A 57,671-nucleotide genomic window follows, 5' to 3' on the forward strand; every position below is an offset into this window, starting at 1 on the left:
ATAACTGATAACTGATAACTGATAACTGATAACTGATAACTGATAACTGATAACCGCTATGTTTAGAAACTACTTTTTCGCCACAGTAAGGTCGCTCAAGAAGAGCCCGATTTTTACGATGATCAATGTGCTTGGTTTGTCAGTAGGCATCGCTGCATTTATATTGATCGCCCTCTTTGTGCGGAATGAACTCACCTTCGATCAGTTTCATAAAAACCACGATACAATCTACCGCAGTTTTACTTACAACAAAAATGGCTTTAGCATGGATTTTCCAAGTGAGTTGGCTGAACTATTAAAACAGACTATGCCAGAGGTGGAATCAGTAGCGACTGTGTCTGGAGGAAGCGATGTTTTGATGGAATATGAAGGAGAAAAAGTTTTTGAAAAGGAGTTTTACAGTGCAAGTACTGAGTTGTTTCAGATGTTTGATTTCTCATTGAAATATGGAGTTGCATCAGAAGCCTTGTCCACTCAGGATGCGGTTGTGCTATCTAAGTACATGGCCCTTAAATATTTTGGAAAGGAAGATGTGGTAGGAATGTCTTTCAAAATGGCCAATGAAGAAAAAGAAAGACTCGTTACGGGTGTTTTGAACGATATTCCTGAGAATTCAAGGTTTCAGTTTAATGTCATTATTCCTGTTCAAAAGTCGGCCAACCCTTGGCGCTGGTCGGGTTCAGGAAATGTATATATGCAGCTGAAAGAGGCGGTGGATGAATCAGAATTTTCTAAACAGGTCATGAGTATGGCTGTTGAAAATGGTTTTGTTGAAGGTGATTTTGAATTTCCTGTAGAGAATTTTGGAGAACTATATTTCAATACTCAGGTATCTCATACGGCTTCTGGCATTAGAGGAAACAAGAACTTCATCTATATTTTTTCTGCCGTAGGAATATTCCTACTTGTGTTAGCATGTATCAATTATATCAATTCTTCTACCGCCAAATCGCTTGCTCGCTTAAAGGAGGTTGGAATAAGGAAAGTAGTTGGTGCCAATCAAGGGCAAATCAGGTTTCAGTTTTTACTGGAGACTATGCTATTGGTGAGTATTTCCGTCATTATTGCTGCGGCTTTGGCTGAATTCTTTTTACCAAACTTCAACGCGCTCTCTGGAAAAGTCATGAGCTTAAACTATTTTTCTGACGGATTTACGCTTTTCTTTTTGATAATGCTGATTCCGACAATTACCCTTTTTGCGGGGCTTTATCCGGCCTTGTTTGCCAGTAGATTTAAAACCCTGAAATTAATGAAGGGCGAGGGAGCTGTTGGGAAAGGATTGTTCAGGAAATACCTCGTAGCCTTCCAGTTAGTAGTTACAATGGTCTTGCTTTTCGGTACGCAGATCATTAAGAACCAAATCGATTTTTTTATGGAGGGTGAAATCGGGATGGATCCTTCCAACGTTGTTTCGGCTTATCGTCCTCGGGCAGTATCTTATGATATTGTAAAAGAAACCATAGAAAAAGTACCGGGTGTGGAAGTAGTTACCTCTTCACCATTTCCTTCCATAGGTAGTTCCAAAATCCCTATTCAATGGACAGAAGATAATGAAGGTCAATCGTTGAACGTCCACTATGATAGGGTAGCCATGAATGCGATTAAAGTATTGGGAGTTCAGATAATTGAGGGGAGAGGTTTTATTGAAGGAAGTGAGGATGATAAAAATTCCTCTGTAATCATCAGTGAATCTGTGGCCAAAACCATCGGTTGGGAAAGCCCCGTTGGACGAAAAATTAAATTGGCAAACGAGCAGTATCAGTATGTGGAAAATACCATCATAGGTGTTTTTAAAGACTTACAATTTAACCTCAAGCGCGAACCCTTGCCCGTGATCATTCTACCAGGGAGCTCTCAATACTTAGGGGCTGTAAATATTAAAATAAATGAATCGGACAGGGCGGAAACGGTGCTTAGAATTACCAAGGCTTGGGAAGAATTGGAGCCGAATAAACCCTTTGAGTATTCCATGATGGAAGATCAAATTCAGGCCAATTATGAAAAAGAGCAGAAATTCGGGAATGTGATCCAAATCTTTACCTGGATTGCTATTCTTATCGCTGGCCTTGGGTTATTTAGCCTCAGTGCGTTTACCATCCTTCAGAAATATAAGGAGATCGGGATCAGAAAAATTTTGGGAGCAACCGTTTCGGGATTGTTTTTGGATTTTCTGAAAAGCTATTTCGTGTTGATTGCCCTCTCGTCACTTATCGCAGTTCCTGTAGCGTATTATTTATTGGATGCTTGGTTGGCCGAATTTACCAATCGAATTCAGGTGGGGGCTGGAGTTTTTGCCATCGGAATTGGTATTTCAATGCTTATCGTAGTTTTTACGGTTGGCTATCAATCCATAAAGGCAGCACTTTCCAACCCAGTAGATATTTTAAGGAATGAATAGAGAAAAACTAGAAGGAAGCCCAAAGAGGGAAGAAAACCCAGTGAGCTCTCTTTAACCAATAAATAATAACCAATAACTCAAGGTACAATGGTCAAAAATTATCTTAAAATCTTAGTCAGAAATTTTGTTCGAAACAAAACTTTCACGCTCATTAATATTAGCGGCTTAACGTTGGGTATTACATGTAGCTTAGTCATGTTCTTGATTGTAAAACAAGAGCGCAGCTTTAACCAATACCATAAAAATATAGAGTCTATTTATCGGGTTGGCCACATTGATGTAGAAGACGGAAGGGAATATTCTCAAGGCGGAGTGCCATTGGTTATGCCTGCTTCCATCAAAGACGAAATAGTAGGGGTGAAGGAAGTTACTTTGATTTCTCACGAACGCTATGGCCTCATTTCAGTAAATAATGGAGGTAAAATTGAATACTATGAAGAGGACCCAGAATTGGTATACATCGAACCCTCTTTCTTCAATATTTTTGACTGGAAACTGCTAGAGGGTAGTGTCGAGTCGGTATTTAACCAACCCAATATTGTAGCCTTAAACAAAACACTGGCCGATAAATACTTCCCTAATCAATCTGCGGTAGGACAAACCATAAAACTGAATAAGGAAACGGACTTGAAGATAGTAGCCGTAATGGAAGACACTCCCAAAAACTCTGACTTTCCTTTTGGTATTTTCATTTCTATGGAAACAAAAAAAGCGAATGATCCTAAGGAGTTTAATAATTGGGGGAGTATTTCAAGCGATAACGTAGCTTTTGTGCTTCTAGAAAACAATGTAGATCCAGCAAAAATTGATGCCCAGTTTCCAGACTTTATAGAAAAACACTGGGACAAGGATACTCGCGAGGCGCGCACATTTCTACTAGCTCCTTTTAATGAATATCATTTTGACGAACGTTTTGGGGTATTTAGCCAGCGCCAAGTACCCAAAGCAATTCTGTATGCCTATATCATTATCGGCATCCTACTCATTGTAACCGCCTGTTTTAACTTTATTAATATGTCTACCGCCATGGCCGTAAAACGTGCCAAGGAAGTAGGAATGCGTAAAGTGCTTGGGAGTAGCCGTAAACAATTGGTTATGCGATTTATGGGCGAAACATTCGCCATTACACTTATTGCCTTGTTTATTTCAATGGCACTTACAGAAAGGCTTTTGCCTATGGCCATTAATGATTTTATCGGTATTGAAGTGCCCTTTAATCCTGTTACAGACTTAGCCCTTCTTGGCTATTTGCTTGTTGTTCTTTTTGCCGTATCTGTATTGGCTGGTTTGTATCCTGCCATTGTATTGTCGAGCGCAAAACCCATTTATGCTCTTAAGGGAAGTATGACAAAAGGGAAAGGCAATTTATTCTTTAGAAGATCATTGGTCTTTACGCAGTTTCTAATTTGTCAGATTTTGATTTTCGGAACTGTAGTCGCGGTACAGCAAATGGATTATTTCAGTTCGGTAGATATGGGATATGACCAAGAATATATTCTGAATATCAATTTGGCCGAAAATGATAAAGCAACTCGCGATCTGTGGGATTCAAAAGTTCAGAACATTCCGGGTGTTGTTTCTCACTCTTTTAATTATAAACCTCCATTTTCTGGTTCTCAGTCGGTAACCAACGCCTTTTACTATGGCATAGATAGCGCAGTAAATGAGCTTAATACCCATGTGAAAATGGCTGACGATCAGTTTCAAGAAACTTATGGCTTAAAGCTAGTAGCTGGTGATTGGTTAATGAAAAGTGATACCGTAAACCAATATGTGGTAAATGAGACCTTCTTGAAAAAACTTGGCATTACTGACCCGAATGAAGTTATCGGTGAGCGAATGAAGCTATGGGGCATGACTGCTCCAATTGTTGGTGTAGTAAAGGATTATCATGTTACTACTCTATCTCAGGCCATTGAGCCTGTAGCCATGTTTAACCGACAAGAGAACTTTAGAACCCTAGGACTACGCATTAACGGACAAAGTTCAGCCAGTGTGATTTCTGAACTGGAAACCATTTGGAACGAAATTCATGAAGAATATGAATTCGACTATACTTTCTTAGATAAACAAATTGCCGACTTCTATGAAGGAGAAAGGAAAATGTCGCAAATGTTAACTGTGTTTGCGTTCATTGCTATTTTCATTGGCTGCTTGGGTCTTTATGGATTGGTGTCGTTTATGGCCAATCAAAAAGCCAAGGAAATTGGTATCCGTAAAGTTTTGGGGGCTACCGTAGCAAATCTGATGGGGCGTTTTTCAATTGAGTTTATTGTTTTAGTTGGCCTGTCATTTTTGTTGGCCGCTCCATTGGCCTATTGGGGAATGAACAGTTGGCTTGGGCAGTACGAGTACCGAATTGCAATTGGCCCAATTATTTTCTTGATCAGTATTGGTGCATCGCTTTTGATTGCTCTCGCCACTACTGGTTATCGTTCCATGCGGGCCGCTACTGCCAATCCTGTCAATTCACTTAGAGACGAGTAAAATGATAATACACTTTTTCAAAATAGCGACCAGAAATATAAGGAGGAAAAGCATGATGTCTTTTCTGAACGTTGCAGGACTTAGTTTGGGTATCGCATCATTTTTGGTCATTTCCCTGTATGTTTTTCAGGAAAATACTTTTGAAAAAGGTTTTGAGAATAGGGAACGGGTTTACCGTTTAGAAGAACACTTTTTAAGCATGGGGCAGGTGGCCGTAACCAGCCCCAACTTACAATTTAAGCTGAATGAGATTCCCGAAATAGAAGCTGCTACTCGGGTACACTTGAATGTAAGCGAAACAGTTTTGCTTAATGGAAGAGGAATTAAAGTGAACAAAACCCTTCGGGCGAAGAATGATTTTTTTGAACTGTTTGATTATAAACTTTTAATGGGAAATCAAGCCAGCCCTTTAAATGGGCCTGGTTCTGCGGTGATTTCAGAAGCTTTGGCCGAAACGATTTTTGGGAGAAAGAATGTGATAGGTCAGTCAATCAAACTGAAAGGAAAAGATGAATTGATCATTAGTGCTGTAGCATCTACGCCTTTGATTAAATCACATCTCGATTTTGATTTATTCGTGTATCCTGAAAAGGAAGAAGAGTTTTCAGCCGAAAGTGGTTGGTACGGTATTGCAGGCTATACTTATGTGAAATTGGCCTCTGGAGTATCTCCTGAAACCTTGAATAGCAAGCTTGATGAACTGGCCAAAACTCATGTATTTCCAGTGGTTTTCAAGCCTTCGCCTGATATGGGTTTTGAAGATTGGATTGTGAACGAAAATCGTATTCAGTTTATGGCAAAGCCTATTGGGGATATCTACCTCCATTCCAATTTGTCTTTTGAAATGTCGGCTGGTGGAGATCCACAAATGCTTACCACCCTATCAATTATCGCGGTATTTATCTTGACGATTGCTATTATCAATTTCATGAATTTGACCACCGCGCGTTCTTCTTCCAGGACTAAAGAAATTGGAGTTCGGAAGGTTTTGGGTTCGAAGCGAGAAGGGTTGGTATTACAGTTTTTGGCCGAATCTTTATTGATTACGCTTCTTTCTGCCCTGATTGGCGCTGGGCTTTCTGAAGTCATGATTTACGGTATCAATGCCTATTTTGGGTCTGTGATCGGCCTTTCGCTTTTCTCAAACACTACCTTACTTGCCTATATAGGATTGGGTGTTTTGTTAGTGGGCTTGGTCGCTGGCTTGTACCCAGCGTTCTACCTTTCCTCGGTAAAGGTGGTGCCCTTACTCAAAGGCATGCGCCTTTCAAAAGTGCTTAATCTGAATGTGGCGAAATTGCTCAGAAACGGACTTGTGATTACGCAGTTTACGCTTTCTTCGGGAATGATCATCGCCACGCTTTTCATTTACAGTCAGTTAGTACATTTGAAAAATAAGGATTTAGGCTTTGCCGAAAATCAAGTTTTGATGATTAGTAATGCTCAAGATTTGAAAGACGGCAAGCAGGCATTCAAAAATGAATTGCTGAAAATCCCAGGAGTAAAATCGGCTTCCTATAGCAAACGAGTACCAGGCGGTAATTTCGATGATGTGCACTCTATAATGCTAGATGCCAATAATACGGTAGTCTTTGCTGCATTTACTGTAGATGAGAGCTACAAAACTACACTCGGTTTAAAGATGAAAGAAGGAGAGTGGTTTAGGGATAAACTTGTTACTTCAGATTCACTGGTGCTTATTAACAATGCTGCCGCTCAATTGCTGGGTTTGGAACATCCAGTAGGAGAAGTGATTGGCAATTATTACCAAATTATTGGGGTAGTGGAGGATTTTCACTACGGTTCTCTTCGCAACGAAATTGGCCCAGCACTGTTCAGTTATTCCGCTACAGAAGGAGGGCAGTTGGCCATTCAGTTGGATGTCAATAAAGTACAGACTGAAGCCATTGCCAATATTTGGAGTCAGTTTACAGCGGTTCCTTTAGAATCGAAAATGCTGGAGCAAAATTTTGATGCCCAGTTTCAGAAAGAAACACAATCGGCCAATTCAGTGCTGGCTTTTACCATTTTAGCTGTTCTCATTTCTTGCATCGGTTTATTTGGCCTGGCCGCCTTTACAGCTGATCAAAGACTACATGAATTCGGTATTCGAAAAGTGCTTGGAGCTTCCGTTTCCGATATTGTTAGTATCTTCTCTTTCGATTTTTTGAAGCTAATTGGTATTGCCTTTTTGATTTCTATTCCTTTGGCCACTTGGGGTGTTAATGCTTGGCTGCAAAGCTTTGCCGATAGAATCTCATTATCTGCAGGTGCTTTTATCCTTGCAGGTATTTTGGCATTAATGATCGCCTTTTCTACCATCCTTTTCCAATCCCTCAAAGCTGGCCGACTTAATCCAGTAGATACCCTTCGGAACGAATAAACCTTAAAGCTATGATCAAACAAACCTTCAAATTTGCCATTAAGAGTTTTAGAAAGTCAGCACTGATGAACTACCTGAATGTTATTGGTTTGACCTTCGGTTTGTCTATTTTCTTTTTGACCTCCCTTTTCATTTACCAAGAGTCTACTTATGAGCACGACTTCACAGGTCATGAAAGGATTTATCAAATCGGAACAAGTTTTTATAATATGGGAAACAGAGCCATAACCTCTGTTAATGTTCCCATAATGACTTCTGAAATGCCCGAAGTAGAATATACTACGGTGTTTACGCATCGCAGTAACCAAGAAGTCCATTTTGAGGACGAAACTTATACAAAGCAAACGGTAATTAGTGCCGACTCACTGTTCTTTAAAGTTTTTGACTTTGATTTGATTGTTGGCGACCAACAAACAGTACTCAATGAGCCCAACTCGGTTGTCATTAGCGAGCAAATGGCACTGAATACTTTTGGTACAACAGACTTAATAGGAAAGGCACTTAGAATTGGCAAGAACAGAGAGTGTATAATAAAAGGAGTTAGTAAAAACCCAAAGTATAAAACTCAACTGAATTTTGATCTTTTGGTTTCGCAGATAAGGCAGACTAACCTAGGTAAAGGGTTTTGGGGCACCATTGGTTCTTATGTTTACGTGAAAACGCATGCCAATGTAACAGTTGATCAAATCAATAGCCAACTAGATCGATTGAATGAGAAATATATTTATCCATTGTTTGTCTCGGACGGAAGTATGGCATTCAGCGACTGGAGAAGTAGTGAGGCTTACTTAGGGTATTTTGCGGAGTCTTTAAGATCACTTAGGTACGAATCTGAGACAGAAACTGGCTTAATGCCCAAGGCCAACCTTAACCAAACCAACACTTTGTTAATAGTAGGCATTGCAGCCCTTCTTATATCAGTAATTAATTTTGTAAATATTAGTACAGCAAGAGCTTCTAACAGAATGAAAGAAGTGGCGATTAAGAGAATAATGGGCTCTTCTCGACTCTTACTTGTAGGTCAGTTTATGATAGAGGCTTTTCTTACGATTGGTTTAGCTTCTGTTTTAGCCCTGGCAATTACAGAATTGATGGTTAAAATTAAACCCACACTTTTTGGTAATTTTGTGGAGTTTTCCGTCTTACATTCTGGGCAAACCATGCGCGCCATTGTTATTTTGGTTGTTGGTATAACCTTGCTTTCGGGGCTTTACCCAGCGATTTACTTGTCTAGTGGGAAGACCATTACTATACTCAGAAGTGGTAGCTCGAAATATAGTTTCAGTGTTTTTAATGCCGCCTTGCTGCGAAAGTTTGCTACTGTAATTCAGTTCGTGTTTTCAATTGGCTTAATCGGAGCTGTGATTACAATGTTCTTGCAAATAGATTTTTTAAGAACAAGAGACATAGGTTATCATTCTGATAATGTGATTGTAATCCCTAATTCATTTTCTCTAAAAAATGAAAAGGCGGCTTTTAAAAATAAGTTGGAACGAATTTCTGGAATTGAGCAAGTCTCATTTATTTCTCTTGTACCAAGCGGTTTGAGTAAATGGGATGCTCCAATAGAGTTGAAAGATGAAAATGACATACCATTCTTTCACTATAATATTTCCGCAGATCAATCATTATTAGAAGCTATGAATTTGACCTTGCTACAAGGTCAAAACTTTGATAGCTCGCCTTACCAGGTCATTCAAAGAAACTATGATGGAGGAACAGTAGGAGAAAGTAAAGCAATAGGAAGTGATAGCCCCATACCCATATTGGTAAATGAAGCAGCTGTTAAAGTACTTTTAATAGAGAATGACCCGATAGGGAAAAGGCTGCAACATTATGTAATTATAGGTGTAGTAAAGGATTTTGTTTACACGGATTTACATGGGGAAATTGAGCCACTCGTAATTGAACAGAAACGAGAACCGGGGATTAGTGATCCAATATTGATTAAGGTAACCGACAAAGCTGCTGTTATAGATCAGGTAGAAACTCTTTGGGCGGGAATGACTGGAAAACCTCTCGATTACTATATGCTCAATGATAACTATGAGCGCCTTGTGGAGGCAGAAGAAGCTTCTTTTAACACGGTTTTAGCCTTTTCAATTTTCGCAGTGTTGGTTTCTTGTATTGGTCTCTTTGGGTTGGCCGCTTTCACAGTAGATCAGCGCATTAAGGAGTTTGGGATAAGGAAAGTGCTGGGGGCATCAATAACGGACATTGTAAAGTTGTTTAGTGGGGACTTTATGAAACTCATTTTTATCGCATTTGTCATCTCTATGCCTTTGACCATTTACTTCTTGGAAGCATGGTTGAATAATTTTTCCGCTAGAATCGATATTGGATATCAGATGGTGTTTTTTACGGGCATTCTGGCCATTATAATTGCATTAACCACTGTGCTGCTCCAATCTCTTAAAGCAGGGCGACTTAACCCAGTAGACACCCTTCGCAACGAATAAATCCTATGACTATGATAATTCAACTGATCAAATACGCATTTAGAAGTTTCAGGAAAACGCCTCTAATTCATCTACTCAATTTAACTGGCCTTACCATAGGGCTCTCGGTCTTTTTTTTGGTTTCGCTCTATGTTTATCAGGAGAAAAGCTATGAAAGTGACTTCAGTAATAAGGAGGATGTTTTTCAAATAAACTCTGAAATACAAGGAATGATGGATGGGATGGCAGTAAGTACTCCAAACCTTGCCTTAGTTCAGGATGAAATACCGGAGGTTGAAGCTATTACGGCTTTTACAAAAGGTAAGGCTGATCTGGCCACTGATGATAATAAAAGCTTGATGGCTGATGCTATCAGGACAGATGCTCACTTTCTAAAGGTTTTCGATTTTAAAGTAATAGTGGGAGATGCTTCTTCGGTGTTAAGTAAACCCAGTACTGCCGTAATTACAAATGAATTTGCAATACAGCTTTTCGGGTCGACCGATGTGTTGGGAGAAGTAGTGACGTATGCTGGGGATACTTATTTGATAAATGGAATAATTGAAAAACCACGCTATAAAACTCAATTAGATGTTGATGCAATTATGCACAACGCTAAAGTTGATGTTTACGAAACGAAAGCTTGGGGAGGTGCTTCGAAACACATTTACGCAAGAATCAATCAAGCTACTGACAGAGACAGTTTTGAGCAAAGTATGGATGAAATCGTTCTAAAATATATTTATCCACATACGAAGGGTGATGAAGCTGGAAATCTAAGCATTGAAGGTTGGAAGAAAGACCCGGCTTATCGAGGCTTAATGATTGAGTCTTTGGATGAACTAAGGACGGAATCCAAGGCCATGCTCAATCTAATGCCAAAACTTGATCAGAGTAGATTGACTACGATGATTATTGTTGGTATTGCCGCTTTGCTTATCTCGGTCATCAATTTCATTAACCTATCAACAGCGAAGGCTACCGTGAGATTTAAGGAGGTTGGCGTGAAACGTATTTTGGGAGCTAATCGTGGGCTATTGATTAGTCAGTTTTTAATTGAGGCCTTTATCGTTGTGTTGCTTTCGGCCATACTGGCCTTAGGTGTAGTAGAATTGGTGATCAAATTGAGTGCCGACTTTGGAGGTTCATTTGTGGAGTTTTCTGTCCTTCATTTTAGCGAATGGTTGATGGGCGCTGCTTTCTTTATTGTGGGGCTCACACTTCTTTCAGCGATCTATCCAGCACTTTATTTATCCAGCAATAAGTCCTTCATTCTCATGAGAAAAGGATTGCCGAAAAACGAGCTCAGTATTTTTAATGCAACAGGATTTAGAAAAGTAGCTACGGTAGTTCAGTTTGTAGGCTCCATTAGCTTAATCGCAGCGGTTATCGTTATGTTCCTGCAAATTGATTTCCTAAGGAATAGAGACCTAGGTTATGATGATAATGGGATTTTAACCACAAATGGTCTTTTCTATTTATCCAATCCAAGAGATGGAAGTAGTACAATTAGCGCTTTCCAAAATGAATTGTCGAAAAGCCCATTAATTGAAGAGTTTGGGTTCTCTAGTAGGTTACCAATGGATGATGTAAAGCAAGTCCCTATGCCATTGAAAGACGCGAATGGCAACGAACACCATGCTGTTATAATGCGCGCTAACATTGAGTATTTAAAATTGATGAAGTTTAGATTGAGCAAAGGCACAATGTTTTCGGGTGCAGAAATAGGTACTTCTACCGTGTTAAATTTAGACTCAATAGCCAAAAAACAATCCTTAATTAGGCCTGTGCTTATTAATGAGATGGCTGCAAGAGTATTTGGGCTTGAAGAGCCTATTGGAGAATTGATAAGTGGTAAGTATAAAGTTGTTGGAGTAATAGAAGATTTCTTTTTTAATGATTTAAGAAGAGCGGTTGACCCAATTATTATCGTAGAGTCACAGCCTAATTTATACAGCTATCTTACAATTAGATCGAAAGATCAGAATTCAGCAAAAGCGTTTGTTGAAAGTGTCTGGGAAAAATTGACTTGGGTAGGTTACAGTGATGAACGCTTAGAATGGGAGGCGCTTGAATCTAACTATGCTGAATTGATGAGTGAAGAAAATCAAGGTTTTTCCTATATGCTTTTCTTTTCAGTTTTGGCTGTGATCGTGTCATGCCTTGGTTTATTTGGCTTAGCTGTATTCACGGTTGATCTACGTTTCCATGAGTTTGGTATCCGCAAGGTATTGGGTGCATCAGTAATCGATATCGTCCAATTGTTTTCTAAGGATTTTGCCAAGCTTATTGCGATTGCTTTTGTTGTCGCCCTTCCAGTTTCCATTTATACCTTGCAAAATTGGCTCGATGACTTTGCCAATCGCATTTCACTTTCTGCTGAAGTGTTTTTGTTTACTGGGCTAATAACCCTGTTCATCGTTTTTTCCACCATTCTCTTTCAATCCCTTAAAGCCGGCCGACTTAATCCAGTAGACACTCTTCGGAATGAATAAACCTTAAAGTCATGTTTAGAAACCATTTGAAATTAGTGATGCGAAAACTCCGCAAAGAAAGAGTTTATTCCTTCGTCAATATTTTAGGATTGACTATAGGCCTTACTGCTTTTTTGCTGATAGGCTTGTACGTAAGAGATGAGCTGAGTTTTGATAAATTTCATTCTCGTGCGAATGAGATCTATCGACTAACGAACTTTAATGAGGTTTCTACAAAGAGAAATACTTATACTCCTCCTGATTTTGCAGAATACATCCAGCAAGACGCTCCAGAAGTTGAGTCTTTTGTCCGAATAAAAACTCAAGGGTTAAATAACCTAATAGCCACTGGAGAATCGGCCTTTTATACTGGAGGATTGATTTATAGTGACGCCAATTTCTTCTCCTTTTTCGACTTTAATGTCCTGAATGGTAAACCTGAGCTAGTTCTTGCAAGTCCCAAAAGTGTAGTGTTAACGGAAAGTTTCGCAATGAAATTATTCGGTAGAATTGATGTGGTTGGGGAAGAACTTACATTTAATAAAACCGATAAGTATCAGGTGTTGGGTGTTTGTGCCGATGTGCCGAAGAATAGTTCTATCCAATTCGATCTGGTGGCGCGAGGAGATGATAAAACGTTTGAGAATACTTTTAGCAAAGGCTATTTAGCGGCTGCTACCACTTTTTTAATGGTGCCTGAGTCCGCTGATGTGGCAAACCTTGAATCTAAAGTCAATAATGGGATCAGACAAAAACCTGATTATTTCAGGGTGAAGGGAGATGTTTATTATGAGTTAGGAAGTTTAAACGATATTCGACTGTATTCGAACTTCGAAGGAGACCCGCTTGAAACCAACGATGCAAAAGTGGTATTTCTTTTTACAGGAATTGGTCTGGTCATTTTACTGTTGGCCGTAATTAACTACATCAACCTTGTTACTGCTCAATCCATTAAGAACTTTAAAGAAATAGGGTTAAGAAAAGTGCTTGGTGCGACAAGAGGTCAATTGGTTCGCTATCATTTGCTTGAGTCCACTGTAATCGCTTTTAACTCTTTTGTTGGCTCATTTGCGATTGCAGAAAGAATAATACCCCTTTTTAATTCTGTTTTGAACAAACAGGTGTCACTTAATTATCTAAGCTCAGACTTTGTCATCTGGACCTTAGTGTTTGGTCTGCTTTTAGGTCTTTTGTCGGGTCTTTATCCTGCTTTTTTTATTACCAGGGTCAGTCCATTAACACTACTGCAAAAATCAGCCACATCAATAGGGAGCAAAGGGCTGTTTAGAAAGATTCTTGTTTTGTTTCAGTTTACCGTATCAGCGATTTTGATTGTTACGTTGGTTATTATGTCGAGCCAAATGAGGTATTTAGATACCCAAAAATTAGGCTTCGATAAGGATAATTTAATTTCCATTCCCCTGTATGACAACAGTCTAGAAGTAGCTGAACTATTAAAGTCAGAGCTTTTGAAGGTGCCTGGAGTTCAGTCAATCAGTACCAATGATTGGAGATTTGGCGGAGGTACCTCATCTGATCGATTTAATAATGCCTACCTCAAAGAAGTTGAACCCAAGCCTATTGTCACGGAGTCAGATATGGTCCAAGCGGATAAGGATTTTTTAAAGACCATGTCGTTAAAAGTACTTTATGCTTCTAAAGCCTATCAAGAAGAAACCCTTTCCGAGCATCAGGTAATCGTCAATGAATCGTTAGTCAAAGTATTCGGATGGCCTGAAAATGCCGTTGGGCAAAAGGTGTTTCAGTATGGAAATATAAGTAAGGAAGTTGTGGCTGTGGTAAAAGATTTTCACACCTATTCCATGAAAGAAGAAAAAGCTCCTTTGGTGATAGAAAGCTTTTCATATCCTTTTGCTAGTAACTTACTGTTAAGACTTAATACCAATGAGGCTAAGGAATCTCTAGCTCAAATGGGTAAATCGTATCAATCCATTACAGATCGCCCATTTGAATATTATTATGTAGATGATAAAATAGCTTCTTACTACAAAGTAGAGAATGGTCAGTTTAAGCTGTTTCAAGCCTTCTCGTTTCTTGCCATGTTTATTTCGCTATTGGGTTTGGTCGCGCTTACCATTTACATAATTGAACAGCGTAGAAAGGAAGTGAGTATTAGAAAAGTGCTAGGAGCTACCTTTCAGCGACTGATTTTTATGCTCAATAAGGAGTATACAATTCTAATTGTGATTGCTTTTCTAATCGCAACCCCTGTTGCCTATTATGCCATGCAAGATTGGCTGGCTGAATTCAAATACAACGTAAGTATTAGCCCTTTGCTTTTTGTGGGAGCTTTCTTCGGCTTCTTGCTTCTCAGTTGGTTGGTAACCCTTTTCCCCTCTTTAAAAGTGACAAATGAAAACCCAGTAGAGATTTTGCGCAACGAGTAAACCTTAAAGTCATGTTCAAGAACAACCTTAAACTTATTGTCAGAAAACTACGGAAAGAGAAGCTCTATTCTTTTGTGAATATTGCTGGGCTTACCGTAGGGCTTACCGCATTTTTACTCATTGCGCTTTATGTGCGCGATGAATTCAGTTTCGATAATTTCCACGAGAACAAGGGGAACATTTATCGGGTGATTAGTAGCGAAAATGGGGAGAAATACAAAAGTACCATTGCCAGTGACTTTGTTGAATTTTTCAGAGAAGACATTCCTCAAATTGATGGGCATACCCGGGTTGCCGGTAGAGGGGTCTCTTTGTTGAAATTTGGAGAAAGGAATCTGAATGTAGAAAATGTGTTTTTTGTTGATTCAAATTTCTTTGAATTTTTTGATTTCACTTTACTCAATGCCAATAGAAAGACTGTTTTCTCAGAAACAAATCAAGTGGTGATAACCCAAAGTTTGAGAGAGAAATTATTCGGGGATACCAATCCAATCGGTCAAGAAATTCAGATGAATAAAGATCAGGTTTATACAGTGGCTGCTGTTGCCGCTAATCCTCCAAAAAATAGTACGATTCAATTTGAAATGTTGGTATACGAAAGGGGGTATTTCAAAAACGTTTGGGAAGAGAGGCATGTGGTTAGAAATATTACCACCTATGTATCTCTTGTCGATGGCACTTCAAAAGAGGTAGTAAGTGCTGGGATAACGAAGGTAATTGATAAGCCAGTGTATCGTGATATGTTAGAGGGATATACCTATGAATTACTGCCCTATACGGATCAAAGACTCTATGCACCATACCTGAACGATGCATTTTCAAAAAATGACATCCGTTATGTAAGGCTATTCTCGGGTATTGGTTTGGTGGTTTTACTTCTCGCACTCATCAATTATGTCAATTTGGTAACGGCCCAATCCATGCGCAGGGTAAAGGAAATTGGCTTGAGAAAGGTGATTGGAGCGAATAAAGTTCAACTAATATTCTATCAACTATTAGAATCTGTATTCATTACATTGGTCTCCTTTGTATTTGCTTTTGCCATTGCCGAACGTTTGTTGCCATTTTACAACCAACTGCTCGACAAGTCGATTGCCCTTCAATATAGTAGTTCTGAGTTTTTTGTTTGGGTGTTTATGGCTGGTTTAGCTTTAGGTATTTTGGCTGGTTTATATCCAGCGTTTTATATCTCAAAGTTTAAGCCTTTGGCACTCTTGAACAAAGCTACGGCTGCGGTTGGCAATAAGGGTTATTTAAGAAAGTTCTTGGTGTTGTTTCAATTTGTATCTTCTGGGCTGTTGTTAGTGGTGCTGGCTATCATGTTTAGTCAAATGAATTACTTGAAAACAACGGATTTAGGTTTTAATCCAGACTTAGTAATTCAGGTGCCTTTGTATTCAGACATACAAGGGGGATATCAGACACTTAAAAATGAAGCCGAACGGATTGGAGGAGTCAAATCTGCGAGTGCTACAGGTTGGACGGTAGGGAACTCAACGTCATCAAGCTTTTTTGATGGCCCAGATAGTGAAAATGAAGAAACTAAGCCTTATCGATTTCACTTAGTTTATGCTGACAAAGATTATCCTGAGATACTTGAACTGAATTTCCTTCAGAAAGCAGAAAACTTTGATTCTAAAGAATTTAATCAGGGGCAAATGATTGTGACTCAATCTTTAGTCGATAAGATGGGGTGGACAGAAGCCCCGCTTGGTAGAAGGGTGTATTCGTCTAGAGGTGAACCAATGGATGTTGTAGCAGTAATTGACGATTTCCATACATTTTCACTAAAGCAGGAAATAGAGCCTATGTTTATTATTCCAATAGTGGATCGGGGGGCTAACAATCTTTTGCTGAAAATGGACACAGAGAATATGCAACAAGTTCTTCAAGAGTTTGGAGAAGTGTACGAGAGCTTAGCTGAACGACCTTTTGAGTTTTACTATCTGGATGATAGAATCAAAGAATTCTACAAAAAAGAACAAGGCCAGTTTATGCTTTTTCAAATCTTCTCGGGGCTGGCAGTTTTTATTTCACTCTTGGGTTTAATTGCATTAACCATATATACTTTAGAGCAGCGCAGAAAAGAAGTAAGCATCAGAAAGGTACTTGGTGCATCAATTCAAAATCTGCTGCTTTTGCTGAATAAAGAGTATACGCTTCTGGTCGTTTTGGCTTTTCTCATCGCTTCGCCCATCGCCTACTATGCCATGCAGGGTTGGTTAGCCGAGTTTAAGTACCGAATTGATATCACACCATTCTTATTTATTGGAGCATTCTTAAGCTTTCTGGCCTTGAGCTGGTTGGTTACGCTTTTACAGTCATTACAAGTATCTAAAGCCAACCCAGCCGATACGCTTAGAGAAGAATAATTACTAAATCACAGCAATATGCTATCAAATTATTTGACCATTATTTTTAGAAAACTGCGTAAGGAACGACTCTACAGTATTATCAATCTGCTTGGGTTAACCATTGGCCTTACTGCCTTTTTGCTGATCACTTTGTATGTTCGGGATGAACTGAGTTATGATAAGTTTCATACAAATCATGAGCAGCTCTACAGAGTTTATGCTACTGACACTACGCGAGAGGTAAAACTAGGAGGAATTGCACCAGATTTAGCAGGGATTATCTTGACGGATATTCCTGCAGTGGAGTCCGCAGTGCGAATGATTAGTGGTGGAAAAAAGAGCCTCTTAACTGTTGGAGATGAACGCATTTATTCCGACAAGGTGATTTTTTCGGATGCTAATTTCTTTGAAATGCTGGATTTTAAACTGGTGGAAGGTGTGGCTCAATCGGTTTTGGATCAGCCTTATCAGGCAGTAATTACCACCGCTTTTGCCGAAAAACTATTTGGTGAGAAAAACCCCATTGGAAAAACAGTTACTCTAAATAAAGAAAGAGAGTTAGTGGTAACTGGAATCAGTGAAACTCCACCAAATAATAGCTCACTCAGGTTCGATATGGTGATTCGGAGCGGTGTGGCTGAAATGGATACCCAAACACCAGGGGGAATGACTTCTGCACTTACTTACCTTAAAATTCCAGAAGATAATGACAAGGCACAGGTGGTGAAAATGATCAATGAGCTCAAGACAAAATCGGGCTACGGTATTTTTGTAGAAGATGATGTGTTTGGACTATTGCCAATTACCGACCAAAGGCTTCATGCTGGTTTTACTTACGCAATCCTGACAGACCAAAGTGACATCCGCTTTGTCTATCTATTCTCTGGTATTGGTCTGGTAATTCTCCTTTTGGCAGTGATCAATTATGTCAATATGGTTACAGCCAGTTCTCTGAAAAGGGCCAAGGAAATTGGGCTTAGAAAGGTGATTGGTGCTCAAAAATCTCAACTGGTTTGGTATCAATTGGTAGAATCAGTAGTAGTGACCACAATTGCTCTAGTTATTGCTTTTGCCCTAACGGAAAGACTACTGCCAATCATGAATGGTTTGTTGGGCAAGACTGTGGAATTGAAATATTTCAGCTTAGAGTTTTTGCTCTTTGTGCCTTTAATGGGGCTTACCATTGGTGTGTTAACTGGGCTTTACCCTTCTTTCTATATTAGCAGATATAAGCCATTAGTGCTATTGAAAAACAACATGAGCGGAACCGCAGGCAAGGGTGGCTTAAGAAGAGTGTTGGTTGGTTTTCAGTTTTTAGTGGCGGGTATTATGATTCTAGTTACACTCATTATGCATTCTCAAATGAAGTTTTTGAAAGAGCAGAAAATGGGTTTTGATGAAGAACTGCTGGTCTATGTTCCGCTTTTTAAAGACTTGAAAGGGAAGTCTCAAGTCTTTAAGAATGAAGTACTTGGTATGTCGGGCGTTTCAGAAGCCACAGTAACCAACTGGATGTACGGAATGCAAACCTGGAGCAGTGTTTTTGCAGGCTATTTCGATAGTGATGTCGAGGAACGGCCACCTTATGTTGAAGTGTCCTTTGTGTTAGGAGATGAAGATGTGATCAATACATTGGGATTGAAAGTACTGGAATCAGAAGAAGGATTTAAGATAGAACAGCTTGATTCTACAAAAATTGTAATTAGCAAGCTCGTTGCCGATGGCCTAGGCTGGAAAGATGAAAGTGTGATTGGAAAATATGTGTACCAATATGCAGGCTATAAAATGAGAGTGGTAGCTGTAATTGAAGATTTTCACTCTTCTTCATTAAAGGATGAAATACTACCCTCTGTAATATTGGGTAAAGAAAGTTGGTGGAATGAGAACTTATTGATCCGCTTTGAGGCGGAAGGGCATCAGGCTACACTTAAAGAAATCAAAGTCAAGTACGAAAGCCTTTTGAATAGGCCTTTTGAGTTTAGTTATGTAGATGATGAAATAGAAAAATACTATAAAGAAGAAGCAGATCAAGTGGCTTTGTTTAATACCTTCTCTGGCTTGGCTATATTCATTTCTCTATTGGGTTTAATGGCCATGGCTACTTATTCTGCTGAGCAGCGAAAAAAGGAAGTCAGTGTAAGAAAGGTGTTAGGCGCTTCTATGAGGCAGCTTATTCTTTTGTTGAATAAAGAGAATGGCGTTTTGGTGATTGTCGCTTTTTTAATTGCTACGCCCATCACAGTTTACGCTATGCAAGATTGGTTGGCTGAATTTAAGTATCGGGTTTCTATTCAACCTATAATTTTTGTGTTGGCTTTGGCTGGGTTTTTCGTTCTGAACCTGTTGGTGACTTTGTTCTTTTCTATGAAGGTATCTAAAGCCAATCCAGCCGATACGCTTAGAGAGGAATAGTCACAAAGGGGGAAATGAGAAGATATACTTGAGTTAAAAATCCTCAAGTATACCTTTTAAGGTATCCATTGTAATCGGTTTGACAATGTAATTACTGACCACTTCATAAGTTTCGGCCTTATTAAAATCTTCATTGTCAATTGAAGAGCTTACAATGTAAAGGGTGATTTTTTTGTCGGTTTTTATTTTGGTAAACTCATCTAAAAATTGCCATCCGTCCATTACTGGCATATTCAGGTCGAGTAAAATAAGTTCAGGCAAATTGTTTCCTGAAGCAACTATTGCAGATAGTCCATCTAACGCTTTTCTACCATCTTGAAATACCATAAAACCATTACAGAAGTCCGCTAATTCCATCATTCTTTTAGCTCCAAAAACAAAAATTGGGTCGTCATCTATAATACAGGCTATATCAATCTTCTTCATGATTTTAAATACACTTTAAATGTTGTTCCTTTATTAAGTTCGCTTTCAACTTCTACTTTACCGTTCATTGCCTCAATCTGATTTTTGGTAATAAATAAGCCAATTCCTCTGGCATCTTCATTACCATGAAATGTTTTGTACATACCAAAAAGTTTGCGACCATGTAACTTCATATCCATGCCCATGCCATTGTCTGTAAACTTGACAACAACAAATGATTCTTCTATTTCTGTGTCAATAGTAATTCGGTTGGGTCGATCGGGTGACCGGTATTTGACAGCATTGGACATCAAGTTAAGAAAAATGCTTTCTAAATAGGCAGGAATAGCTGTTACAAAAATAGAAGAAGGTACATTAATTTCTATTTGAGTGCGGCTTTCCAAAATTGAGGCGTGTAAATTTGTTTGCGCCTTTTTTATAAATTCCAGCAGATTTAATGACAGTAGATTATCATTGGTTTTGGTACTCATGGCTACCACCTCATTCAAGTGCTGTATTGTTTCTTTTAGGTTTTCTGAAGCTTCTGTGAGTAATGGGAAGAATGGGTTTTGAGTAGCTTCTGGTACTTCCATTTTCATTAACTCTGTGAGCATAGAAAGATTTCCTGAATGAGATCTGAGATTATGAGATACGATGTGGGCGAAATTAAGAAGACGGTCGTTTTGTTCTTGGGTCACGTCTAGCAAAGATTTTACTTCTTCTTCTACTCGTTTAAGGTTAGAGACATCTGTGGCTATGCCCAAATAGCCTTTGATTTCGTTATTGCTATCTTTTATTGCGGTAACAGTCAGCTGAACAGGAAACGTTGAACCATCTTTTCGAATGTAGGTCCATTCTCTTGTTTCGTAAAGCCCTTTTTTTGCTTGATAAAGCAAGGTTTGTATACCCTGAATATCCATATTATAAGCCTCAGAAAGTTCTATACCTCTGGCCTTAACTTCAGATTTTAAATGAATGATTTCAGGAGTTTCTTTGTCTATCATTTCACTTGCAGTGTAACCTAATAGGTTTTCAGCACCACGGTTGAATGATTTAATCACTCCGTTTAAATCGGTTTCAATAATACTTACTTGGGTACTGGCATCTTGAATACCCTGTAGTCTACTTATACTTTCTTGCAGTTGGAATTGCGCATGTTTTCTTTCTGTAATATTGTTGATTTGCGATACAAAATGGCTTGGTGAACCCATGCTGTTTTTCACCATAGAAACAGAAAGCAGAACCCAAATAATATGGCCTTTTTTATGGAAGTATCTTTTTTCCATTTGATAGCTTTCGATTTCGCCATTTATAAGCTGATTTAGCAAACTGTAGTCCTTTTCTAAATCCTCAGGATGCGTAATGTCGGCAAAAGTCAGTTTTGCCAATTCATTTTTAGGATAACCAATGATCTGGCTTAAGCTTTTGTTTACCTGTAGCCATTCGCCCTTAAGACCCACTAATGCCATTCCATTGGCAGCAAACTCAAATGTTTGGCGAAACTGTTCTTCTTGAAGAGCTAGAAGTTTATTGGCTTTGGTTTTTTCATCAATATCCTGAAAAACCCCATATACACTAATGACTTGATTATTCTCAATTTCAGGAATTCCAACAGTTCGAATCCACCTATGATTGCCTTTTGCTGTAATGATTTCAAGTTCTAAGTCGAAGGTCTCTTTTTTATCTATACAGGCTTGAAAGGATTTTGAGATGGTATCTCTACTTTCTCCTTTCTTATAAAAATTGATTCCATCTTCAACACTTGGTTCAAAATCATCATCAACCTCGTGAATATCTCGAGTTACAGGACTCCACATTACGGTCATTTCTTTAAGGTCAACTTCCCAAGTGCCTATACTGGCAACCTCGTTGGTTTTTTCAAGTAGGTATTGGTACCTAGATAATAAGTGTTCTTTCTTTTTAATAGGGGTAATGTCTGCGGTGTACATAAGAATACCACCTATCTCATTTTTTTCGGTATACCATGGTCTTACGTCCCAAGTAATCCACTGCAGTTTTCCTTCATTGGTAACAAATGAATCTTCTTGTCTTTTTTTGATAGCTCCCTTTAAGCACTCTTGATGAATGTCCTTCCATTCTTGACCTATGTTTTCGAAAACCTCATAGTGGCTTTTACCAATAATGTCTAAGCCTTCGAGGTTATAGTCTTTTAGCCATTGTTGTGAAGCTGCCAAGTAGCGTACTTCACGATCGAACATGGCAATTGCTGAAGGAGCCTGTTCAACGAATAATTCACTGCGGTCTTTTGTGCGGTTGTTGCTAGGGTTGTGCATTGGTGTAAAGGAGGCGGTTTTCGAATTCTATAAAGGTGATATATAATGACCAATCAATATCACAGCTAATTGCAATATAGGAAAACGCGGGACTTATTTTTTCTGGAAGGTTATTCCAACGGGGTGTTTTAATAAAGAAGCCAGTCTTAAAAACACGACTGGCTCTTAAATTTTTAGGGTATGAAAAGGCCTAATCTTTCATTTCTTCTGCACCTGGGCCTTTTCTAAACATTTTCTCAAAGGCTTTACTTATTTCATCTAAGGCATTTTTTAAATGGTGTTTGGCCTCCTCTATTTTCGGTTCGTTTTTAACTCTAAAGTCGTCCATCTTTTCTTCGAGTTTGTCGCGTTGTCTTTTTAGCTTTTCAATGGTGTCGTCCATTTCTTCGCGAACATCTCCCGATGCATCTTTAGCCTTTTCTATCAATTCATCAATTTTTTTTCGGAGTTCTTTAATCAACTCTTCCGCGTCATCTCTTATAGCCATTATTCTGAGGGTCTGGTTCTAACTGTAGTTGTAACATTAATCCAGCAGCCTACCTTAATTGGGGCTCCAGCTTCTAAATTTAACTCAAAAATCTCGGTTTTTGTAGGAAACTGAGCTTCGGCATTTGCCATTCCTTCCTTGTTTCCGGCTTTCTTATAGGCATCATAGGCAGCAAAGAAAACCGATCTATCAGCAACTTGACTTACATTTTGTTTACACTCTTCATAACTGCCCATATACATTGTGGCAATCAGGTTGTAAGCTCCAGAAATTACGCTTTGATCGAGCGATCCAGCTTTAATGGCCTCATCTCTGGCTTTTGCTTTTTCTCCAGAAAGAGCATATGCTTTTGCTAAAGAAAGGCTGGTCTCTGCTTTTTTCGTTACATCCGTTTCTAAGCTAATGGCTTCTGTCAAATATTTGATTGCTTCTTGGTATTGCTCACTTGCTAGTTTTTTTCTACCAATAATACCCGCTAATCCAGAGGTAGGTTCAGCGTTATGTACTGCTTCTACAGCTTCCATAAAGAAATCAGAGTCGGAACATTTAGCCGTTAATGACAACTGAAATATTCTTTTTGCCAATTTTATGTTTGATGGATTTTCCTTTAACTGAGGATAAAGCTTTTGCTCGATAAACTCGCAATTAACGTCAATGATAGATGTAAGCGCTTGGTCTATTATTGTTTTGTATTGCTCGAACCTAGACACATCCTTACCTTCTGCAATTCTATTTTCTATAATTTCTGTGATTTTAGAATGGATATCTAAAGCCTCATTCTCGCTCACATTTTTATTCTTTATAAAACTCCTTTTTAGGATGTCCATATAGGCCACCAAGTTGTTATTGATTACCTCATCAGGGTTTTCAAAGGCTCTAGCAAAAGCCTTTAGGGCCTCATCATACTTCTCTGCATTATCCTTATGAAACTTGTAATACCTGAAAGCCACATTGTTTATTTCCGTATCACTAAGTGGAAATCTTTCGTCTTTCAACTTGTATACGGTAAACATAGAGTCTAAATAGACTCCCTTTTTGGCAGGGTCGGTTTCTTTTTCCGCTATTCCTTCGTAAGCCTTATAGCTATTTATATATAGTCCTTCGTAAAGGTCTGGTGCGTTTTTCAACAGCCAAGCCAGAGAGTTGGCAGCTTCTCTATATCTTTCTAATGACATGTCATCTAAAGATAAAGCAAGTCTTCTTTTTGCTTCTTCAGCCAAATTGGGGTCCTGAGGATATTTTAACTCAGGGTTTTGCGCCATGGAAGGAAAGGCGAACAAACCCAAAAGAAGACAGAACATAAACTTTTTCATAATTGTAATTTTAAGGAGCCAAAATTAACGCAATTAAAAATTACGATAACCAACGCCCGTTATTAAATTGTTACGAATGCTCAACAAATAATGGTTTGAACTTAAAGCTGTCGCCATCGAACAGACCTAAATCGCTAAGCTTTAATGATGGTATCACTAATAATGCCATAAAGGACAAACTCATAAACGGTGAATTTAGTTTACTTCCCATCTGCTTGGACATTTGATCTATTGCCGAATAAGCCTCTGCTACCTTGTAACCATCCTCAGCACTCATAATGCCCGCTACAGGCAATGGAACTAGGCTTTCTTCTTTTTCAGAAACAGCACTAACACCACCTTTGGCCTCAATAATTAGGTTTACCGCCTTTACAATGTCTGCATCGGTAACACCCACAGCAATAATGTTATGGGAATCGTGTCCCACACTTGAGGCAATTGCTCCCTCTGTTAATCCAAAATTTCTAATAAACGCTATAGCTGGTTTGGCTGGCTGATAGCGGTTTACCACCACGAGTTTAAGAATGTCATTTTCTATGTTGGATACTAAATTTCCATTTTGGTCTGTAGTAGCTTCAGTCTCAATGCAGTTGGTTACTAATTGCCCATCAAGCGCTTCAATCACATTGATTTTACCGCCCTTATTTTTGATTTGAATCTGTGACTCAAGAATAGGTTCACAATTGAAATTGTTAACGATATTGTTACTGACTCTTGGGATTAATGTCTTCCCATTTTCGGCTACCCTTTCACCATTGATATAAGTGGCCAAAACATTGAAATTACTCGGGTTGTCAATTGTAATGAAGTCGGCAAAGTCTCCAACCCTAAGACTACCTACCTCCAAATTGTAATGATCTATAGGGTTAATGCAGGCTGCTTGAAGTACATTGAATAACTCATGACCTTTGGCAAGCGCTCTTTTTACCAGCAAGTTAATGTGGCCTTCTACCAAGTTATCAGGGTGTTTGTCATCAGAACAAAACATGATCATTTGAGGGTGATCATGAAGCAATTCGATTAGTGCTTCGAAATTTTTAGCCGCACTGCCTTCTCTAATGGCAATCTTCATTCCGTGCTTTAGTTTGTCCAATGCTTCTTCCTTGGTAAAGCATTCGTGGTCGGTCGACATGCCCGCTTTTACATATGCCTCTGCTTTTTCGCCTCTTAAACCCGGTGCGTGACCATCTATCGGCTTACCAAGTGATTTGGCGATGTTGATTTTTTCATGAACTACTGAGTCATTGAAAAGAACACCCGGCCAGTTCATCATTTCGGCCAAATATTTTATTTCATCCTTTTCCAGAAGATATCGAACCTCATCAGAAGTTATTTCGGCACCTGCGGTTTCAAAAGTAGTGGCAGGTACACATGAAGGTGCACCAAAATTGAATTTGAAGTTTACTTGCTTCCCGTTTTCAATCATGTATTCCACGCCCTTTACACCCAATACATTGCCAATTTCATGTGGGTCAGATACCGTAGCAACGGTTCCGTGAACTACCGCAAGTCGGGCAAATTCTGAAGGAACCAGCATCGAACTTTCCACATGAACATGTGAATCGATGAATCCAGGCATAATGAATTGACCGTCCACAGTATCTGATGGCTCAATTCTTTCTATTCTATTATCTTTGATGTGGAGGATGCCTTTGAACAACCTTCTGTTCCTTACATCTATAATATGACCTGAGACTTTCATGCTTTGATTTTAACTTGGTGTTGTATTTTCGGGAGGTAAAGTTCGTAAAAAGGAGCAAACCTAAATGAGAAAGTTTGAATAGTAATAATTTCAACTTACTCACATTTGAAGAGAAGAAAAAACATTCAACCATGAGATATAGAAGCCTATTTATAGCAGTGGCTCTTTTATGTACACTGCTCAATGCCAATGCTCAAAACGATTACTTTTTTGATGGAAGTGCACGTTTTGACCCTAAAATACCAAGTCCTGAAAAGTATTTGGGCTACCCGATTGGTACATTACATACCCGTCACGATGCCATTGTAGGTTATATGCGTGAGTTAGCGAGGCTTTCTGATCGTGCTAAGCTCGATACCATAGGAGAAACCTATGAGCACAGACAGTTGGTGGTGTTGACCATTACTTCTCCTGACAACCATAGAAATTTAGAAAGTATTAGAAAGGAACACCTGAAGCTTACCGATCCCAATCAGAGTACTGACGATTACTCGAATATGAAGTCGGTAGTATTGCTGGGCTATAATGTACACGGAAATGAACCTTCAAGCTCAGAGGCGGCCATGCTTACGGCATATTATTATGTAGCTGGGCAATCTGCTGAAGTAAGGGCTGCGCTGAAAGATGCGGTATTAATGGTAGACCCAGCTTTTAACCCTGATGGGCGCGATCGCCATACGACTTGGGCCAATTCGTATTTGGGCGACCCAATGGTGTCTGATCCTATTGATGTGGAGCATAATGAGGCTTGGCCAAGAGGAAGAACCAATCACTATTGGTATGATTTGAACCGCGATTGGTTGCCATTGGCACATGTAGAAAGCCAAGCAAGAATAGATTTTTATCACAAGTGGTATCCGAATGTGGTGACCGATTTCCATGAAATGGGAACGAATTCTACTTACTTTTTCGAACCTACAAAACCATTTGGTTCTGAAAACCCAGTGGTGCCAAGAGATAATTATGATGGCTTGAACAACCTGTTCGCAGGCTATTTTCATGAAGCCTTAGACGAGATTGGATCTTTGTATTTCACTAAAGAGCAGTACGACAACAGCTATCCTGGCTATGGTTCAACTTATCCAGATATTCACGGAGCTTTAGGGTTGGTTTTCGAACAAGCCAGTTCTAGAGGTCACGTGCAAGATTCCCCAACGGGAAAAGTGGCTTTTGCCTTCACCATAAAAAACCATGTGACTTCTAGTTTGGCTACAGTGCGTGCTTCGGTAGGCGAGCGTGAAGTACTCTTAAAGCATATGGAAAAGTATTTCGATTCTGCTTTGGATGAAGGAAGTAAGAATCCAGTGCGTGGATGGGTTTTTGGTGACCCCGCGGATGACGGTAGAAATCAGGCCTTCATTGATTTGTTGTTGAGACACAAAATTAAAACCATAGCACTAAATGATGACATCGAACTGGACGGTAAAAACTATAAAGCAGGCAAAGCATTCTATGTGCCTAACGCGCAAAAACAATACAGAATGGTGCGCACTATGTTTGAAAAAGTTACCGATTTTCATGATAGTATTTTTTACGATGCTTCTTCATGGACAGCGGCTTTAACCTATAACATGCCTTATGCCGAATGGAAAGGAAAGCAAGATTTGTCTGGAAAAGAATTAGCTAGAACAGACCTAAAAGGCACGTATGCCAGAGTTCCCCAAACCAATTATGCTTACCTGATTGAATGGAATGAGTACTATGCGCCAAAGGCTTTGAATTACCTTTTAGAAAAGGGTGTTTATGTAAATTATGGCAGCAAGCCATTTTCTATTGAAACCAATGAAGGGGTGAAGGGATATGGTTATGGCACCTTAATGATTCCAGTTTCTCGTCAGGAAATGGATGCCGATTTGGTGCATGCCTATGTTGAAGAAGCCACCGAGATTGCAGGTATTCGTGCGCAAAGCGTGAAAACTGGTTTTAGTACTTCAGGTGTAGACTTAGGAAGTGGAAGTTTTAACACGGTAAGAAAACCCAAAGCACTTATGTTAATTGGCGGAAATACCAGCAGTGCAGAGGCTGGAGAGGTTTGGCATTTGTTCGACTCTAAAGTGGGAATGCCCATCACGAAAGTAGATATGGGCAATGCTGGCAGAATCAATTGGAGCGATTACAATACCCTGATTTTGGTTTCTGGTTCTTATAACTCCTTAGGTGAAAGCACGCTGGACAGAATCAAGCTTTGGGTAAGAGAAGGCGGAACGCTGATTACCATTAAAGGAGCGACCAGTTGGGCCATTGGTGCCAAATGGGTGAATGAAAAATATGCTGCGCGAAGTGAAAGAGAAACCCCAGAGCGAATGGACTATGTGACCTCTCGTGATTTCTATGGAGCGCAATCTATTGGTGGCTCCATGTACATGACGGATATTGACATTACACACCCAATTGGCTTTGGTTATACCAGCCGTGAGTTACCAGTGTACAGAAATCACTCTACCTTAATTCAACCAAGCTCGAGCCCAACCAATACGGTAGTAAAGTATGTTGAAAACCCATTGTTGAGTGGTTATGTAAACAAAGCCAATTTGAAAGATATTGGTGGAACGGCTTCTTTAATCGCTACCGGAATAGGTAGAGGTAATGTAGTGATGTTTGTAGACAACCCGAATTTCCGTGGCATGTGGTACGGCACCAACAGACTATTGTTTAATGCGGTTTTCTTCGGGAATTATTAATGTTTTATGTAAACCGTTAATCGGTTTGAGTAATATATGAATTGCAAAGCCCACGGTTTAAACTGTGGGCTTTGTTATGTGTACTAAATCAGTCGGTATTCAATCCGTTTTTACTCAAGAATTCATCATATTCCTGTTGAAATGATTTCTTTTGGTGGTGCTCTTTTTGATTTTTTATGTAAAGAAAAACCTTTTCCACTACCGATTCCGACACGGAATAGGCAGCGTAACCAGTTTGCCAAGAAAATTTCTCTGAAATCAGATTGTTCTGATTAACGAAATGAGAGGAACTGCCTTTTACTTGTTTGACGATTTCAGCTACTGATTTTTGTGGGTTTAGAAGAAATAGGCAATGGATATGGTCTGGCATACCATTGATAATTCTGACTGGGCAGCCTTGTTCTCGCAGTTGAGTTGAAATAAATTGATAAACCTTTTGCTCTATGTTTTGCTTTAGAAGTGGCGCCCTCTCTTTAGTTGCCCAAATGGCATGAATCCATATTTTATTGAAGGAATGTGACATGGTGTTTCTTTTATAATTACCAATATAAACCGTTAAAACGGTTCTGTCAATGCTCCTGTGACCATAGGCCACGGTTTAAACCGTGGGCTATGTGAAGTAGTAGTTTTCTGTAATGGTTTTAACCATTTAACAGTAGTCGTCTTTTCTCCTTCCCTGATCTCGAATATCGGGAGAAGGGTCTGAAATAACAATGTTAGGAGTTTAGCCCAAAGACAGAGTCCTTGGTGAATAGTTGTCACAGGTTTTGTTAAAGGTAGATAAATCGGAGGACCCGCGACAATGACTGATAAAACTCTATTAATTCATAACATTTGTTAAGTTAAGTTTTCCTCCAATTCGCTAATTATTTTATTCATTTTTACTTTATCGTAAACTCGTTCTTCTTCCACCCTTTCCGTTCCAAGTTTTAACATTTTATTGTTCAAGTAATTGATAAATGAATTAGAATAATGTGGGGGATAATTGTTCTTGGTTGTGATTGACAGCTTAGTTGAATTAAATCTCAAGAGATGCTCTACATGTGGTGCCATGAGTTCAAAAAGTCCACCGTCTTTAGTTACGAATATGGGTTTTACATTTTGGCCAACCATATTACTGAGTTGAGGGCGGTTACAGCTCATTCTAGCATGAAATAAATCCCATGCCATTCCCAAAATACCTTTCAATGATTTTTCTTTCGAAGACCCCAATTTGATCATTGATCTTAGATTTGAGTTTCCTCCAAATATTTCTAGGGCCAGGGAATACTCTAGACCTAGTATTATATCTAAGTCTGAGACCATCCAATTAATGAAGAGTTCGATGTTTTTTTCTGCGTTCTCTTTTTTTAACCCATTATTTGCTATTTCCCTTATTTTCAAGAGTCCAGCATAGTACAAGTTTAAGTTCTCTGTAAATGAACTAATCGACTGACTTAATGATTTTGGTTTATCATAGATGTAATACTCCTTTTCATAATCAAATTCAAGTCGCTTAAATCGTTTAATGGGGTATTGAAATGCAAAGTCAAGTCGATTTTTGATATCCCATAATTTGTTATCAAGAATATCATACGTTTTGCGATCGTAACACAGTTCTGTTAGAGCAAATAATGGTGTTTGTTTGACAGCATGTTTTTGCACATATTGAATTAGATGGAAAATTGCATTTTTTTCAACTCTAGCATTTTTCTTGTGCTTCGTTAAATTGGCAATATCTAAACTGACTGAACTATCTAAGATCAGAAAAACGAGTTCATCTTTTTCTGCCTGGAGATTATGAATTTCAACTCCAGATGGAAGAGTAATCTTTCCCAAGTCCGATAAGAAATGAAATTGTTGCACTGGCAGTAATTTGACCTGATGTTAGCTATCAGTCACATTTATGACGTATAGCCATAAATATATTGAATTTTATGCCTGTTATTATGAGGTACAGTCTCCCTTAATTTTTTTCTTAAATACCAAACTCGTCCAAAGTCTCTCAGAGTGCACCCCAAAAATATAGCCCACGGTTTAAACCGTGGGCTATATATGAATATCTTTAAGTAATGGTTTTAACCATTTAAACAGGTAGAGGCAATTTGAGAACAGGTTTTCGTCATTGCTTAATTGATCGCCTGTTCCTACTGAACCCGTTGCCCCAATAATCAGGATTTTAGGATTTGATTTTTCTGCTAATTTTGCTTTGTTCAAAAAATAAATCGCTGTTTGTCCACCAAAGATTATTGATGTGGCTTCTTCATAAGACGATTTTTTGGGCATTCTAATAACTTTACTGTTTTGATTGACTGCAATTATTCTGTATAGGTTCCGAATTGAAATCCCGTCATTCCAAAAACTCTATCTCCAACTTTGAATTTTGAGACTTTATTTCCTTTGCTTTCAACAATGCCCGAAAAAACAGTTCCTAAGATGAGGCTTCTTGGTTTTGAAAAGCCCAACGCAAATCGCATAATTACTTTGAATATTCCTTTGACATCAAGGCTTCTTATCCTTGCATCTCCAGAGTTGATCGCAGTAGCGACTATTTTGACAAGAATTTGACTGTCTTTGGGTATTGGTTTAGAAACCTCCTGAAGCTGCAAAACTTCAAGAGGCCCATATTTGGTGCAAATAACTGTTTTCATCTAATCATTGTAGATTAAAACTTAAATCCAAAATCAAGCCCAGGTTGAATAAAGTAGTTAGGCCACTTCTGTTCTACAGTTTTAAAAGAATCTGGAACTCCAGTTCTTAGAGGCCAATAACTTACTCCAATAGCTGGTTCAAAAAAGAAACGGTCTTTGAAAAACTTAAATTGGTAACCCAGATAAAAGTCTGTGTATAATGTGAATCCATTTCCAATCTTCTTTTTATTCTCATCCATGTATTTTTCAAAAGCATTCAATACATAAACAGAAGTATAGAGTCCTTTCTGCCAAAACCGCTGGTAGCCTATTTGAGGTGCAAGTATGCGTGCATGTCCGGGATAGTTTAGCCCAGGTGCATCAAAGTCTGGCCCGAAAGGGATACCTAGTGGCCAAGCATATTGAGACCTTTTAAATCTAAATTGAATAACATCTTTAGGTGTAATCCTATATCCTGCATTTATTTGTATATACCCAGGGTTGTTAGTGTCATCCAGATTGCCTAGTAATAATAAAGTACTACCAACAAACCATTTTCTATAAGTACTGTCTTGTTTGGCATTTTGTGCATTCATCTGTGAACCGCTTGCCAGCAATAAGGCAAGGCTAATAAATAGGATTTTCTTTTGCATGTTGTGTACATTGATATTAAACGTGATTGCAAAAGTAGGTTGGCGAGATGCCTTAACTCGTTCACTTAAGTTAAGAAATACGGCTTAGCTCTTTTTTTCAAGAATCCTTGCCCTTAATCTGCTTAACGATTGAGGTTTAATACCTAAATAGCTAGCTAATTGGTGTTGTGGCACACGCTGAAGTAGATCTGGTCTTTTTTGTAGTAAGTTCAAATATCGTTGTTCAGGTGAAGAAGTCTTAAACTCGTCAAAGTCTATTTGTTTTTTGGCTAACAATTCTTCTGACAACATTCTGCACATGACTTCAAACTTTGGAAATTTACTGTTTACTTCTATTTCTATATCGGAATTTGAAACTAGAAGAATACTATCTTCAACACAACTTATGAAATAATGAGAAGGAGCTTTGTTTATCACACAATGAGGTGTTAAGGCATCTAATTCTGTGTAGAAAGCTGTTGTTTTTTCTTCAGCATCTATGATGTAGTAAGCCCGAAGACAGCCTTTTAAAACAAAATAACTATCCTGTGATTTTTGTCCTTCTTTGAGTAAAACCTTCCCTTTCTTTACCGAGTGAAATAGGTCTAATGAAAGTAATGCGTTCTTTTCATCTTCTGTCAGAAAAACGTATTTCGATATAAATTCAAACAATATGTCTTGCATTGTTTAATATGTTGTTACTGTTGTCTGTTGCACTTGCTCCCAACATTATATATTGGCCACATTTATAATAGATATATTCTAATAATTTAAGGTTTATGCCCGTTAACAAGCCGAATTGGATCGCTAGCGGTCATTGTTTTTGTTTTACTCTATTCTAATGAATCCAAAGGCGATTGTATTCTCTCCTATGTCTATACACTTCAATGGTTTTACTAGAACTCTGCCCTAAAAGAACTTGAATATATCTAATGTTTTTTGGTTGTGAATCTACTGTTGAATTCAAAAATATAAACCGTTAAAACGGTTCTGTCAATGCTCTTACGCATATAGCCCACGGTTTAAACCGTAGGCTATATTTTGATATCTCATACGTAATAGTTTTAACTATTTATACCTACTCAAGTGTTTTGGTAGATTCTTCTTTTTCCTTCCATCTCGTGTTTTTCCACTCTTTTTGCTGAGCAGGAGTAAGGAATGTCCAAGCCACGATGCGGCTGCTTTTATTGCCTTGCCCCATTGGAATAGTTTTTACTTCAACCGCATCTGCTTTTTCTAAAGATTCCAAAATTACAGCAAGGTTCGAAGACTTTGAAACCAAACTAGAAAACCAATAGCATGATTCACCAAAATTTTTGCTCTCGCGAATCATGGTTTGAATAAACTTTCGCTCTCCGCCATCGCACCAGAGCTCCTTGCTTCTTCCACCAAAATTCAACACAGGGTCGGCTACTTTTTTCTTGGCCAGGTTATTCACCTTTCGCGAAGCGCTTTCTTGGGCTTCATCGGGAGAGCGGTGGAAGGGAGGATTGCATATTGTAAAGTCAACACGGTCTTCTTTTCTCAGAATACCATAGAAAATATCCTTTGGCTCGGGCTGTCTCCTCAATTCTATTTTCCCCACCAAGTTGGGGTTCTGGTCTATAATGGTCTGTGCCGATTTAAGGGATATAGAATCTATGTCAGTTCCAATAAACGACCAACCATATTCTTGCGTGCCAATGATTGGGTAAACGCAATTGGCGCCAACACCCACATCAATGCAAGTCACTTTCTCGCCAGTCGGTATTTTTCCATAGTTGCTTGCGCAAAGCACATCGGCCATATGGTGAATGTAGTCGGCCCTTCCTGGTATTGGCGGGCATAAATAGTTTTCGGGAATATCCCAAAATTCTAATTTATAATGGTGTTTCAATAAAGCTTTATTCAGTGCCTTTACAGCTGCTGGGTTCGCAAAATCAATGGAGTCGTCACCATATTTATTTGGCTGAACGAAGGCACCCAATTCAGGAGTTCCTTTAACAAGCTGAGGTAGGTCATATCTGCCTCTATGTTTGTTTCTAGGATGAAGCTTCGGCTTGGGTGTCGGAACACTGTCCTTATTTGATTTTCTATTGGGTGTTTTCCTTTCTCTTCTTTCCGACATGTTCATATGGGTTTATCAATGGTAAAGGTACGCTTCAAAACCGAAAAGCACCCATTTTGAAGTGAATCGAAAAAATAACTAAACCATCCTTCTGATTTTTGATAAATTATTTTCTAACTTTAAAAAGTATATCAACTCATACTTTAGTTATAATTTTTTAAATGAGTTAACTATTATCTACATAGAATATGTATAGGTAATATTTTGGTAACCTATACATTTTTTTAATTATCGAAATTATGAATGAATAATATATGTCATTAAAAAATCAATTAATCAACCTAAATTTTTAAACTATGAGAAACATCGTAAATCAATGTTTTTTCCTTTTGCTCGTCATCTGCTTGGTGGCCTGTAATTCTTCACCCAAGGAGAAAACAGAAACTTTAGCAGTTGCTGCTTCGAATACGGGCGGCATCAATGGAGTAGATGGCAACTGTGTTGCGCCTCCTGAATGGTTTACTGGAACAGTTCCAACACCACAACCACAAAATTTCCCTCAGGGAGATGATGTTACCAATTGTGACTTCCACTTAATTTCTTGGCAATATTTTCTTTGGCTGACCGAAGAAGTAAATGGGAAACTTCGCTTTGAGACTTTCTATACCAGTAACGCAATACATCCTGAAACTAAGGATGACACTTATCAAGTGTTAGACATTGTAGAGCAAGCATTATCTAAAGGAATGCTGATTGATCAGCACGGAAGAGCGGTATACAGCAATATCATGATCAATGATGTTTACCGCGATTGGGTGCTCGATAATAAACTATATGACCCTGAAGTGTTTGTTGATTTTGATTCTACTGCTGATTTTCCTGTAGGATCCATGTCTTTAAAAGCCAATTGGAAGCTGGTTCAGCCAGGAGAAGATGTTGGCAATCTGTACACCACCAAAGCTGATATTCAGTTGTTGACCATGGTGGATGGTGAACCCCGAATTCCAGATAATCCTAAAATTCAAAAGGATGTTGAAGTAGCTTTAGTTGGATTGCATATTGCTGTAGTAGTTGAGGGTCACCCAGAATTTATTTGGGCAACTTTCGAGTTTGATGGCAACGCACCAAACTTTAAAGAAGATGCAAGTGGAGTGGTAGTTCAGGGTATGAATGATCCTGTATCGGATAAAAATTGGTTGCTATATAAGGCCAATACTACAGCCAGACAAACCAATGCAAACAATGCTGCTATTCTTGAATTTGTTGATGAAAGCAAGCAAACGCTTACGCCTGTTACTCAAGTAGCCCGTCAGTATGCCCAAGGAGGCGGTAGCGCTACCAACCGTGGTAATATTGATCATTTGAATGCAAGTGTGAAAAGTCAACTTGGAAAGGAAAGCTCAATTTGGGAAAATTACTTTGAAGTGGGTGCCGTTTGGTTCAACACAGAAAAGGGAGTGCTAAAGCCTGATTGGAATCCTAATGTAGATTCAACTATGGTGACAGGATCGCTTACGCTTTCAAATGCAACGATTGAAACATTCACCCAAAAAGTGCGCTCTCAAAATAGCTGCTTTAGTTGCCACAATACGTTCCCAGTAACGAACGTGCCACTTTCTACCAAAATTTTACCAGGTAAGAATGCCAATACCAGCCATATTCTTCTCAAGAATTACCAAGGCGGAGGCGAAGTAAGTCGTTCTAATTAATTCAACCTAATCACAAAATAAAATGGCAAATTCAAGCTTAAGAATACATCCAGCTATTGGCATGGCCAGAGTTGGGAATAGTACAGAATATTATTTAGGGCCAGAAACAATGGCAGCCTCTCCGCAAGAGGGGAATGCCATTACAGGCGGACTTCCTATAAAACCCGGCACCGAAAACACAACCATTACCAGTGGTGATTTACGAGATGCCCAAGGTAGATTGAAAAGACAAGCAGCTCGCTTTAAGATATTCCAATACCCAAATGAAGGCACTCAACTTACTTACCCAACGCAAGGTGGGGAAGAAGTGCTTATTGGGTCTACTGTAGATGGAAAAAAAGTAACTGATATAATATGGACAGCTCATTTAGCCAATAAAAAGGCCAATTGTTGGGAAATAGATGAAGATGCTAACCTTGGTATTGAACTTTATAAACCACATGAAGTAACTGTAGATGGAAAAACCATGACGGTAAGCACACCGCCATTGAGAAACCCAGACTTTGATAGTACTTCACCTCAAAACCCTTATACGGTAAACCCAGCAGATACCGATCGTTTAAAGAAATTGGTAATTGATGCGGGGCCTCGTGCCATTAAAGCAAGCCAAGGAACCACTCCAATTAAGTTTGATAGTATTACTCAGGCCAGTTATTACGACAAGAGTTCGGGCGCTATTACTAGTCAGGCTAATTACCCTATTCAGTTTCCAGCTACAAATGGAAGCGGATCAAATGGAAGTGATCCGATTAGTTATTTGGGTGAAATCATTACAGAACCAAATGGTAGGCTTTTAGTTCTAGGCGGACATGGTTTGGCTTGTGCTTTCGATAACCAAGGTAATTTTGATGCAAGTCAACCGCTTTGTAAAGATGTAGATAACGACAATTGGTTAGACGATACTTCTGACGGACCTGTCACTGCGGTATTGGTTTTTGAAGATGGAAGCAAACAAGCGATTGAAGGCAGTGCTTGGGCAGTAATTACTGATCCTGCTTATGCGCCCCAAACCTTGAATGTGGTAAATTTATGGGATGATGTTTACAATACTTGGTTAGAAAGTTTTAGCCTTCAGCCAGATGTTTATAGTAATGGGAAGTATAACCCTGACTATAAACCTTTCTTCCAAGATGATATATTCCCAACATTGAATTCGGCCCATATGCAAATGTGGAACACGAATTTACCAGACCAAGCCATATCGGCTCATGAAAGGATAAAGCTTTTAACAGAGCAAAAGCCGCCTTTCGATATCATGAAGTTTATTCGAAACCCAGATGGTAGCCAGAATAACAATGGAGCACCATTGATGCCATTGTCATTGGGCGATGCCAATCAGGCTTTTTTAACCGTGTCGCGCCAGCAATATTTCTTTATGGAACAATGGAATAAAGGAATGAGCGTAGGAGCAAGTCAACTTCCGCTAGGTGAAGGGGAGCAACTGGATAAAACTATTTTGGTGAATTGTCTTGGCGGTCGTTTTAGCCCAGGAATTGACTTGACCTTTATCGTCCGTGACCCTGATTTGTACAATAAGGATTGGCAGAATCCAGCCGTTGGACCTTTTAGAATTAATGCCGAAGCACTGGATTATGCAACGGCAACCAAAGATCAGCCCTTTTTGGGAGTAGGTTATACACCTTTAAGGCCAGATCCTGTTCAGCCGGGTGACTTGTGTAAGTTTATGGCTATTCCTTGGCACACCGATTATAATTCTTGTGCTACGCATACGCCAGCGCCAAACCCAGGGGGAGACATTACTGAAAAGAACGTGTATAGCGGAACAGTGAATACTACATTATTCTGGTCTTGGCCAGCCCAACGCCCTGTAGCTGTATATACATTCAATGATTTGTCTGCCAATAATGGTGATATCAAATCTACCAGACAGCGGTATTCTGTTCGTGGAGAAGGTACTGCGGCTCAGGAGAATTTATCTACACCAGGTTGCCCAGCATCGACAGGGTTCGATGCGGCTGCAATGAATGTAGGCCGTTACCAGAATCGCAGAAACATTCTTACTGAATGGGTGAAGATTGGTACTATTATGCAGGGACCAGCCATTGATGGTTATCCTGATGGTTTTAATAAGGATTATTACTTGGAGGTGGAAAGCCTTTTCGACAAAGACGAAAGCAACTTGGTTGTTTTCTGGCCAAATGTTGTCGATGACGAAGTGTACCCTCCTAAAAATTAATTTTGGATATAGTTCCCAACTATAATGTGGCAATAATTGGCGCAGGACCCGCAGGGTGTTCCTGCGCCATTGCTATTTTGAACGCTGGAATCGCCAATGTTACTTTGGTAGATACTTCGAAAACAGGTAAATTCCATATTGGAGAAAGCATACCTCCAGAAATGAATCCTATACTGCGGCAATTGGGTATAGCTGAAGCTTTTCAGGCCCAAAATCACGAACCCTGCTTTGGGAGTTGCTCTTACTGGGGCAATGACAAACGAGGTTATAACGACAGTATTCTAAGTCCTTTTGGGCATGGCTGGCATTTAGATCGTGCAAAATTCAATCAATTTTTAGTAAATGAGGCTGTTGAACGAGGCGCTAAAGTTTTGTCAGGACACAGCTATCAAAGCAGTGCAAAAACTGAGCATGGTTATCAACTCAGTCTTAAAAATGAAGCAGGGGATATTCGTTCGATAGAAGCCGATTTCGTAGTAGATGCTTCTGGTGTGCGCAGTGTTTTTGCTACCGATCAGGGAAGTAAGAAGCAGCACGAAACACCTTTAGTATGTTTGGCTTTAAGGTTCAAAAATAAGGGGCTTCGCGAAGTATCTAAACTTACGCATTTAGAATCGGTTGAAAACGGTTGGTGGTATGCCGCCAGAATTCCGAACGAACAATTACTCGTTACGCTTTACACCAATGCTGAAACAGTTAAAAAGTTAGGGCTGAACGACCTTAAAAGTTGGATTCAACTCTTACAGCAATCTCAGAATACGCATCAATGGATTGCTCAAATGGAACCGATTGATCAGAAGTTACTCGGTTTTCCTGCACAGTCTTTTTGCTTAGATCAAATTGTAGGTGAAAACTGGATGGCCATTGGAGATGCCGCATCGGCTTACGACCCGATTACTTCACAAGGTATCATCAAGTCCATAACACAAGGCATGCGTGCGGCAGAAATCATTACGCATTGCAAAAATGGAGCAAAGGAAGCTCTACCATACTTTGAAAAGGAAGTTTTACATCATTACGAGCAATATAAAGAAGCCCGTCAACATTTCTATGGCTTAGAACAACGCTGGCCTCAAAGTGAGTTTTGGAAGGAGGTACATGGTTTGGGTAGTATCGTGGGGGTTAATTGGTTCTGAAAACTATTTTTATATCCATAAAGCAGTTAACTGCTTTACCGTCTTTTATTCCAGGATTCCAATTTTTTGAGAGTAGTGCTACCCGAATAGCTTCTTTAGCTAGATATTTATTGGCTTTGTCGTTTTGAACTTCTGCTTTAACTATTCTGCCATCACTCAAAATTGTTAGTCTTAGATTAACTTTTCCACTGGTTCCATTTGCAGCTGCTTCTCTAGGGTATTTTAAATTCATTAATAGGTGTTTGTTCCATCCGCTTTGACCTGTTGTGTAATCGGGTTGTATGTCAAGGTCGGTTGTAGCATAAATTCTGTTGTCAGTTGATAAAGTAGCATCCTTTTTAGTTAAAAGTCCTTTCTTGTCATAAACCTCAATAAAGGAGTGGCCGTTTTTAAGGTCTTTTATTATCCACTCTCCAACTTTGACACCATTTTTATATTGTCCTGTAGTTTGAGATGAGTCTTCAAGGTTAAATACATAATAATCACCATGTCTCTCGTCTTTAACTAAGTTTATGGCTTCTATTAAAGTACCGTCCTTTAAGTATTTATGAGTAGAGCTATTTTTTCTTTTACTGGATGTTACATCATATCGAAATACCGATGCATCGTTTTTATCAACGACCTTATCTTTTTGGTCAAAATAGACAGTGTCAATTTCTTGAGAAAGTGCAGTGAAGCAAAGAAGTAGTAAGAGTAAACTGAGTGTAGCTCGAATCATTTGAAAGGCTTTGATATTTTTGCTCTAAATGTAATAGCCTAATCAAATTATTCAAAGTTTAATTACTCCATTTCAAATAATAAATTTTGGTGAGCAGTACTCAACTCACGATGCGCTTTTGAATTCTGTTGTTTTTGAGCGAGTGCAATCCCTTGAACGTAAATGCTTAAGGCTTTCTCATCCTCCATTAAGTCAATATAAACTTGAGCGGCATGGTAATAGGTAGGAAGGTAATCAGGGAATTCTGAAAGGAGTTTGTCAAAATATTCTTTGGCTTTTTCGGGTGATTCAGTCAAATATTCGTTGGCCAAGGCGTACCAGTTAAAAGGGTCGTTGGGATCTTCCGCTGCAAACTTTTTTAACATGCTCAATCTCTGTTCGTTCATCGTTTACATTGATTTTTATTTACTTCATTATTGACTATCTTCGGGGCAAATTTAAGGTTTAAGCCTTCTTTTTATATCGTTTTCCTCAAATAAAGGTCTTTTTAACTTAAAGTTGAACACAAGGCCAAATGAGGGGTTTATTATAGAAATTCATTATACAAAAAATCATAAAGCAAGCATGAATATACTCGTTTGTATCACCCACGTACCTGATACTACTTCGCGCATCGCTTTCACAGAAAACAATACCAAATTCGATAAGAATGGTGTGCAATTTATCATCGGTCCATACGATGACTATGCACTTGCCAGAGCGGTAGAGTTGAAGGAAGCCAATGGAGGTAAAGTAACCGTTTTAAATGTTGGAGAAGCTGAAACTGAACCAACTTTAAGAAAAGCATTGGCGATTGGAGCTGATGAAGCCATTAGAGTAAATGCATTCCCTTCTGATTCATATTTCGTTGCCAAGCAAATTGCTGATGTAGCAAAACAAGGTGAATATGATTTGATTTTGATGGGCCGTGAGTCGATCGATTTTAACGGTGGTATGGTGCATGGCATGGTTGGCGAGTTACTTGGTTTGCCTTCATTCTCTCCAGTAATGGTGTTGGAAGTAGAAGGCAATGCTGCCAAGATTACTCGTGAAATCGAAGGAGGAAAAGAGAAATTAGAAGTGAATTTACCTTTTGTTGCGGGTTGTCAAGAGCCTATTGCTGAATGGAAAATCCCTAACATGAGAGGTATTATGTCGGCTAGAACTAAGCCACTGAATGTGGTGGAGCCTACCGACAATACAAAACTTACTGAGATTGCTCAATACGAATTGCCAGCACCAAAAGGAGCGGTGAAAATGATTGATGCAGACAATGTGGAAGAGTTGGTGAACCTACTCAAAAACGAAGCGAAAGTAATTTAAACCTCCAAAAGCACAGAACATGTCAGTTTTAGTATTTATAGAAACAGAAGACGGAAAAATTAAGAAATCCTCAAGAGAGGCCATTTCATATGGAGCTGCGATTGGGGAAGTTACTGCAATAGCCTTAGGTTCGATCTCAAACGAAGAATTGGCTTCAGCGGGAGCTAACGGTGCCACTAAGGTATTGCATGCTGCTAATGAAAAGCTTAACGCTGGTTTGATTATGCCTTATGCAGAAGTGATTTCGAAAGCATTTGAAAGCACGGGTGCAGAAGTATTGGTTACTGCTAAATCATCATTAGCCGATGCAGTAGTAGGCAGAATTTCGGTAAAATTAGGAGCTGCTTTAGCTTCAAATGTATCTGAATTGCCAAAAACAGATAATGGTTTCGTAGTAAAACAAAGCATTTACACAGGTAAGGCTTTTGTAAACACTACTTTAACCACCGACAAGAAAATATTGGCCATCAAGAAAAACGCCATTGAGCTGAAAACAGATGGAGCTGCAGCTTCAGTAGAAGCTTTTGATGTGACTTTAGATGATGCTCTTTTTGGTGCGAAAATCACTTCTTCTGAAAAAGCAGAAGGTGATGTATTGTTGCCAGAAGCAGATATCGTAGTATCTGGTGGTCGTGGATTGAAAGGTCCAGAAAACTGGGGTATTATTGAAGACTTAGCGAAAACGTTAGGCGCAGCTACAGGCTGTTCAAAGCCAGTTTCTGATATGGACTGGAGGCCTCACCATGAGCACGTTGGTCAAACTGGGGTTAAAGTAAGCCCTTCTTTGTATATCGCAGTAGGTATTTCAGGTGCAATTCAGCATTTGGCCGGAGTTAACTCTTCAAAGTATATTGTAGTGATTAACAAGGATGAAGAAGCTCCATTTTTCAAAGCAGCCGACTACGGTATTGTAGGAGATGCATTTGAAGTATTACCTAAGTTGAACGAAGCGCTTAAAAAAGCCTTAGCCTAGTTATTTACCATTTTGGATAAAATTAAAATCGAAATCCTGGGTCTTTCCTCCAGTCAGTCGCAAACATCTGGCTCTTTTGCCCTTGTGCTTGGTGAAGTAGAAGGCGAAAGAAGACTTCCTATTATTATAGGCATGTTCGAGGCGCAAGCCATTGCTTTGGAAATCGAAAAGATTGCACCAAATAGACCAATGACACATGATTTGTTTAAGTCATTTGCCAATAGTTTTGGGTTCAGTGTAGAACATGTAATCATTTCAGATTTAAAAGAAGGAGTGTTTTTTGCCAAAATTGTATGTACCGATGGAATCAAAACCATTGACATTGATGCAAGACCTTCTGATGCCATTGCCATTGGGATTCGATTTGATGTGCCTTTCTATACCTATGAAACTGTGCTCTCCGAAGCAGGGATTATTTTAACTGATGAGGAAGAAGTAGCAGATGAAATGGAAGAAATGGCTGTAACAGAAAAACCAAAAGGAGATCGGTTACAAGATTTCACCTTAGATAAACTTCAGCAAATGCTGGATGAGGCCCTGAGTAATGAAGACTACGAAAAGGCAGCCAAGATCAGGGATGAAATGAATAAAAGAAGCTAGAAGAAATATTAAAGCCTTTCTGAATTAAATCGGAAGGGCTTTATTGTGTTTAATAAGTTCTGTTAACTTTAACAGGTTGATCTTTAGAGTATTTCTTTCGAGGTCGCAATGGAGTGATTTTTAAGTCACTTTTTATTATGAAAAATTCACACGTGATCAGTTAATCATGGCCATTGTAAGAGGAATAATTGGATTGGTAGTTCTTATTGGAATTGCCTATTTGCTATCGAGCAGAAGAAAAAAGGTTGACTGGAGGTTAGTAGGGGTTGGAGTAATCATACAACTGATTATTGCGCTGCTTATTTCAGAAGTAGGAATTGTAAAAAGAGCATTTGATTTTATTAGCCAGGGCTTTGTTACTTTTTTGGGCTTTTCACTTAATGGTGCGGAGTTCTTGTATGGCGACCTAGCGAAAAATAGTAATGCTGCTGAAGGCGTAAATCATAGCCTAGGTTTTCTGTTTGTTTTTCAAGCCTTGCCTACCGTAATTTTCTTTTCTGCCATTACTGCTGGGCTTTACTATTTGGGGATCCTCCAAAAAATCGTTTATGGTTTTGCATGGATCATGGCCAAAACCATGCGTTTGTCAGGAGCCGAATCAATGTCTGCGGCTGGAAATGTCTTTCTAGGTCAAACCGAAGCGCCCCTTTTGGTCAAGCCTTTCATTGGTAAAATGACCAACTCGGAATTACTCTGCTTAATGACTGGGGGAATGGCCACAATTGCTGGGTCAGTGTTGGGAGCTTATGTGTCCTTTTTAGGAGGAGGAGATCCGGCCCAACAAGCCAAATTTGCTACCTACCTTTTGAGTGCATCCATTATGAATGCCCCTGCGGCCATTGTAATGTCTAAAATATTCTTGCCAGAATTAGAGCCAGAAAAGATCGACTCTCGATTGAAAGTGAATAAAGATCAGATTGGTGTAAACGTAATTGATGCACTAGCAGGAGGAGCATCGGATGGAATGAAATTGGCGATGAATATCGCTGCCATGTTGCTCGCTTTTATCGCAGTAATCTATTCGCTTAACTGGGTTTTGGTTGACGGAATTGGTGCATGGACTGGACTAAATTCATATGTTGTTTCAAGCACTAATGGTGTATTCAGCGGCTTTAGTCTTGAATACATACTAGGTCAGGTATTCAGAGTTTTTGCCTTTATCATGGGTGTGGAATGGTCTGAAACTCTGCAAGTAGGAAGCTTAATTGGTCAGAAAACGGTGATTAATGAGTTTGTAGCCTATTTGAGCTTGGCCGATATGAAGGCTGCTGGTGATCTTAGTGAAAAATCTATCGTTATTGCTACGTATGCACTATGTGGTTTTGCGAACTTCTCTTCCATTGCAATTCAAATTGGAGGTATTGGAGGTTTAGCGCCAAATCGTCAAGGAGACTTATCGAGACTGGGGGTTAAAGCGCTAATGGCCGCAACTCTGGCTACCATGATGACCGCCACTATTGCAGGCGCACTGTTTGGTTAATATTCAAATATTGAAATGAAAGAAGCCTACCATGTTTTAGGTTTAATGTCGGGTACATCTTTAGATGGACTGGACATGGCTCATTGTTCTTTTCGGAAAGAGAATGATCGGTGGCGCTTTTCATTGAACAAATCCACTTGTATAGAGTACAATCTTGAATTTCAAGAAAAACTTAAGCGCTCTATTGAGCTTTCGGCATTAGACCTATTATTGCTCAATAATGAGTTTGGCAAATGGATGGGAGAACAGGCTAAGATTTTTATAGCCGAGAATCAGCTCGAAATTGACTTTATTTCTAGCCATGGGCACACTGTTTTTCATCAGATAGACAAAGGGTTGACATATCAAATTGGGGCAGGACAAGAACTAGCCAATACTGCTGGTCAAAAAGTGATTTGCGACTTCCGTACTCTGGATGTAACACTCGGAGGTCAAGGAGCTCCTTTGGTGCCCATGGGCGATGAACTCCTTTTCTCTGATTATGATTTCTGCTTGAATTTAGGCGGTATTTCAAACGCTTCATTTCGAATAAATGGAATGAGGAAAGCTTTCGATGTTTCACCTGCCAATATGTTGTTAAGCCATACATTAAAATCAACAGGGAAGTCTTTTGATGATGGAGGTAAAATAGCACGTTCAGGCAAATTGGTAGAGCCATTATGGAATGCGCTAAACGCATTGGACTTTTATCCGCAGCCATTCCCAAAGTCTTTGGGCTATGAATGGTTCAGAGATGAAATGATGCCTTTGATTGATGATTCGCAGGCTAGTGTTGAAGATCAATTGCACACAGCGATACATCATATCGCTTTCCAGATTAGTGAAAGCTTAAAGCCTTATGCAACAGCGAATAGCAAAATGTTGGTGACGGGTGGAGGAGTAAAAAATCTATTTTTGGTAGAAATGATTCAGCATTATTTAGGCAACTCAATAGAAGTAGTAATTCCCGAAACCTCAGTTGTCGACTTTAAAGAAGCCATTGTTTTTGCCTTTATGGGTGTATTGAGAAGTGAAAACGAAATCAATTGCCTCAGTTCAGTGACAGGTGCTTCGAGGGATTCTTCTTCTGGTGTAACTTTCTATCCTTGGTAATCTTCGTTCCTCAAAATTACTTTCCGAAGGTTTTAATAAAAGCTTTTCCAAAAGCCAAAATAGGGGTGGAAGACATTATTTTCATTTCTTCGGCTAGGTTGGTTTCTTCATCCAAAAACTTGAAAACCGCTTGTGCTCCATTTTTCTCAAACAAATCAGAGAATATTTGAGCACCAGAATGTTCGCCATTCTTTAATACATTCAATAAGGTACTGTCGTATTTCTGGAACCTCTTTTTCTGATGAGGCAAATCAGCCAATGGATCTTTTTGCCTAACTAAATTATTGGCCATCTTTTTTAAAATATGTTGAGACCGCAAAAAGGTGTATCCAGTAGAGGGTTTTGCAAAACCACCGCTAATACCAATGTTTATAATACGGCCATCCTTTTCTGGAAAAGGAAAGTCAGTCATCGGAATCACTCCAAACTCATCTTCCAGCACTTTGTAGTCTTCTATTTTTAGAAAATCATGTAGATAATCATCCAGTCCTTTGTCGTATTCTTCGGGTTGAAGAAGCTGCTCACTGAAAATGGTGTATTCCACCAGTGCTTCATTAGGGGAAAAAGGAAGTACATAACCAAATCGACAGTCGCCTTTTTGATCGATACGAAAATCCATGTAGGTCATGATCTCAGGATCGAAGCAAGGCTTTTCTGTTTGTATAAATCGCCCTTTAAAATGCTGAAGGAATTGTACGTGCTTAGAAGGAATCTGAAAATCTTTAAGAGTAGTACTGTTGAAAACCATATTGCCCGAATAGGTTTCGGTGCTCGTTTTCACAATTCCTTGAGGGTCAATTCCAACAATACTTTCTTTAAGCCAGGTAAGATTATTGAATTTGCCCAGCTCAAGTTTCATGAAATCATAGAAATCCTTACCTCTTATCATTTTGTATGAATAGGGCGGAAGGGCAAATGTTTGCTTGAAACTAGGGCCGAAGAAAGAAGCTCTACTCCATTGTTTGTAGACCAAGTTTTCGAATAAGTTCAGCTCTTTTTCCCAGAAGCACCAAGTGCGGTCATTTACCGATTTGTCGTCCTTATCGATAATAAGTATTGTTTTTTTAGTATTTTCGTGTGCCAACAGCAAATAAGCGAGGGTCAATCCCGCTGCTCCACCTCCCGCTATTATATAATCGAATTGCTTCATTAACTATGTAAACTTAAAGGATAAAACTATGTTTTGGTCATTGGTAGCGCGGAAAATGGCCGAATAGATTCTTTGTTGAAGGATTAAATTAAATTGTTAGGTTTGGGGCCTAACAGCACATTAGTAAATCTGGGAAACCCTTTGGGGACTAATGAATTGTAAACCTATCATATTGTTCTGCCTTTGCAGTGTCCTCTTTTCATGTACAGAGAGGTTAGTATGCCCTGCGTATCAAACTTCGTTAATTCTGGACAATGACTACCGACAGCGGGTTTTTTCTCCATTTACTATTTTTGAAGGCGATACCATTCCTAAAATGCCTTATGGCTTTGTGAAAGATAGAGCTGACGAATTAGATGAATCTTTTTATGCCGCTGTGGAAGGCAAAGGGTTTAGAGTTCAAAAAGGAAGAACGTATTCCATGGAGAAGGAAGGTTTTGAGTATAGTAATCGAAAACGCTCTTCATTTATTGCCAGAATTTGGTCTAGCCCCGAAAGACCTGTTTTAGAAAATCCATATCTCTTGGATAGAATCTTAAAGAAACGTCCCTTTTATAAATTAGACATTGTAGTGCCAGAGCTTATCCATATTGGTATTCTAGATTCACTTGAAACAGAAGTGCAAGCCCTTAACGATACAATAGCTTTAGATTCTGCGGCTAAAAAGAAGGTAGTCACAGAAACTATTTTAACTACTCCTGAAGGCTATAATGGTTACAATGTTGATCAGCTGAATTATAATAAGAAGTTCGGTCATTTGTTCCCTCAGCCACCTCCGCCACCAGACCCAATAGATTCTGTAGCGTATAAAAAGGCCTTGAAAGACGCTGCAGCAGCGGATACACTTTCTACAGAAAAGAAAGGTGTTTTTGGTATGTTTAAGAAGAAAGACAAAACAGCAAAACCTCCAAAAGAAAAAAGGAAGGACAAGAAGAACAATGAGGAGGCGATAAAAGAGGAAGAAGGTGGTGACAAGTAAAGCTACTGACTAGCTTTAACTAATGTTATAGCTGTATTTATCAAGTCAATTTTTCAATTCCATATGCAATAGTGGGTAAGGCTTACCTGTACCATCGAGTTCAGAGCGGCCAATGATTTTGAAACCCATGTTTTGGTAGAACCCAACGGCTTGTTCGTTGTCTTCATTTACATCTACCTTGGAGGAATGAAGCTTTCTTATGGCATATTGGGTCAGTACTTTCCCAATTCCTTTGCCACGAGCATCTGGGTGAATAAAAAGCATTTCAATGTTTTGTTCTGCTACCCCAAGAAAGCCAATTATATTTTTGTTGCTATCGCGAACACAGCGTAAATCAACAGCTTTTAAATACTCGTTTAGAATTAAGGGTTTGAAATAGGCTATGTCTTCTTCTTTCAGAAAATGATGAGTAGCCCTAACAGAAGCCTCCCAAACTTCGACAATCGCAGGGAATTCGTGTGGCTGTACAAAGTCAACTTTAAACTCCATTTTCCTTATAATTCATTCAACTCTTCTATAAAACCAGCTGATAAAATCGGGAATCGACACCAAGTGCGTGGATCAACATTGAATTCATCTAAATGAAATGCAGGGGCAAGGCGTTCTCTTTTCCACTGGTTTCTACTCCAAAGTTTGTAGAATTTAATAATGTGATCCTTCAAGAGATTTTCATCCTCTAGCCCTTTATTTTTCAAGTTTGCGAAAACCTCTTTTGGCGATTGATGATCTCGAATGGCCAATTGCTCAATGGCGAGCAAAACAGGGTAGGGCATTAAATCATCCTCATCGGTTTGATGCTGGTCTTTTGGTCTTAGTTCAGCGGTTGGTGCTAAGGCATTAATCTTGGCCAAGCCAGAGTAACCCAAGTGTTCTTCGGCATAAACAAGCCATTTTCTGATAAAGACTTTATCAACACTCGAAATAGGGGCTAGGCTACCACTAGTGTCGCCATCCATGGTGGCATAACCCACACTGCCTTCGCTTCGGTTTGAAGTGGTCAACAGTACTCTGTTTTTAATGTTGGCGAGCATCCATATAATAGGGCTTCTGGAACGGGCCTGAATATTCTGGAGCGTAATATCATCAGTTTCCCAATTCAATTTTCTCTCAATGGCCGTTTCTATAGTCGAAGTGTAATTCTCAACCGCCTTGTCGATTGTCCAATGGTAAAAGGTAGATCCAATGGAATTTGCAAGTTCTTGAGCAGCAGTTAACGTATCATCCGATGAGTTAACTGATCCTTGATAGGCAGTTGTGAAAATTTCTCCGACAATCTCTTTTTGACTCTTTTCTTCTAAATCAAGTCGGTTAATGCTTTTTAAGAATTCTGATTTCCCTAAAGTTTCAATGGCTCTTTTTACCATTTCAGCTACCAGTACCGCACAAGTGGCTGAATCAGCACCACCACTTATTGATAACGCATAACCATTGCTTCGGCTTTTTCTTAAATAATCATACAAAGCTAAACCAGCGGCTTTCGGGAACTCAATTTCCTTCGGGTCTATTGGATTAACATTGTGTGGTTGCGTGTTTCCGTCAGAGTTTACATCTGCCCAAATAACCTGATGTGGCTTGAAAGAAAATAATTCATTTCTTAAAACCAGCTCACCGTCTTGGGCAATCATCATTTCCCCATCATAGATCATTCTGCCAGCCTCATTGCCTAGCAGGTTGGCATACACATAGGTGCATTTGAAGTCTTTAGAAGAATTCTTTACCAAGTCAATTCGCTGCAATGTTTTCTCCATTGCAAAGTGGCTGGCGCTTGGGTTGAGTATTAGGTTAACCTTTTTTACACAAAGCCTATGGGCAGGACGAAGAACATCTCTCCAAGCATCTTCACAAATCTCAAAACCTATCTTCCAATCTTTGAAGTCAAAAGTAAGATCTCCTATTGGGTAGTTTTTTCCATCTATTTCAATTTCTAATACTTCGCCAATGGGCCATGGAGTAAACCACCGTGGTTCGTAATGTACTCCATCTAGCGCCATATACTGTTTGGCATACACACCTAATATTTCTTGGTTGTAAACCACCACAGCACAATTGTACAGTTTTCCGCCAAAAGCTAAGGGAAGATTGAAGCTGGTAAACAAATCCTTTGTTTCAGCAATGAGTTCGGGTAAAAAACGCTTTGCTTTTTCAGGCAGCCAATGGCTAAGAAATAAATCCTCGCAGCCATAAGCAGTTACAGATAATTCGGGAAAACATAAGATTTCAATTCCTTCACTTCGGGCTTCTTTTAAAGCCTTTTTGAGTTGAAGAATATTGTTTGTCCAGTCGAGAGGGGTTTGGTTTACTGTGGCAGTACCAATACGATAAATTCCCATTTATTCAATTTCAAGTGAAATACAGGCCTCACGGGCTGCATCTTGCTCTGCTTTCTTTTTGCTTAAACCATGCCCTTTGGCTATTGGTTCGTCATCAATTAAAACTTGAATCACAAACTCCTTAAAGTGGGTCTTCTCTTTGGTTTCAAGCAGCTCAAAGCTAGTGGTTTTCCCACTCTTCTGCGACCATTCAATCAGTTTGCTTTTGTAATTTTTGGTGGTGCTAATAATCTCTTCAATATCAAAATGAGGGATTAGTAACTTTTTAACAATGAACTTTTGAGAACGCTTAAAACCTTGATCGACATAAACCGCCCCAATAAGGGCTTCTAGCGTATTGCCATAAATAGATTTGTGAGAGTTTGGAGTTTTTCTCTTTGTGTCAAATTGGACAATGTGATTTACTCCAATTTTTCTGGCAAGAAGGTTCAAGGAGTCCCTACTTACAATTCTTGATCTTATTTCTGTAAGAAAGCCTTCGTCTTTATAAGGGTATTTTTTGAAGATGTAATTAGCGACTACAAGTCCTAAAACGGCATCACCTAGGTACTCTAACCTTTCGTTCGATTCTTTCACTCCATCTTTCACCGATTTGGCAACAGAGGTGTGTTGAGTGGCGATTTTGTAAGGTTTTAAATTAAAAGGCTTACTGCCTACAATTGTTTTAATTGAGGCAATAAGCTTTTTATCTTCTTTTGAAAGGGTTTTAAATTGGGTTAACCACAACCGCACTTTCAATCCAGTTTTCTAAATACAACTGATGTGTTGTGACCACCAAAGCCAAAGGTATTACTCAAGCAGGCATTGATTGTTCTTTCCTGAGCTTTATTGAATGTGAAATTCAACTTAGGATTGAACTGGTCATCATCAGTAAAATGATTGATGGTTGGAGGAACAATTTGATGTTCTATTGATTTTATTGCTGCAATAGCCTCAATAGCTCCAGCAGCTCCTAAAAGGTGACCTGTCATCGACTTTGTAGAGCTAATGTTCAGGTTGTAAGCATGCTCACCAAATACTTTTTCAATGGCTATTACTTCACTCATATCTCCCAAAGGAGTAGAGGTGCCGTGTACATTGATGTAATCAATCTCCTCAGGCTGCATTTCAGCGTCTTCAAGCGCATTAATCATAACGCTTGTAGCTCCTAGGCCTTCTGGATGTGGAGCGGTAATGTGATAGGCATCAGCCGACATTCCGCCACCTACAATTTCTGCATAGATTTTAGCCCCACGTGCTTTTGCATGCTCATATTCTTCAAGAATTAAAGCCCCAGCGCCTTCTCCTAATACAAAGCCATCTCTGTCTTTGTCAAAAGGTCTTGATGCTGTTTGTGGACTATCATTTCTCTCAGAAAGAGCTTTCATGGAATTAAATCCGCCCATTCCTGCTTCGGTAACAGAAGCTTCTGAACCACCAGTGATCATGACTTTAGCTTTGCCTAATTTAATATAGGTCATAGCATCAATCATGGCGTTGGTAGCTGAAGCACAAGCTGAAACAGTTACAAAGTTAGGCCCGCGGAAACCATATTTCATTGAGATCATACCCGAAGATATGTCTGCAATCATTTTTGGAATAAAGAAAGGATTGAACCTTGGGGTACCATCACCTTGTGCGAATGACATTACTTCATCCTGAAAGGTTTTTAGTCCTCCAATTCCTGATCCCCAAATTACTCCAGCCTTGGATAGGTCAATAGACGCTAAGTCCAAGCCTGAGTGTTCAAAAGCTTCAGTAGCCGCAATCATCGCGAATTGCGTAAAGAGGTCCATCTTACGTACCTCTTTCCTGTCGAAATAATTTAAAGGATCGTAATCCTTCACTTCGCAGGCAAACTGAGTTTTAAATTTTTCTGGATTGAAACGGGTGATAGGCCCAGCACCACTTACACCTTTAATTAGGTTATCCCAATATGTATCGAGATTGTTCCCTAAAGGTGTTAGTGCGCCAAGGCCTGTTACTACAACTCGCTTTAATTGCATATAAGAGTAGTAAGGAAAAGTTATTAATTGCTAACGTTAGCTTCCAGGTAAGAGATGGCATCACCTACTGTGCCAATGTTCTCTGCTTGATCATCTGGAATTGAAATGTTGAATTCTTTCTCGAACTCCATGATTAACTCAACTGTGTCAAGTGAATCTGCTCCAAGATCATTAGTGAAGCTTGCTTCGGGAGTCACCTCTGATTCTTCTACTCCTAGTTTATCAATGATGATATCCTTTACTTTTGATGCAATGTCCGACATTTTGGAAAATTTTAGTTAAAACGTGCTGCAAAGAAATGCAAATTAACAATAATGTCAAACATATTTTTTAATCTTGTCGTTGGTTCTTTGAGTATAAAGAAACCTGTTTTTTTCGCATTTATGGCAAAAAATAAGCTCGAAATTTCTTATGAGATAGATTTTGAACTGGTAGCAGTTAACGCCAGTGTGAAGGAATATAAACTGGCTTGGATGCTAAATAAAAGCTTGGGGTGGGATTTGGCCAAAATGAAAAATATTGAGCTTGATTTTACAGGTAATAAAGCTTTGTCAATATCTAACTACTTGTATAAAACTGAATATCAAACTTTCAGATTAATTCGAAATAGAGCGGTGGATGGAGAAGAGCAATTCAATGCGTTTATTATTCCTGAGTTAAAGAATTTCGACTATTTTATTATGTTAGAGAATGAATCTGTCGGTTTTGACCTAAACGCTTTCATTTCAAAAATCAAAGAAATACCTTTCGTTCAATTCGCAGTGTTAATGGACACAGCAGCCTTAAAGTCTAAGGACAATCTAATATTTTAATATGGGTTATAATAAGAATATCAATAAAGCTAAAATCGTAGCTACAGTCGGTCCAGCAAGCGACTCTAAAGAGATGCTAAAGGAACTGATTTATGCTGGTGTTAATGTTTTTCGCTTAAATTTTTCGCATGGCGATCATGCAAACAAGTCTCAAATTATAGAAAGAATAAGAGACCTTAACAATGAGCTAGGCACCTATTGCTCAATTCTTCAAGATTTACAAGGACCTAAAATAAGGGTTGGTGAAATTGAAGGCGGTGAAGTTTTGATTACACCAGGCCAAGAAATAGTGATTACCACCGAACAGATGGTGGGAAATAGTAAAAAAGTATCAACTGTTTATGAAAACCTCTCAACCGATGTAAGTGTTGGGGACATGATCTTGATTGATGATGGCAACCTAGAGCTTACGGTTAAGTCAATTAATGGAGATGATGTTACTTGTGTGGTGAAGTACGGTGGTATGCTCAAGTCGAAAAAAGGCATTAACCTACCTTTTACCAAGGTATCGGCTCCATCACTCACTCCAAAGGACATTGAAGATTTAGCTTTTGGTTTAGAGAACGATGTCGATTGGATTGCTTTATCATTTGTGCGTCATGCTGATGATATTCGTGATTTGCGATCGAGAATTCAAGCAGCAGGGAAGGATTGCAGAATTATTGCGAAAATTGAAAAGCCAGAAGCGCTCCAGAATATAGATGAAATCATTGCCGAGTCTGATGCCTTAATGGTGGCTCGTGGAGATTTGGGTGTTGAAATTGTAATGGAGGAAGTGCCAATCGCTCAAAAGATGATCGTTGAGAAATGTAATTTGGCGGCTAAACCTGTGATTATTGCTACCCAAATGATGGAGAGCATGATTTATAATCCGCGGCCGACCAGAGCTGAAACCAATGATGTGGCGAATGCTGTTTTAGATGGTGCTGATGCATTGATGCTCTCAGCCGAAACTGCTGCTGGGAAGTATCCCGTTCAAACCATCAAGAGTATGGCTAAAACTATTGCATCGGTTGAGTCTTCTGCCCAAAGCATCTATTGTAACTTTTATGAGCCTTTGGAGTCGAGCGATACTTACATGAATGATAACATTATGTTGTCGGCTTGTCGTTTAGCAGAAAGAATTGAAGCTACTGCGGTTTTGGGGAATACAGTGTCGGGGTATACAGCATTTAAACTATCTTCTCACAGACCAAAATCAAATATCTTTATTTTCACACCAAAAAAGAGTTTGTTGACTAAACTGGCTTTAGTTTGGGGGGTTCGAGGATACTTCTATGATAGTCAAGAGTCTACCGACCAAACTTTTAAAGACCACGAGAATATTCTTAAAGCAAATGGGCATTTAGAGCAAGGTGATGTGTTTATTACTACTGCCAGTATGCCTATTCGTGAAAGGGGTAGAACAAATATGTTAAAACTTAATATTGCAGATTAAGTATCTGATTGTGGGCCTTGAGAGGGAACCATCATGACTTTTTCTTGTGCTACGAATACTTGACCAGGAGCTGCACCTTTCTTTTTTCGTACATGTTTTGCAGGAGTATAAATAACCGGTACTAACGTATCGGTTTTTCTTTTTGAATAGTAGGCTGCAAAACCTGCAGCTCTTTCTATTACGGATATAGGAATGGTTTTTCCTGCTTGATGCTTGATTAAAACATGAGAGCCAGGAACGTCTTTGGCATGCAGCCAAAGGTCTTCTTTATAAGAATGTTTCAAAGTGAGCTCATCATTGGACTTAGCATTTTTGCCCACCCACACTTGATAGCTTTGGACCGTGAAAACCTTGTATGGAAGATTAATTTCTTGGTTACTATGTGATGTCTCAATGCCACTAGTCTTGATGATCGATCTTAATTCTTTAAGAGTATTGGTCTGATCAATTGAGTCCTTTTGAGCCTGTAGAGTGATTAACTGCTCTTCCTTATTAAGAATATTCTCAGTCAATTTTTCAATCTCTATTCTCCTGTTTTTCGATTTTCGATAATAATTTTCAGCATTTTTCTGAGGAGAGAGGGATTTGTTTAATTTGATTTCAATGTTTTGTTCAGTGTAAAAGTTAAACAGGTTAGCTGTAGTAGTTCCTGAAGGAATGGCATGCAGATTTGCCATAATGATATCAGCAATTTGATTGGGCGCTGTGCTCGTTTCCAGTTTAACTAACTGAGCTTCTGTTTTGGTGATATAGCTTTTGGCTTGATTGATTTTTTTACTGAACTGTTGTTGCAAATTTTTCTTTTCTTTTTCGAAAAAATACTCGGTATGAAAGGCCCGGTAAAAGCGGTTTAATGCATGAATAGGGTCGTTAGATAAGGCTTGAGTATTATCTCCGTAATCGATTAAGCTCAACACGGGTACTCCACTTAAGTGCGAAATGAAGAAAGGGTTATGCTCTAAATCATCTACTAGTTTTTCAAGTGCAATCCATTGTTCGCTAGTACTCAAACTCCCAAAGTTGGTTGATAATAGGTATGCTTTGATCAACTTGCCAAAAGTGGGATAGAATTTAAGGTAGTCAGAGTCTGCTGTGTACAAAGCTTCTGTGCGCTCAATCGGTCTTTCTAAACTTAAGAGGTCAATATTATTGTCAATTACTAGCTTCTTTTTGAGTAACTGAGGGTTTTGCCCCTTAGGAATTAAGATAATATTGGAGCGGTTGCCGTGCATCTTAAAAAGAAGTATAGCACCATTTTTAAACTTAATATGAAATGCTCTTTCGTTTTCATACTGATGAACCGACTGAACTTTGCGGTTAATTAAGAAAGGGAAGAGGTCTGCGCTATTCCTTTTGCTTCGAGCAAAACTCTCTGGAAATGATAGCGCAGTAAAATCGCTTTGAAGTGTAGCCCTTATGTAAAAGCTCTCTTTATTGTTTAGAATAAAACCTAAAATAAGCTCATTCTTCTCCTGACTGAAAGATTCTACCAGTTGTGCACCTTGAAGTATTGAATCCAAGGATTTTGAAAGCCGTTTTAAAACATAAAAATTAAGGTGCACTAGATTTCGATTTTCAGCCCATCGTAAGCTATTTCGATATTTTCTGGCAAAAGTTTCTCTGTTTTTTTATGAGTACCCATTTTATGGCTTAGGTGGGTGAAGTAGGTTTTATCAGCGTTCATTTCCTTAGCCAAAGCAATGGCCTCGTTTAATGTCATATGACTAGGGTGTTCTTCTTTTTGAAGTGCGTTTATCACTAAAATTTTCGACCCTTTTATTTTCTCTTTCTCCGTGTCTGAGATTGTTTTTGCATCTGTAATGTAGGTGAAGTCTTTAATTCGAAAACCAAAAACGGGTAGTTTAAAGTGAGTCACCTCTATTGGAATTATTTCGGTTTTGCCAATAACAAATGGAGTGTTCTTAATCTCCTTAATGTCTACCGAAGGAATGCCTGGATACTTGGTTTCGCTAAAGATGTAGGCAAATTCCCTTTTGAGTTGTTCAATTACATTTTTTCGAGCGTACACAGGAATGTCCTTCTTTTGTAGAAAATTGAACGATCGAATATCATCCATTCCTGCGGTATGATCTTTATGCTCATGCGTAAAGACCAGAGCATCAAGGCAAGTAATGTTTTCTCTTAAAATTTGCTGTCTGAAGTCTGGGCCAGAATCGAAAATAATGCTTGAGTCACCAATTTCTATATGAATAGATGTTCTTAATCTTTTGTCTCTGAAGTCTAATGAACGACAAACCTCACAAGCGCATCCAATTACAGGGACTCCTTGTGAGGTTCCAGTGCCTAAAAAAGTAACTTTCACAGGTCAATTTCAGTTTGAGACAACTCCATTAAAAGCTTTCTATTCTTTTCGTTGAGCTTAGACTTGTCTATTTGAACGGACTTTAAAATATCAATCAGACAGGTGATCTTACCTTCTGTAGTATAATATTTATTAACTATAGCGATTTTGGTGTCGTGTAGAAGGCAGTATCCTGATTTGAAACTGCCTTTCTCATATCGCAATACATAATCAGATTCAGCGAATATATCTTCGAGTTTGCTCAAAAATTGTTTCGTGTATCTAACAGTCATTCAGCAGTTGCAGTGTATTTTTTAACCAGTTCAATAAGCTTATCGTAGTCTAATGGCTTTTGCATATACTCATTAATTCCAGCATCGAAAAAGGTGCTTTCAGGAAGGTTCTTCGCATTTCCTGATATTCCAATAATTGGCACTTTCCCTTTTTTGTTTTTAATGGCCCTAATTTTTTTAGTGGCTTCTAATCCACTCATTACAGGAAGGTTGAAGTCCATTATAATGAGATCATAGTGATCTTTTTCATACTTGTCCAACACACTTTGACCATCTTTAGCAGAGGTGATTTTGCAGTTTTCAAAAAGCAGGATCTTTTTCAAAAGGTTTTGAATTACGGAACTGTCTTCCGCAACGAGTACGTTTTTATAATCCACTTCAGTCATTTAGTTTAAGTTTAAAATTCTTTCGTAATTACTTACGAATTTAGCAAATAAATCAAGCAATTCAGGTAAATAATTTTCCAAATCTATAGTTTCGGATTTTTTTATTTTGAATTCTAATTGCTCAGAAAATTTAGCAATAGGGGTCAATCCTAATGATGCTGAATTTCCCTTGATAGTATGCAAGATACTTAAAATTTTATCAATATCATTTGACTCAATGTGGGACTTTATCTGTTCCAGTGCAGAGGAAGTCTCGTTTTCAAACTCTTTGTATATCTCTATAAGTTCTTTTTGAGAAGCGTATTTCCTTAGTTCTTTGACTATTCTTATATCTATTAATTCGGCATCTGAAGACCTTAATATGCGATTCGAACTTGATTTTTCTTCCCTCCATTTCTTTAATAACTCACCAATCTGATCTTTAAAAATAGCAGCCTTAATGGGCTTCAAAAATAATTCATCAAACCCCAGTTCTTTAAATGAAGTATTACCAAAGTCATCTGAAAAACCAGTGACGGCAAAAATGAGAGAGGGGTAGTCGGTGTGTTTTTGCTTTATATGGTTTAAACATTCAAAACCATCCATTTCAGGCATTTGAATGTCCATAAGTATAATATCAGGAATATGGTTTTCAAGGAATTTTAAGGCCATTTGGCCACCTGAGGCTGACAGCAATTCAGTATCTTCGTCCGATAAAACGGAACGTAAGTATTGACGATTTATGTCATTATCGTCTACGATAAGTATCTTTCTGCTCAAAATGGGATGTCTAGGTTGAAGTGTGGCAAGTTTATTCATTAATTATGACGATTCAAATAGGAGGTGTGATTAAGTTTAACTTTTTGATTTGTGTGGTGGGGCCCACGGCCGTAGGCAAAACAGCTCATTCAATTAAATTGGCTCAAAATATTGGTAGTGAGGTGGTTTCGGCCGACTCTAGACAATTTTATAGGGAGTTAGAAATTGGGACTGCTAAGCCAGATGCTGAAGAGCTTTCTACTGTAAAACATCACCTCATAAATTCGCTGTCTATTCATGACCATTATGATGTAAGGAGATTCGAAAACGAGGCTCTTGAAATACTCGAAAATATCTATTCGGAACGAAACGTTGCTGTAATGGTGGGAGGCTCTGGGTTGTTTGTTGATGCCGTTTGCTATGGTTTGGATGATTTGCCCCCTGTATCGCCTCACCTTAGAGATGAATTGAACTTTGAACTTGAAAACAAAGGGCTTTCCGTATTGGTAAGTGAGCTAAAGGAAAAG

Annotated in this window: 46 protein-coding genes (1 of these 46 running past the window's edge); 21 read left to right on the forward strand and 25 right to left on the reverse strand. The window is 39.0% G+C overall.

Going from position 1 to position 57,671, the window contains the following annotated elements:
- Positions 1 to 58 precede the first annotated feature (58 nt).
- The 8 genes from AAC026_RS06355 to AAC026_RS06390 all read left to right on the forward strand — a co-directional run bounded on the left by AAC026_RS06355 (position 59) and on the right by AAC026_RS06390 (position 19,354).
- Positions 59 to 2,398, forward strand: coding sequence for an ABC transporter permease (locus AAC026_RS06355; RefSeq protein ID WP_339696027.1), 2,340 nt, complete (start codon positions 59 to 61; stop codon positions 2,396 to 2,398).
- A gap of 87 nt (positions 2,399 to 2,485) precedes the next feature.
- Positions 2,486 to 4,885, forward strand: coding sequence for an ABC transporter permease (locus tag AAC026_RS06360; RefSeq protein ID WP_339696030.1), 2,400 nt, complete (start codon positions 2,486 to 2,488; stop codon positions 4,883 to 4,885).
- Positions 4,886 to 4,937: 52 nt separating this feature from the next.
- A complete protein-coding gene (locus AAC026_RS06365) occupies positions 4,938 to 7,268 on the forward strand; it encodes an ABC transporter permease (RefSeq protein ID WP_339696033.1) in 2,331 nt (776 codons plus the stop codon).
- Positions 7,269 to 7,279: 11 nt separating this feature from the next.
- Positions 7,280 to 9,727, forward strand: coding sequence for an FtsX-like permease family protein (locus tag AAC026_RS06370; protein ID WP_339696036.1), 2,448 nt, complete (start codon positions 7,280 to 7,282; stop codon positions 9,725 to 9,727).
- 11 nt (positions 9,728 to 9,738) lie between these two features.
- Positions 9,739 to 12,201, forward strand: a complete 2,463-nt coding sequence (locus AAC026_RS06375; RefSeq protein WP_339696039.1) for an ABC transporter permease — start codon at positions 9,739 to 9,741, stop codon at positions 12,199 to 12,201.
- Between the two features lie 11 nt (positions 12,202 to 12,212).
- Positions 12,213 to 14,588: an FtsX-like permease family protein gene (locus tag AAC026_RS06380; RefSeq protein WP_339696042.1), complete on the forward strand. Its 2,376-nt coding sequence runs from the start codon at positions 12,213 to 12,215 to the stop codon at positions 14,586 to 14,588.
- 11 nt (positions 14,589 to 14,599) lie between these two features.
- Positions 14,600 to 16,960, forward strand: a complete 2,361-nt coding sequence (locus AAC026_RS06385; RefSeq protein ID WP_339696045.1) for an FtsX-like permease family protein — start codon at positions 14,600 to 14,602, stop codon at positions 16,958 to 16,960.
- Positions 16,961 to 16,978: 18 nt separating this feature from the next.
- The gene (locus AAC026_RS06390) at positions 16,979 to 19,354 is read left to right on the forward strand and encodes an FtsX-like permease family protein (RefSeq protein WP_339696048.1); all 2,376 of its coding nucleotides are present in this window, start codon (positions 16,979 to 16,981) and stop codon (positions 19,352 to 19,354) included.
- A 33-nt stretch (positions 19,355 to 19,387) separates the two neighbouring features.
- Here AAC026_RS06390 and AAC026_RS06395 read toward each other — a convergent pair whose 3' ends face one another.
- From AAC026_RS06395 to ade, 5 genes are all read right to left on the reverse strand, one after another.
- Positions 19,388 to 19,780 carry a response regulator gene (locus AAC026_RS06395; RefSeq protein WP_339696051.1) on the reverse strand — a complete coding sequence of 131 codons (393 nt, stop codon included), beginning with the start codon at positions 19,778 to 19,780 and terminating at the stop codon, positions 19,388 to 19,390.
- Positions 19,777 to 22,053 carry a PAS domain S-box protein gene (locus AAC026_RS06400; RefSeq protein WP_339696054.1) on the reverse strand — a complete coding sequence of 759 codons (2,277 nt, stop codon included), beginning with the start codon at positions 22,051 to 22,053 and terminating at the stop codon, positions 19,777 to 19,779. Before AAC026_RS06400 ends, AAC026_RS06395 begins: the two co-directional genes overlap by 4 nt.
- Before the next feature lie 190 nt (positions 22,054 to 22,243).
- Positions 22,244 to 22,540: a hypothetical protein gene (locus AAC026_RS06405; protein ID WP_339606024.1), complete on the reverse strand. Its 297-nt coding sequence runs from the start codon at positions 22,538 to 22,540 to the stop codon at positions 22,244 to 22,246.
- Complete coding sequence (locus tag AAC026_RS06410; protein ID WP_339696057.1) at positions 22,540 to 23,853, reverse strand: hypothetical protein; 1,314 nt, start codon at positions 23,851 to 23,853, stop codon at positions 22,540 to 22,542. The genes AAC026_RS06405 and AAC026_RS06410 overlap by 1 nt, the downstream gene beginning before the upstream one ends.
- Positions 23,854 to 23,923: 70 nt before the next feature.
- The gene (gene ade / locus AAC026_RS06415) at positions 23,924 to 25,555 is read right to left on the reverse strand and encodes an adenine deaminase (RefSeq protein WP_339696060.1); all 1,632 of its coding nucleotides are present in this window, start codon (positions 25,553 to 25,555) and stop codon (positions 23,924 to 23,926) included.
- Positions 25,556 to 25,686: 131 nt separating this feature from the next.
- Here ade and AAC026_RS06420 point away from each other — a divergent pair, with 131 nt between their 5' ends.
- The gene (locus tag AAC026_RS06420) at positions 25,687 to 28,236 is read left to right on the forward strand and encodes a M14 family zinc carboxypeptidase (RefSeq protein ID WP_339696063.1); all 2,550 of its coding nucleotides are present in this window, start codon (positions 25,687 to 25,689) and stop codon (positions 28,234 to 28,236) included.
- Between the two features lie 88 nt (positions 28,237 to 28,324).
- Here the strand turns inward: AAC026_RS06420 and tnpA are convergent, their stop codons facing one another.
- From tnpA to rlmF, 7 genes are all read right to left on the reverse strand, one after another.
- Complete coding sequence (tnpA, locus tag AAC026_RS06425) at positions 28,325 to 28,759, reverse strand: IS200/IS605 family transposase (protein ID WP_339696066.1); 435 nt, start codon at positions 28,757 to 28,759, stop codon at positions 28,325 to 28,327.
- Between the two features lie 314 nt (positions 28,760 to 29,073).
- Positions 29,074 to 30,081 (reverse strand): hypothetical protein, encoded by a 1,008-nt coding sequence (locus tag AAC026_RS06430; protein ID WP_339696069.1) that lies wholly within the window; start codon positions 30,079 to 30,081, stop codon positions 29,074 to 29,076.
- Between the two features lie 183 nt (positions 30,082 to 30,264).
- On the reverse strand, positions 30,265 to 30,501 hold the full coding sequence (locus AAC026_RS06435; protein WP_339696072.1) for a hypothetical protein: 237 nt from the start codon (positions 30,499 to 30,501) through the stop codon (positions 30,265 to 30,267).
- 32 nt (positions 30,502 to 30,533) lie between these two features.
- Positions 30,534 to 30,866, reverse strand: coding sequence for an alcohol dehydrogenase catalytic domain-containing protein (locus AAC026_RS06440; protein WP_339696075.1), 333 nt, complete (start codon positions 30,864 to 30,866; stop codon positions 30,534 to 30,536).
- Positions 30,867 to 30,880: 14 nt separating this feature from the next.
- On the reverse strand, positions 30,881 to 31,498 hold the full coding sequence (locus tag AAC026_RS06445; RefSeq protein ID WP_339696078.1) for a hypothetical protein: 618 nt from the start codon (positions 31,496 to 31,498) through the stop codon (positions 30,881 to 30,883).
- 84 nt (positions 31,499 to 31,582) lie between these two features.
- A complete protein-coding gene (locus AAC026_RS06450) occupies positions 31,583 to 32,161 on the reverse strand; it encodes a cyclic nucleotide-binding domain-containing protein (protein ID WP_339696081.1) in 579 nt (192 codons plus the stop codon).
- Between the two features lie 394 nt (positions 32,162 to 32,555).
- Positions 32,556 to 33,584, reverse strand: a complete 1,029-nt coding sequence (gene rlmF, locus AAC026_RS06455; protein WP_339696084.1) for a 23S rRNA (adenine(1618)-N(6))-methyltransferase RlmF — start codon at positions 33,582 to 33,584, stop codon at positions 32,556 to 32,558.
- Between the two features lie 296 nt (positions 33,585 to 33,880).
- Between rlmF and AAC026_RS06460 the strand changes: the two genes are divergently transcribed.
- Genes AAC026_RS06460 through AAC026_RS06470 form a run of 3 tightly spaced genes read left to right on the forward strand, consistent with a single transcriptional unit; the run spans position 33,881 to position 38,566 of the window.
- The gene (locus AAC026_RS06460) at positions 33,881 to 35,233 is read left to right on the forward strand and encodes a hypothetical protein (protein WP_339696087.1); all 1,353 of its coding nucleotides are present in this window, start codon (positions 33,881 to 33,883) and stop codon (positions 35,231 to 35,233) included.
- A 22-nt stretch (positions 35,234 to 35,255) separates the two neighbouring features.
- Complete coding sequence (locus AAC026_RS06465; RefSeq protein WP_339696090.1) at positions 35,256 to 37,430, forward strand: LodA/GoxA family CTQ-dependent oxidase; 2,175 nt, start codon at positions 35,256 to 35,258, stop codon at positions 37,428 to 37,430.
- Positions 37,431 to 37,432: 2 nt separating this feature from the next.
- Positions 37,433 to 38,566, forward strand: a complete 1,134-nt coding sequence (locus AAC026_RS06470; protein ID WP_339696093.1) for a tryptophan 7-halogenase — start codon at positions 37,433 to 37,435, stop codon at positions 38,564 to 38,566.
- Here the strand turns inward: AAC026_RS06470 and AAC026_RS06475 are convergent.
- Positions 38,553 to 39,284, reverse strand: a complete 732-nt coding sequence (locus AAC026_RS06475; protein WP_339606041.1) for an energy transducer TonB — start codon at positions 39,282 to 39,284, stop codon at positions 38,553 to 38,555. The two genes, AAC026_RS06470 and AAC026_RS06475, sit on opposite strands and share 14 nt — an antisense overlap.
- A 62-nt stretch (positions 39,285 to 39,346) precedes the next feature.
- On the reverse strand, positions 39,347 to 39,670 hold the full coding sequence (locus AAC026_RS06480; protein WP_339696096.1) for a tetratricopeptide repeat protein: 324 nt from the start codon (positions 39,668 to 39,670) through the stop codon (positions 39,347 to 39,349).
- A 178-nt stretch (positions 39,671 to 39,848) separates the two neighbouring features.
- Here AAC026_RS06480 and AAC026_RS06485 point away from each other — a divergent pair, with 178 nt between their 5' ends.
- The 5 genes from AAC026_RS06485 to AAC026_RS06505 all read left to right on the forward strand — a co-directional run bounded on the left by AAC026_RS06485 (position 39,849) and on the right by AAC026_RS06505 (position 44,731).
- Entirely contained in the window at positions 39,849 to 40,586 is a 738-nt protein-coding gene (locus tag AAC026_RS06485) for an electron transfer flavoprotein subunit beta/FixA family protein (protein ID WP_339606043.1), read from the forward strand.
- A 19-nt stretch (positions 40,587 to 40,605) separates the two neighbouring features.
- Positions 40,606 to 41,559, forward strand: a complete 954-nt coding sequence (locus AAC026_RS06490) for an electron transfer flavoprotein subunit alpha/FixB family protein (RefSeq protein WP_339696099.1) — start codon at positions 40,606 to 40,608, stop codon at positions 41,557 to 41,559.
- Positions 41,560 to 41,571: 12 nt separating this feature from the next.
- Positions 41,572 to 42,159 carry a bifunctional nuclease family protein gene (locus tag AAC026_RS06495; RefSeq protein WP_339606045.1) on the forward strand — a complete coding sequence of 196 codons (588 nt, stop codon included), beginning with the start codon at positions 41,572 to 41,574 and terminating at the stop codon, positions 42,157 to 42,159.
- Between the two features lie 166 nt (positions 42,160 to 42,325).
- Positions 42,326 to 43,639, forward strand: a complete 1,314-nt coding sequence (locus AAC026_RS06500; RefSeq protein WP_339606046.1) for a nucleoside transporter C-terminal domain-containing protein — start codon at positions 42,326 to 42,328, stop codon at positions 43,637 to 43,639.
- A 15-nt stretch (positions 43,640 to 43,654) separates the two neighbouring features.
- The gene (locus AAC026_RS06505; RefSeq protein ID WP_339696102.1) at positions 43,655 to 44,731 is read left to right on the forward strand and encodes an anhydro-N-acetylmuramic acid kinase; all 1,077 of its coding nucleotides are present in this window, start codon (positions 43,655 to 43,657) and stop codon (positions 44,729 to 44,731) included.
- Between the two features lie 16 nt (positions 44,732 to 44,747).
- On the opposite strand, the gene AAC026_RS06510 is transcribed toward AAC026_RS06505, so the two are convergent.
- Complete coding sequence (locus AAC026_RS06510; protein WP_339696105.1) at positions 44,748 to 45,881, reverse strand: lycopene cyclase family protein; 1,134 nt, start codon at positions 45,879 to 45,881, stop codon at positions 44,748 to 44,750.
- A 151-nt stretch (positions 45,882 to 46,032) separates the two neighbouring features.
- Between AAC026_RS06510 and AAC026_RS06515 the strand changes: the two genes are divergently transcribed.
- The gene (locus AAC026_RS06515; protein WP_339696108.1) at positions 46,033 to 46,860 is read left to right on the forward strand and encodes a hypothetical protein; all 828 of its coding nucleotides are present in this window, start codon (positions 46,033 to 46,035) and stop codon (positions 46,858 to 46,860) included.
- Between the two features lie 45 nt (positions 46,861 to 46,905).
- Here AAC026_RS06515 and AAC026_RS06520 read toward each other — a convergent pair whose 3' ends face one another.
- From AAC026_RS06520 to AAC026_RS06540, 5 genes are read right to left on the reverse strand one after another with little or no spacing between them, the layout of a single operon-like run.
- Positions 46,906 to 47,349: an acetyltransferase gene (locus AAC026_RS06520; RefSeq protein WP_339696111.1), complete on the reverse strand. Its 444-nt coding sequence runs from the start codon at positions 47,347 to 47,349 to the stop codon at positions 46,906 to 46,908.
- 5 nt (positions 47,350 to 47,354) lie between these two features.
- Complete coding sequence (gene nadE / locus AAC026_RS06525) at positions 47,355 to 49,190, reverse strand: NAD(+) synthase (protein ID WP_339696114.1); 1,836 nt, start codon at positions 49,188 to 49,190, stop codon at positions 47,355 to 47,357.
- Entirely contained in the window at positions 49,191 to 49,922 is a 732-nt protein-coding gene (gene rnc, locus AAC026_RS06530; RefSeq protein WP_339606079.1) for a ribonuclease III, read from the reverse strand.
- Between the two features lie 2 nt (positions 49,923 to 49,924).
- Complete coding sequence (gene fabF / locus AAC026_RS06535; protein ID WP_339606052.1) at positions 49,925 to 51,175, reverse strand: beta-ketoacyl-ACP synthase II; 1,251 nt, start codon at positions 51,173 to 51,175, stop codon at positions 49,925 to 49,927.
- A gap of 23 nt (positions 51,176 to 51,198) precedes the next feature.
- On the reverse strand, positions 51,199 to 51,438 hold the full coding sequence (locus AAC026_RS06540; protein ID WP_053223003.1) for an acyl carrier protein: 240 nt from the start codon (positions 51,436 to 51,438) through the stop codon (positions 51,199 to 51,201).
- A 51-nt stretch (positions 51,439 to 51,489) separates the two neighbouring features.
- Between AAC026_RS06540 and AAC026_RS06545 the strand changes: the two genes are divergently transcribed.
- Positions 51,490 to 51,987 carry an IPExxxVDY family protein gene (locus tag AAC026_RS06545; RefSeq protein ID WP_339696117.1) on the forward strand — a complete coding sequence of 166 codons (498 nt, stop codon included), beginning with the start codon at positions 51,490 to 51,492 and terminating at the stop codon, positions 51,985 to 51,987.
- A 1-nt stretch (position 51,988) separates the two neighbouring features.
- A complete protein-coding gene (gene pyk, locus AAC026_RS06550; protein WP_339606054.1) occupies positions 51,989 to 53,425 on the forward strand; it encodes a pyruvate kinase in 1,437 nt (478 codons plus the stop codon).
- On the opposite strand, the gene AAC026_RS06555 is transcribed toward pyk, so the two are convergent.
- From AAC026_RS06555 to AAC026_RS06575, 5 genes are read right to left on the reverse strand one after another with little or no spacing between them, the layout of a single operon-like run.
- The gene (locus AAC026_RS06555) at positions 53,422 to 54,945 is read right to left on the reverse strand and encodes an NFACT RNA binding domain-containing protein (protein WP_339696120.1); all 1,524 of its coding nucleotides are present in this window, start codon (positions 54,943 to 54,945) and stop codon (positions 53,422 to 53,424) included. The two genes, pyk and AAC026_RS06555, sit on opposite strands and share 4 nt — an antisense overlap.
- Positions 54,946 to 54,986: 41 nt before the next feature.
- Entirely contained in the window at positions 54,987 to 55,748 is a 762-nt protein-coding gene (locus AAC026_RS06560; RefSeq protein WP_339696123.1) for an MBL fold metallo-hydrolase, read from the reverse strand.
- Positions 55,745 to 56,020: a hypothetical protein gene (locus tag AAC026_RS06565; RefSeq protein ID WP_339696126.1), complete on the reverse strand. Its 276-nt coding sequence runs from the start codon at positions 56,018 to 56,020 to the stop codon at positions 55,745 to 55,747. Before AAC026_RS06565 ends, AAC026_RS06560 begins: the two co-directional genes overlap by 4 nt.
- Positions 56,017 to 56,406 (reverse strand): response regulator, encoded by a 390-nt coding sequence (locus AAC026_RS06570; RefSeq protein WP_339606057.1) that lies wholly within the window; start codon positions 56,404 to 56,406, stop codon positions 56,017 to 56,019. The genes AAC026_RS06565 and AAC026_RS06570 overlap by 4 nt, the downstream gene beginning before the upstream one ends.
- Complete coding sequence (locus AAC026_RS06575; protein ID WP_339696129.1) at positions 56,407 to 57,204, reverse strand: response regulator; 798 nt, start codon at positions 57,202 to 57,204, stop codon at positions 56,407 to 56,409.
- A 5-nt stretch (positions 57,205 to 57,209) separates the two neighbouring features.
- On the opposite strand from AAC026_RS06575, the gene miaA reads away from it, so the two are divergent.
- Positions 57,210 to 57,671, forward strand: partial view of a tRNA (adenosine(37)-N6)-dimethylallyltransferase MiaA gene (miaA, locus tag AAC026_RS06580; RefSeq protein WP_339696132.1) — the 5' portion only. Its footprint extends 492 nt past the window's final position; only the first 462 of its 954 coding nucleotides appear in the window; it begins with the start codon at positions 57,210 to 57,212; the stop codon falls past the right edge of the window.

The sequence above is a fragment of the uncultured Roseivirga sp. genome, assembly GCF_963973945.1.
Classification (GTDB): domain Bacteria; phylum Bacteroidota; class Bacteroidia; order Cytophagales; family Cyclobacteriaceae; genus Roseivirga.

Coding starts and splice junctions, on each gene's coding strand:
- AAC026_RS06380 (WP_339696042.1), top strand. CDS start 12,213: ATGTTTAGAAACCATTTGAAATTAGTGATGCGAAAACTCCGCAAAGAA.
- tnpA (WP_339696066.1), bottom strand. CDS start 28,759: ATGTCACATTCCTTCAATAAAATATGGATTCATGCCATTTGGGCAACT.
- AAC026_RS06410 (WP_339696057.1), bottom strand. CDS start 23,853: ATGAAAAAGTTTATGTTCTGTCTTCTTTTGGGTTTGTTCGCCTTTCCT.
- AAC026_RS06565 (WP_339696126.1), bottom strand. CDS start 56,020: ATGACTGTTAGATACACGAAACAATTTTTGAGCAAACTCGAAGATATA.
- AAC026_RS06520 (WP_339696111.1), bottom strand. CDS start 47,349: ATGGAGTTTAAAGTTGACTTTGTACAGCCACACGAATTCCCTGCGATT.
- AAC026_RS06485 (WP_339606043.1), top strand. CDS start 39,849: ATGAATATACTCGTTTGTATCACCCACGTACCTGATACTACTTCGCGC.
- AAC026_RS06435 (WP_339696072.1), bottom strand. CDS start 30,501: ATGCCCAAAAAATCGTCTTATGAAGAAGCCACATCAATAATCTTTGGT.
- AAC026_RS06405 (WP_339606024.1), bottom strand. CDS start 22,540: ATGGCTATAAGAGATGACGCGGAAGAGTTGATTAAAGAACTCCGAAAA.
- AAC026_RS06490 (WP_339696099.1), top strand. CDS start 40,606: ATGTCAGTTTTAGTATTTATAGAAACAGAAGACGGAAAAATTAAGAAA.
- AAC026_RS06445 (WP_339696078.1), bottom strand. CDS start 31,498: ATGCAAAAGAAAATCCTATTTATTAGCCTTGCCTTATTGCTGGCAAGC.
- AAC026_RS06360 (WP_339696030.1), top strand. CDS start 2,486: ATGGTCAAAAATTATCTTAAAATCTTAGTCAGAAATTTTGTTCGAAAC.
- AAC026_RS06540 (WP_053223003.1), bottom strand. CDS start 51,438: ATGTCGGACATTGCATCAAAAGTAAAGGATATCATCATTGATAAACTA.
- AAC026_RS06440 (WP_339696075.1), bottom strand. CDS start 30,866: ATGAAAACAGTTATTTGCACCAAATATGGGCCTCTTGAAGTTTTGCAG.
- pyk (WP_339606054.1), top strand. CDS start 51,989: ATGGGTTATAATAAGAATATCAATAAAGCTAAAATCGTAGCTACAGTC.
- AAC026_RS06400 (WP_339696054.1), bottom strand. CDS start 22,053: ATGCACAACCCTAGCAACAACCGCACAAAAGACCGCAGTGAATTATTC.
- AAC026_RS06390 (WP_339696048.1), top strand. CDS start 16,979: ATGCTATCAAATTATTTGACCATTATTTTTAGAAAACTGCGTAAGGAA.
- AAC026_RS06460 (WP_339696087.1), top strand. CDS start 33,881: ATGAGAAACATCGTAAATCAATGTTTTTTCCTTTTGCTCGTCATCTGC.
- AAC026_RS06385 (WP_339696045.1), top strand. CDS start 14,600: ATGTTCAAGAACAACCTTAAACTTATTGTCAGAAAACTACGGAAAGAG.
- AAC026_RS06465 (WP_339696090.1), top strand. CDS start 35,256: ATGGCAAATTCAAGCTTAAGAATACATCCAGCTATTGGCATGGCCAGA.
- AAC026_RS06505 (WP_339696102.1), top strand. CDS start 43,655: ATGAAAGAAGCCTACCATGTTTTAGGTTTAATGTCGGGTACATCTTTA.
- AAC026_RS06545 (WP_339696117.1), top strand. CDS start 51,490: ATGTCAAACATATTTTTTAATCTTGTCGTTGGTTCTTTGAGTATAAAG.
- AAC026_RS06480 (WP_339696096.1), bottom strand. CDS start 39,670: ATGAACGAACAGAGATTGAGCATGTTAAAAAAGTTTGCAGCGGAAGAT.
- AAC026_RS06515 (WP_339696108.1), top strand. CDS start 46,033: ATGAATTGTAAACCTATCATATTGTTCTGCCTTTGCAGTGTCCTCTTT.
- AAC026_RS06365 (WP_339696033.1), top strand. CDS start 4,938: ATGATGTCTTTTCTGAACGTTGCAGGACTTAGTTTGGGTATCGCATCA.
- AAC026_RS06355 (WP_339696027.1), top strand. CDS start 59: ATGTTTAGAAACTACTTTTTCGCCACAGTAAGGTCGCTCAAGAAGAGC.
- AAC026_RS06570 (WP_339606057.1), bottom strand. CDS start 56,406: ATGACTGAAGTGGATTATAAAAACGTACTCGTTGCGGAAGACAGTTCC.
- fabF (WP_339606052.1), bottom strand. CDS start 51,175: ATGCAATTAAAGCGAGTTGTAGTAACAGGCCTTGGCGCACTAACACCT.
- AAC026_RS06370 (WP_339696036.1), top strand. CDS start 7,280: ATGATCAAACAAACCTTCAAATTTGCCATTAAGAGTTTTAGAAAGTCA.
- AAC026_RS06450 (WP_339696081.1), bottom strand. CDS start 32,161: ATGCAAGACATATTGTTTGAATTTATATCGAAATACGTTTTTCTGACA.
- AAC026_RS06500 (WP_339606046.1), top strand. CDS start 42,326: ATGGCCATTGTAAGAGGAATAATTGGATTGGTAGTTCTTATTGGAATT.
- nadE (WP_339696114.1), bottom strand. CDS start 49,190: ATGGGAATTTATCGTATTGGTACTGCCACAGTAAACCAAACCCCTCTC.
- ade (WP_339696060.1), bottom strand. CDS start 25,555: ATGAAAGTCTCAGGTCATATTATAGATGTAAGGAACAGAAGGTTGTTC.
- AAC026_RS06375 (WP_339696039.1), top strand. CDS start 9,739: ATGATAATTCAACTGATCAAATACGCATTTAGAAGTTTCAGGAAAACG.
- rlmF (WP_339696084.1), bottom strand. CDS start 33,584: ATGTCGGAAAGAAGAGAAAGGAAAACACCCAATAGAAAATCAAATAAG.
- AAC026_RS06420 (WP_339696063.1), top strand. CDS start 25,687: ATGAGATATAGAAGCCTATTTATAGCAGTGGCTCTTTTATGTACACTG.
- AAC026_RS06510 (WP_339696105.1), bottom strand. CDS start 45,881: ATGAAGCAATTCGATTATATAATAGCGGGAGGTGGAGCAGCGGGATTG.
- AAC026_RS06395 (WP_339696051.1), bottom strand. CDS start 19,780: ATGAAGAAGATTGATATAGCCTGTATTATAGATGACGACCCAATTTTT.
- AAC026_RS06475 (WP_339606041.1), bottom strand. CDS start 39,284: ATGATTCGAGCTACACTCAGTTTACTCTTACTACTTCTTTGCTTCACT.
- AAC026_RS06575 (WP_339696129.1), bottom strand. CDS start 57,204: ATGAATAAACTTGCCACACTTCAACCTAGACATCCCATTTTGAGCAGA.